Consider the following 57,671-nt stretch of genomic DNA (forward strand, 5'->3'; position numbering starts at 1 on the left):
CCTTTAGGGGTATTGTCTGTATTATGCCCTTATAGGGCTTAATCAAGCCTCCGGCTTAGCCGGAGGTTGTGACTCAAGATTGACGAAAATGGGGGAAAGACATAAAATGAGAAAAACATGCTGCGGGAGGTGCTTTCCATTACCAAGAGAAAAAAGAGATTGCTCTGTGCCGGCGTACTGGCCGCGGCTGTGGCAGGACTGGCCGTGGGGCTGGACAGCCGGCTTACCGTGTCCCACTATCAGGTGGAGAGTGAAAAATTGAGCGGCGGGGTTCGGGTGGCGCTGATTACCGATCTCCACTGCTGCAATTATGGCGCGGGCCAGCGGGAACTGCTGGATGCAGTGGAGGCGGAGTCGCCCGACCTGGTGCTGCTGGGGGGCGATATTGTGGACGACGACCCCAGCCTGCCGGTGGAGAACGCCTATACTGTGGTGCGGACTTTGGCAGAGCGGTATCCCACCTATTATGTCACCGGCAACCATGAATTCTGGAGCGGCCATGTGGAGGAAATCAGGGAAACGATGGCTGACTGCGGCGCGGCGGTGCTGGCAGGCGGCTGGGAGGACGTGGAGCTCAACGGCCAGAGCCTGCGCATCTGCGGCGTGGACGACCCGGCGGTGGGTGAGGCGGAATGGACGGAACAGCTGGCCAAGGCGGGGGAGGGAGCGGACGGAAGATGCTTCACTATCCTGGTGACCCACCGCCCCGAGCGGGTGGAGACGTACCTGCAATATGACTTCGACCTGACTGCGGCCGGTCACGCCCACGGCGGCCAGTGGCGGGTTCCAGGGCTCATCAACGGCCTGCTGGCCCCTGACCAGGGGCTGTTTCCCAAGTACGCCGGAGGGCTGTATGACCTGGGAAAGCAGGTCATGGCGGTCAGCCGGGGGCTGGCCAGAGAGAGCACCCGGATTCCCCGCCTGTTCAACCGGCCCGAGCTGGTGGTGTTGGATTTGATACCCAAAGAGCAGAACTGAGCAAAAAATAATTTTGCATCGTGCAAAGATTTTTGAATAAAGAGACTGGTTTGCCAGCAAAAAAGCCAGATTTCATCAGAAGTTTTGTATAAAATTACGATTTTTGCCTATGCTGAAAAAAGACAGTTGCCCGAAATGGGATAAGTAGGGTACAATCAATAAGATAACAGGCTGTCAGAGCGCCAACCAGCAGAAAAGCCGGTGGGCTGTGCGCGGAGAAAGGGAACCGTTTCGGTTCCCTTTCGTGTAGCATGGAGAAGATTTTTTCTGTGTTTTGCGCTCTGGCAGCGGAACGATAGGAACGAAAGGCGTGATACAAGCGATGAAAGCGACCTTGATCCTGGCCAACGGCATGACCTTCGTGGGCCGCAGCATCGGCTCCACCGCGGACCGTGTGTGCGAGATGGTGTTCAACACCTCCATGACGGGCTATCAGGAAATCCTGACCGATCCCTCCTACGCCGGACAGGGCATTGTGATGTCCTATCCCCTGATCGGCAATTACGGCGTAAACCACGAGGATAACGAGTCCTCCCGTCCCTGGGCGGAGGCATTTGTTGTCCGCCATCTCACCACCCGGGGCAGCAATTTCCGCTGCGAGGGCGGCCTGAACGAGTACCTGAAACAATATGATATCACCGGTATTGAGGGCGTGGACACCCGCGCACTGACGAGAATACTCCGCAGCGAGGGGACCATGAACGGCATGATCACCTGTGCGGAGCATTTTTCTGTCCAGGACTGTCTGGAGAAGATCAGGGCCTACCGGGTGGAGGGCACCGTGGAGGCCGTGACCCGGAAGGCGCCCCAGGTGTATCCCGCCATGGGGGAGCAGCAGCTGCGGGTGGCCCTGATGGACTACGGCGTGAAGGAGAACATGATCCGCTGCCTCCAGAAGCGGGGCTGCCAGGTCACGGTGTACCCCGCCCACACCGGCGCCGAGACCGTCCTCACCGGCGGCTTTGACGGCGTGATGCTGTCCAACGGCCCCGGCGACCCGGCGGACAACACCGCCATTATCGAAGAGGTGAAGAAGCTCTACCAGTCCGACCTGCCCCTCTTCGCCGTCTGCCTGGGCCACCAGCTCCTGGCTCTAGCCACCGGCGCCCAGACCCGGAAGATGCGCTTTGGCCACCGGGGCGGCAACCACCCGGTAAAGGACCTGGAGCACGGCCGGGCCTATATCACCAGCCAGAACCACGGCTACGTGGTCACCAGGGAGAGCGTGGACCCGGCGGTGGCCGAGATCTCCCACGTGAACGTGAACGAGGGCAGCGTGGAGGGCCTGAAGTACAAGCGGCCCAACTGCTTTACCGTCCAGTTCCACCCGGAGGCCTCCCCCGGACCCATGGATACCGAGTATCTGTTTGACAACTTTGTGGACATGATGAAGCAGAAGGGAGGGGCGCGGTAATGCCCAAGAATCCAAACATCAAGAAGGTGCTGGTGCTGGGCTCCGGCCCCATCGTCATCGGCCAGGCCGCCGAGTTTGACTACGCCGGCACCCAGGCCTGCCGGGCCCTGAAGGAAGAGGGCGTGGAGGTGGTGCTGGTCAACTCCAACCCCGCCACCATCATGACCGACAAAGACATCGCCGACCACGTGTATATTGAGCCTCTGAACCTGGCCAGCGTGGAGCAGGTCATTGAGAAGGAGCGGCCCGACTCCATTCTGCCCACCCTGGGCGGCCAGACCGGCCTGAACCTGGCCATGAACCTCCACGAGCAGGGTATCCTGCAGAAGTACGGCGTGCGCCTGCTGGGCACCAGCCCCGAGTCTATCCGCAAGGCGGAGGACCGCCAGGGCTTCAAGGACGCCATGGAGGCCATCGGCCAGCCCTGCGTTACCTCCGACGTGGTGGAGAGTGTGGAGGACGCCGTGGCCTTCGCCGCCTCCATCGGCTACCCCGTCATTGTCCGGCCCGCCTACACCCTGGGCGGTACCGGCGGCGGCATCGCCTACGACGAGCCCTCCCTCCGGGAGATCGCCGACCGGGGCATTCACCTGAGCCGGGTGGGCCAGGTGCTCATCGAGCGGTGCATTTCCGGCTGGAAGGAGATCGAGTTCGAGGTCATGCGGGACTCCGCAGGCAACGTCATTCAGATCTGCTCCATGGAGAACATTGACCCCGTGGGCGTCCACACCGGCGACTCCATCGTGGTGGCTCCCACCCAGACCCTGGCCAACAAGGAGTTCCAGATGCTCCGCAAGGCCTCTCTGGACATCATCTCCGCCCTGGAGATCGAGGGCGGCTGCAACGTGCAGCTGGCACTGAACCCCGACTCCTTCGAGTACGCGGTCATCGAGGTCAACCCCCGTGTGAGCCGCTCCTCCGCCCTGGCCTCCAAGGCCACCGGCTATCCCATCGCCAAGGTGGCCGCCAAGATCGCCCTGGGCTACACCCTGGACGAGATCCCCAACGCCGTCACCGGCAAGACCACCGCCTGCTTTGAGCCCACCCTGGACTACTGCGTGCTCAAGCTCCCCCGCCTGCCCTTTGACAAGTTCACCACCGCCAGCCGCACTCTGGGCACTCAGATGAAGGCCACCGGCGAGGTCATGGCCATCGGCAACTCCTTCGAGGGCGCCCTGATGAAGGCCATCCGCTCCCTGGAGCTGCCCGTAAAGTCCCTGCGCCTGCCCGGTCTGGACGAGCTGTACACCGAGGAGATTGAGGAGCGGCTGGTGAACATCGACGACCAGCGGCTCTTCGTGGTGGCTGAGGCTCTGCGCCGGGGCTTCTCTCCCGAGAAGATCAACAAGATCACCAAGTACGACCTGTGGTTCCTGGACCGGTTCAAGCTGATTGTGGACATGGAGGACAAGCTGGACCACGGCCATCTGGACGCCGACACCCTCCGTCAGGCCAAGGAGATGGGCTTCTCCGACGCCTGGATCGCCGCCCTGTCCGGCAAGGAGCGGAAGGAGATCAAGACCCTGCGGGAGAGCTACGGCATTGTCCCCGCCTTCAAGATGGTGGATACCTGCGCCGCTGAGTTTGAGGCCCAGACGCCCTACTACTATTCCACTTATGACGAGGAAAATGAGGCCGCTGAGGAGCTCCACATGCCCCAGGTGGGGGAGATGGCGCCCCACATCCCCGAGGCGCCCTATCTTGCCGCCGTTACTTCCGCTCCCCACCGCACCGGGGGCGCCGGCGAGCGGAAGAAGGTGCTGGTGCTGGGCTCCGGCCCCATCCGCATCGGCCAGGGCATTGAATTCGACTACTGCTCCGTCCACTCCGTCTGGGCTTTCAAGCGCCTGGGCTATGAGACCATCATCATCAACAACAACCCGGAGACCGTGTCCACCGACTTCGACGTGGCCGACAAGCTCTACTTTGAGCCTCTGACTCCCGAGGACGTGGAGGCTGTGGTGGAGCTGGAGAAGCCCTGGGGCGCTGTGGTCCAGTTCGGCGGCCAGACCGCCATCAAGCTGGCTCAGGCCCTCACCGACATGGGCGTGCCCATCCTGGGCACCCCGGCCGACGGCGTGGACGCCGCCGAGGACCGGGAGCGGTTTGATGAGATTCTGGAGCAGTGCGGCATCCCCCGCGCCAAGGGCCGCACTGTTTTTACCACCGAGGAAGCCCTCACCGCCGCCCGGGAGCTGGGCTACCCCGTGCTGGTCCGTCCCTCCTACGTGCTGGGCGGCCAGGGCATGGAGATCGCCTACTCCGACAAGAACATCATCGACTTCATGAAGATCATCAACATGACCGTCCAGGAGCATCCCATTCTGGTGGACAAGTACCTGATGGGCCGGGAGCTGGAGGTGGACGGCGTATTCGACGGGGAGGACATTCTGCTTCCCGGCATCATGGAGCACGTGGAGCGCTCCGGCGTCCACTCCGGAGACTCCATCGCCGTCTATCCCCCTCTCCACCTGGAGGACAAGCACAAGGACATGATCCTGCGATACACCCGGGACATGGCCAAGCATCTGGGGGTCATCGGCCTTATCAACGCCCAGTATATCCTCTACAACGATGAGATCTACGTCATTGAGGTCAATCCCCGCTCCTCCCGTACCATCCCCTATATCTCCAAGGTCACCGGTGTGCCCATCATTGATCTGGCCACCAAGGTCATGCTGGGCCAGAAGCTGAAGAATCTGGGGTACGGCACCGGCATCTATCCCGAGGCCAGCTACTACGCTGTGAAAATGCCCGTGTTCTCCTTCGAGAAGCTGACCGACGTGGATACCGGTCTTGGTCCCGAGATGAAGTCCACCGGCGAGTGCCTGGGCCTGGCCGAGTCCTTCCCCCAGGCCCTGCTGAAGGCCTTCAAGGGCGCCAACATGAAGGTGCCCAAGCGGGACGGCCGGGTTATCGTCACCGTGAAGGATGAGGACAAGGGGGAAATCGTGGGTATTGCCCGGGGAATGGCCGATATGGGCATTGAGATCCTGGCCACCTCCGGTACTGCCGACGCCCTGGAGGCCGCCGGGGTCAAGTGCCGCCGGGTGGCCAGGGTGTCCGAGGCTCACCCCAATATTCTGGACATGATCGCCTCCGGCTCTGTGGATCTGGTCATCAACACCCCCACCCGGGGCCGCAAACACAGCTCCGACGGCTTCAAGATTCGCCGCTCCGCCGTGGAGCACTCGGTGCCCTGCGTCACCGCCATCGATACCGCCCGGGCTATCCTCACTGTCCGGGAGCAGGGCCGCAGCGCCGACCTGCGCCCCATCGACATCACCACCATTTAAAAGCAAAAATGTCCGCACCGGAGAATTTCTCCGGTGCGGACATTTCTTATCATTATCAACTGCGGTTTGCAAGAATCGCCGCTGGATTCTGCTCGGCGCAAATCCCGAGTTGTTCCAAATCGCTTATCCTGTGTTCCACGTGAGGACAAACTTCAACTCATACTTGTAAACTATCGCAACGGCCATTGCGTGTTCATGAATCTCTTAAAAGTGGTTACCTCGAGCGATGTAATCAGTACATCCACAGGAATTAGGGGGCTAAAGGCCTGTATCGTGTAAAAAGAGGGAACTGCCCCAATTATGCAGACAGTACAAAAGCTCTGGTAGGAACGAGCGAGGTTTAGTTGGAGAGACGCCGCTCCAGTCTCTCATCTCTGCTGGACCTGTCCGGGACAGGCACAGCGCTCTTTTTCAAGGCAGAATCTTGATGCGGTACCGTGAAGAAGAGAATGGAATAAGAAAAGACTTAACATGGGAGAAGAAACAGATAAATGGGAAATTGCTGGAAACAGTATGGGTAAAATGACGATTAAGGAAATTGTTAAATCTTTGGTATTGTGGTGATTACCTCTTTTCAAACGCCTGCCTTTGTAGTATGATTATCCCATAAAGGTATTAAAATCCCCTAAAACGACCACCAATATGGAGGTATATAAGTTATGTCCGATATGAGAAAGACAAAGATTATCTGCACGCTGGGCCCCGCCGTGGACAGCGAGGAAATGATCCGTAAGCTGATTCTTGCCGGCATGAATGCCGCCCGCTTTAACTTCTCCCACGGTACCCACGAGAGCCACCTGGCTCAGCTGACCAAGCTTAAGCGCGTGCGGGACGAGCTGGGCATCCCTGTGGCCGCCATTCTGGATACCAAGGGCCCTGAGATCCGCATCAAGACCTTCAAGGACGGCCGAATCGAGCTGAAGAAGGACGATACCTTCACCCTGACCACCGCCGAGTGCGAGGGCGATGCCAACCGCGTGTCCGTCACCTATGCCAACCTGCACAACGAGGTGGCGCCCGGCAATCACATCCTGGTGGACGACGGCCTGATTGACCTGCTGGTGCAGGAGGTCAAGGGCCAGGAGATCATCTGCCTGGTGGAGAACGGCGGCCCCCTGTCCAACAATAAGTCCATCAACATTCCCGATGTGCACATTCTGCTGCCCTCCCTCACTGAGAAGGACAAGGACGACCTGAAGTTTGCCGTGGAGAACGACTTTGACTTTATCGCCGCCTCCTTTGTCCGCAAGGCCAGCGACGTGGAGGACATCCGCGCTTGGCTGCATGAGTGCGGCGGAGACAACATCCGCATCATCTCCAAGATTGAGAACCGGGAGGGCGTGGACAACCTGCAGGAGATCATCGACGCCTCCGACGGCCTGATGGTGGCCCGCGGCGACCTGGGCGTGGAGATTCCCGCTCAGGAGGTGCCCATTCTCCAGAAGAAGATGATCAAGGCCACTATCATGGCCGGCAAGCCCGTCATCACCGCCACCCAGATGCTGGACTCCATGATCCGCAATCCCCGGCCCACCCGTGCCGAGGTCTCCGACGTGGCCAACGCCGTGTTCGACGGCACCTCCTGCGTGATGCTCTCCGGCGAGACCGCCTCCGGCAAGTACCCCATCGAGGCCGTTGAGGCCATGGTGTCCACCGTGACGGCTGCTGAGTCCGCCATCAATTACTGGGGCCGCTTCCGTGAGCGCAGCATCCGGCTCAATGTGTCCACCATCAGCGACGCCATTACCCACACCTGCTGCATGACCGCCATGGACCTGAACGCCACCGCCATCCTGGCGCCCACTGAGTCCGGCTATACGCCCAGAGTGATTTCCCGCTTCCGTCCCGCCTGCCCCATCGTGGCCGTGTGCCAGAGCGAGAAGGTCCGCCGTCAGCTGGCCATCTCCTGGGGCGTCCACTCCTATCTGACCGGCTTTGTGGACTCCACCGACCGCCTGTTCTCCATGAGCGTGGAGGTGGCCCGCAAGGAGGGCGCTGTGAAGTGCGGCGACACTGTGGTTATCACTGCCGGTGTGCCCATCGGCAAGAGCGGCACTACCAACCTGATTAAGGCTCAGGTGGTGTAAGCACAAGGCCAGACGAGAGAGCGGGGGAGCGATCCCCCGCTCTTGCCGATCCAAGCCTTTGTCTGTTGCAAAGGCTTGATGCGGGGCGGATTCACTCCGCCCCAGCAGATAAAAAGGACAGGGCTCCCGCGGAACGGGTTCCGCGGGACAAGAGCGGCACCACCAACCTGATTAAGGCTCAGGTGGTGTAAGCACAAAACCAGACGAGAGAGCGGGGGAGCGATCCCCCGCTCTTGCCGATCCAAGCCTTTGTCTGTTGCAAAGGCTTGATGCGGGGCGGATTCACTCCGCCCCAGCAGATAAAAAGGACAGGGCTCCCGCGGAACGGGTTCCGCGGGACAAGAGCGGCACCACCAACCTGATTAAGGCTCAGGTGGTGTAAGCACAAGGCCAGACGAGAGAGCGGGGGAGCGATCCCCCGCTCTTTTTCTGCCTGTGGGCGGTTCTCTGGGCCGTGCAGTGCATAGGATGGGGAGAAGAAAGGCGGGATACCCATCATGGAAAACCCTATTCTGCGCCGCCTCCGGGAGCGGCAGGGCGTAGAGCGCCCCGACCCGGTGTGGCTGCTTACCCTGCTGACAGTTCAGGCCCTGAATACGTATAGCCTGGAGGACTGGAATCAAGCCCTCTCCCTGGCGGCAGGACGGCGGATTTTCTGCCCGTCCTACCGCACGCTCTCAGCCTATATCCAGCGCCTGGCGGTGGACAGCCTCTGGTGAGAAAAGGCGGACAGGCGGAAATTCTACATGCCCACACTCACCTCCTGATTGCATTTCCTGTACGGGAAGGTTACAATGAACTCAGAAGCATAAAAAGGAGGTGCCTGGTATGAAACTGACCTTTTTCGGCGCGGCCAAGGCGGTCACCGGCAGCTGTCACTGCGTGGAGTGCGGCGGAAAGCGGATTCTGGTGGACTGCGGACTTCAGCAGGGGCGGGACGAGCAGGACAACAGCCGTCTGGACTTTACGCCCGGGTATATCGACGCCGTTGTGGTGACCCACGCTCACATTGACCACTCCGGCCGCCTGCCTCTGCTGGTCAAGCAGGGCTTTGACGGTCCCATCTACTGCACCCGGCTCACCGCCCAGCTGCTGTCCATCATGCTGCGGGACTCTGCCCACATCCAGGAGAGCGACGCCCAGTGGGAGAACCAGAAGGGCAAGCGGGCCGGCCGCCCGCCGGTGGAGCCGCTGTACACTGTGGAGGATGCGGAGCTGACCCTGAAGCAGCTGGTCTCCTGCGAGTACGGCCAGGAGCTGGACATCCTTCCCGGCGCCGCCCGCCTTCGTTTCACCGACGCCGGGCATCTGCTGGGCTCCGCCAGTGCGGAAATCTGGCTTACCGAGGGGGGCCAGACCCGGAAGATCGTCTTTTCCGGCGACATCGGCAACCACGACCAGCCCATTATCCGGGATCCCCAGTACATCCAGGAGGCAGACTACGTCCTCACGGAGAGCACCTACGGCGACCGGCTCCACCAGGGCAATGGGGAGTACAAAGAGCAGCTGGCGGACATCATCGACCGCACCCTGAGCCGCGGGGGCAACGTGGTGATTCCCTCCTTTGCCGTGGGCCGCACCCAGGAGCTGCTCTACTTTATCCGGGAGATTAAAGAGGAGAACCTGGCCCCCAACGCCCCCAACTTTCAGGTCTGCGTGGACTCCCCCCTGGCCCGGGAGGCCACCCGCATCTTCTCCGGCGACCTCCACGGCTACCTGGACGAGGATGCCCTGGAGGTGGTGCGGGACGGGGAGGCCCTGTTCACCTTCCCCGGCCTGACCCTGGTGGAGAGCAGCGAGGAGTCCAAGGCCCTGAACACAGACAAGACTCCCAAGGTCATCATCTCCGCCTCCGGCATGTGCGACGCCGGCCGGATCCGCCATCACCTGAAGCACAACCTGTGGCGCAGGGAGTGCACCGTGGTCTTTGTGGGCTATCAGGCCGAGGGCAGCCTGGGCCGCCGGCTGCTGGAGGGGGCCAAGGAGGTCAAGCTGTTCGGTGAGACCATTGCCGTCAACGCGGAGATTACCCAGTGCCACGGCCTGTCCTCCCACGCCGACCGGAACGGCCTGCTGGCCTGGATCAACTACTACAACCCCAGGCCCAAGGAGGTCTTTGTGGTCCACGGCGACGCGGAGGTCACCGAGATCTACGCCAACACCCTGCGGGAACAGGGGTTCTCCGCCCACGCCCCTGAGTATGAGGAGGTCTACGACCTGCTCTCCGGCAAGGTGCTGGCAGCGGGGATTCCCCAGCCCAGAAAGGCCGCGCCCCAGGACGCCGGTTCTCCCGCTTACCGCCGCCTGGAGGAGGCGGGAGAAAAGCTCATGGAGGCTATTCGCAGCAACAAGGGCGGGGCCAACAAGGATCTGGCCAAGTTCGCCGACCAGATCCGGGCGCTGGCGGAGAAATGGACGCGCTGATGGGAACAAAAAAGAGGCTGGAGCGCTGCTCCAGCCTCTTTTTGAATGAAATTACAGCTTGAAATCTTCGTCCTTCAGCTTGCTGAAGTCGGGGGCTACCGGCCTGGGGGGCACCCGCTTGAAGGGGTCGTAGTGAAATGCGCGGCAGCGGTCCCCGGGGGATACCACTCCTTTCTTGGCGCACAGCAGGTTCTCTTCGTCCAGCGGCGCGGAGCGGGTGCAGTAGGCGCAGCGGGGTTCAATGGATTTTTGAAACAGCATGTCAGTTCCCTCCGGAAGGCGTTTCTTTTCCTGCCTACCAGTATACCGCATTCCGGCGGGATTTTCCACAAAAACCGGGGAGAAAGGGGAAAAACAGACTTCACACCCTCCGGCAGCGCCGAAGGGCGGCGGCTGCGGCGGCAAAGAAGAGGAGCCACACAACCCAGGCGGACACGGTGGAGATGACCAGGGCGGTGTGAAAGTCCAGCCCGGCGATGGAGGCCACCTGGTCGGCCAGGTAGGAGGCGGCGGGGGCCTCAAAGGAGAACAGACGGGACAGTCCCGCCACAAACAGGGCGGACAGTCCGCCGTGAAGGAGCTTGCCAACCAGATAGGTCCGTACGCTCAGGCCGCTGCCGCCGATGAAGGACAGCACCTGGCAGTGGACGGACACCCCGGCCCAGCCCAGCATAAAGGCGGCCATGGACAGACGCCCCGCCAGAGCCCCGGAACCGGACAGAGTCCACACGCCGGAGGAGATCTCCAGAAAGCCGGTAAGCAGCCGTTCCGCCCACGCCTGAGAGAAGCCCAGGGGGGACAGCAGAGTCCCCAGGACCCGGGACAGGCCGGAGAGAACCCCGGACAGGAAGAGCAGCTTGATAACCACAGTGAAGAACACCACAAAGGCGCAGATGTTAAGGGTGGAGAGAAAAGAGCTCTTGATGGACCCGGTGAAGGCGGCGGTGAAGCGCTGGGCCTGAAACCGGGGCGCAGGGCGCTCCCTGTCCCGTTTGGCGCCGCCCGCCTTGTAGAAGCGGAAGAGAATGCCCACGCACAGCGACGCGGCGGCGTGGGCCAGGTAGAGCAGCAGGCCTATTTTGCTGCTGCCGAACACCCCCGCTCCCACCACGCCCAGGATAAAGGCGGGGCCGGAGTTATTGCAGAAGGAGAGCAGCCGTTCCGCCTCAGTGCGGGAGCACATGCCCTTCTCGTAGAGGCTGATGGCGGTCTTGGCGCCCACGGGGTAGCCGCCGATAAAGCCCAGGGCAAACGCGGAGGCGCAGGCGCCGCTGACGTTGAACAGGGGGCGCATGACCTTCTCCAGAGCCCGCCCCAGGTAGCTTGCCAGGCCCAGCTCCACCACCAGGGAGGACAGAACAAAGAAGGGAAACAGGGAGGGAATGATCACATTGTAGCACAGTGTCAGTCCGTCCCTGGCGGCCGCCATGGCCTCCTGGGGGTAGAACATGAGCCCCAGGGTGGCGCACAGCAGGGCCAGCCCCAAAATGGCGTCCCGCACTCCCTGCCTGGCCAGCAGTTTGGATATCATGCTCCCACCTCCCGTCCAGACAGGATATGCGCCCGCTGGTTGTCCCTATGCCCGCTTGCCCCTGAGCGGCAGGTAAGATATAATGGAGAAGAGAAAAAGGAGGGAGCGCCGTGGAGCAGCATGAGATTACAGCACCCATCCCCCTGCTGGACGAACAGGGCAACCTGACACAGGCGGGATACGCCAAAAGGCTTCTGCCGGTGTACGACCGCAGCAAGGTAAAGGGAGGGCTCACCCGGCTGAAGGAGTGGGACTACTACCTGGTGATGAACGACCATTTCGCCCTGGCCCTCACCATTGCGGACAACTCCTATATGGGCCTGGACTCCATCTCCCTCCTGGACTTTGATCAGGGCTGGCAGGTGACAAAGAGCCCCATGCGGCTTCTGCCCATGGGCCGCACCGGCCTGCCCTCCACTTCTGAACAGGGGGACACGGCGGTGTCGAGGAAGGGGTACGGCCTCTTCTTCCGGGCCGGCGGGGACAAGCGGCTGCTGGTGGCCCACATGGACAATTTCCGGGATGGTCAGGCGCTGGACGCCCGGGTGGTGCTCACCGACGAGCCGGAGGAGTCCATGGTTATCTGCACCCCCTTTGACAAGCCGGGGCACTTCTACTACAACCAGAAAATCAACTGCATGCGGGCCTCCGGGGCTGTCACCCTGGGGGATAAGACCTACACCTTCCGCCCGGCGGACTCCTTCGGCACCCTGGACTGGGGCCGTGGGGTGTGGACCTACCACAACACCTGGTACTGGGGCTCCGCCTCCGGTCTGGCGGACGGGGTGCCCTTCGGCTTCAACATCGGCTACGGCTTCGGGGACACCTCGGCGGCCACCGAGAACATGCTCTTTTACGGCGGAAAGGCCCATAAGCTCTCCAGGGTGGCCTTTCACATCCCACAAAAGGGCGGCCGGTACGACTACATGGCCAACTGGACCTTTACCAGCGACGACGGCCGCTTTGAAATGGACTTCCAGCCCGTTCTGGACCGGGCGGCCTGCACCAGCGTGGGGGTGCTCAAGTCCGACCAGCACCAGGTGTTCGGCCGCTTCACCGGCCGGACGGTGCTGGACGACGGCACAGCGGTGGAGCTGCGGAACTTTATGGGCTTTGCCGAGCGGGTGGAAAACAAGTGGTAAAGACAGCAACAGGGGCGCGTCACAGGACGCGCCCCTGTTTTACTATTAAGCTGTGCGCTGGAAGATCTGGGCGAAGAACTGATAGTCCTGCTCCAGCTTGGGCAATAATGGGTAGGAGCCCTGGTGGAGAATCCAGTCGATGGCCACGCCCCGGAAGTGGCGGAACAGAAAATCCGCCACCCACTCCGGCGACTTGCCCGGCATCAGCCGCCCCAGGTCCCTGGTCTGCCGCAGACACTCCAGCATGGCCCGGTGGGTGAAGCGGGAGGGGTCCATGGACTCAAAGGAGGGGTTGGAGAGGCGGTGGACATAGTACCGCGCCACCAGCTCATGGCCCTCCTCCTCCATAAACCCGGCGTAGCTGGACAGCAGCAGCCACAGCCGGGATACCGGGTCGTCCTTTTCATGGCCGTCCAGGGCCCGCTCCATGTAGGCGTCCAGGGAGGCAAAGCCCCGCACCAGCATATCTTCCTTTGACTTGAAATGGTGATAAAAAGCGCCGGTGGTAATACCGGCCCGGCGGCAGATGTCCCGGATGGACACATGGTCGAAGCTGTCCTCGTGGGACAGCTCCATCGCCGCCTGAAGGATGGCCTGCTCCGTCTGTTTGGCCTGAGCCTTCCGCCGCTCGCGATAATCCATTTTTTGGCCTCCTTCTCGCTTGACAGTGATGGAAAAGTTAGATATAATAATCACATAACGCTGTTATGTTATGTTCCGTAATGTTAATTATAGAGTAGGATGATAGAGTTGTCAAACCCTTATAAGATTGCGATTCTGACGGATTCCTGCGCTGACCTCTCAGAGGAGCTGCGGGCGGGCAAGCCCATCTACACCGTGCCGCTGAAAATCGCCTGCCGGGATGGGGAGTATTTCGACGGAGTGGATATTTTCTCCTCCGACATCTATCGCCGCCTGGAGGCGGGGGAGCTGCCCAAGACCTCTCTGCCCGATTTCTTCACCGCCGACCGGATTCTCAGCCGCATCAAGGCGGATGGGTACGAGCGGGTGCTGGCCATCCACCTCTCTTCGGGGCTTTCCGGCACCTACAACATGGTCCGCCTGCTGGGTGAGAGCAGGAGCGACCTGGAGATCGCCGTGTTCGACTCCCTCAGCGGCGCGCTGGGCATGGGCATCTCGGTGCTCCAGGCATGGGAGGACATTGAAAACGGCATGTCCTGGGATGAGCTGGTGAAGGAGCGGGTGCCCAAGCTGCTGGCCAATACCTACCCCTTCTTCTCGGTGGATACCCTGGAGTATCTGGCCAAGGGCGGGCGCATCGGCAAGGTGACCGCCATGGCGGGGACCATGCTGAGCATCAAGCCCCTCATCACCTTTGCCGGGGACGGACAGCTCCAGAGTATCGCCAAGGTCCGGGGACGCAAGGCGGTGCAGGACAAGCTGATTGAGCTGGTGTGCAAGTCTCTGGGGGACCACAAGCGGTACAACCTGGCGGTGGCCAACGGCGGCGCACCGGAGGAGATGGCCCAGCTCCGGGCCAGAATGGAGCAGCTCTTCCCCAACTACGACCACTTCTGGCAGGGGGAGATGGACGCCACCCTCAGCGTCTACATCGGCAAGGGGGCTCTGGGCGCCTGTGTCCAGGTGCTGGACTGAGACAGTAAAATACAGTACAGGCGGCGGGAAAATTCCCGCCGCCTGTTTTTTCAGCCGCCGATGAGGAAGTCGAGGATATCCATGCCGGTGTCGTTCTGGGCCTTGTAGAGCTCGGTGTAACCGCACCGGGTGCAGGTGATGGTGTAAAACTTCTTGTTCTGGATGTCGAAGAACTTGGCGAAGTTTCCGCCGGTGGCCTGGAACTGGTCGTGCTCATAGGTCATACAGCCGCACTTGGGGCAGACATACTGTTGCTGTTCCATAAAAGCGTCACTCCTTATTTCCCGGGGAAAGGGGGACAGCGGCAGTTCACCGGGATTTTGCAATCATTGTACAAAAGACAGATTGAAAACACAATATAAAAAGCATTAAAATAAGTGCAGCTTTTAGTGGAGGGGGGACATTATGCTGCTGATACTGGGGAGCAGAAATGAGGAGGGGCGGGCTGCGTCCCGGCGGCTGCTGGCGCTGGGTCTGCGGGAGATCTGGGGCCTGGAGGAGATGCCGCCTGTGGAGCGGGGCCCCATGGGAAAGCCCTTTTTCCCTTCCATGCCCCATATCCATTTCAACCTGAGCCACAGCGGTGACCTGGCCCTCTGCGCCTTCTCCGATCAGAGCGTGGGGGTGGACATCGAGCGGGTGCGTCCCCACCGTGCCGGTCTGCCCCGGTATGTGCTCAGCGACCGGGAGTACCGGTGGTTTGAGGCCCAGGGGGGCGGCTGGGAGAAATTCTGCCAGTTGTGGACCCGGAAGGAGAGCTGGGTCAAGCGGACGGGGGGCAGCATTGCCGGACCGGCCAAAATCTGCCCGCCCCTGCCCGGCGAACAGGCGGAGGGCGTGCTGCTGCATGACTTTTCCGGCGAGGGCTGGCGGGCGGCGGTGTGCGCTGCCGGAGAAGACGAATGTGAGATCCAGTGGCGGGATTTCGGAATGCACTGGAATGCATAACAGATGACATACAGAGACAAAACAGCCCGGCTTTTTTCCTATTTTATGAAAAAAGCCGGGCTGTTTTGTCCATAATGTGATAAGGCCTGAAATTTCGAAACAAGGAATTTCCTTTTTCTTAATCATTCTTTAAGCTTTGGGACAGGGTTTTCTAAAGATTCAGAAGCTATACTCATAGATGTAAACAGGAAGAAAACGCATAATGACAGGAGGGATGGACATGAAGGTCCTGATTCTCACAGGAAAATTCGGTATGGGACACTGGTCGGCCTCCCAGTCTCTGGCGCAGCAGTTCCGGGATGAGGAAGCCGGCACAGAGGTCAAGGTGCTGGACTTTATTGACTACGCCGTACCCAGCGCTTCTGAGGCGTGGTACAAGGGCTTTTCCCTGCTGGTCACTCACGGCAGCGGGATTTATAATACTTACTATAAGATGACGGAAAATATGGAGAGCGACGCCCATCCGCCCTTTGAGTGGCACTTTCTGGACCGCCTGTCCACCCTGCTGGACGCGGAGGAGCCGGATATGGTGGTGGCCACCCATCCCCTGTGCGCCCAGCTGGTGTCCCGCTGGAAGCAGGAGACCGGGACGGCGCTGCCGCTCATCACCTGCATCACTGATTTGTCCGTCCACGGCGAGTGGATTAACAGCGGCACCGACTGTTATCTGGTGGGCACCCCGGAACTGCGGGATCAGCTGGCCCGCAAGGGTGTGAATCCAGCCATCATCGTGCCCACCGGCATCCCGGTGAAGGCCCAGTTCAAGTCCACGCCCCACCGCCGGGACGGCCAGCAGCGGAGCCTGCTCATTATGGGAGGCGGCCTGGGCCTGCTGCCCCGAAAGGACCGGTTCTACGAAGAGCTCAACGCCCTGCCCGGGGTGGAGACCACCATCATCGCCGGCCGGAACGAGAAGCTGCGGGAGCGGCTGGAGGGAAAGTATGAGCACATCCATGTGGTGGGGTACACCGACCGGGTGTACGACTACATGGCCCAGGCGGACCTGATGCTCTCCAAGCCCGGCGGCATTACGCTCTTTGAGAGCATCTTCTCCGAGCTGCCCCTGCTGGCCTGGGAGCCATTTCTCCAGCAGGAGATCAACAACGCCCGGTTCCTGCTCCGCGCCGGCATCGGCGCCGTGGCGGCCAAGGAGGTTGAGGCGTGCCTGGAAGCAATTCGAAATCTAATCTATGACCGGGAGAAGCTGGCGGCTATGGCGGGCAATATGCGCCGCCTGAAGAGCAGGCTGGCAGAGAACAGCCTGGGCGCCATACTGGAGACCCTGCATGTGATGAAGGGAGCGTGCGCGTGATGAAGAAAAAGAGTACTGCGAGGCGGCTTGCGGCGCTGACTGCGCTGGCAGCGCTGTTGGCCCTGGCGGGCCGGCTGGTATGGGGCTGGAGGCAGGTGCACGCCCATGAATAAAGGAAAACGTCTGGTTGGAGGCGTCCTGCTGCTGGCCCTTATTGTCCTCACCTTCTATCTGCTGCTGCATAACCAGCCCATCTCCCAGCTGCTGGATGTGCTGGGCCAGGTGAAGCCGGGCTATGTGATTCTGGGCCTGGGGCTGATGTTCGTCTTTGTGGGCAGCGAGGCCATGTGCTCCAAGCTGATTTTGGGCCGCCTGGGCCATCCGCTGCCCTACCGCCGCTGCCTGGGCTTCTCCTTTGTGGGGTTCTATGTCAGCTCCATCACCCCTTCCGCCACCGGCGGACAGCCTGCCCAGATCTACTACATGAGCAAAAACGGCGTGCCCGCCGCTCATGGGACCCTGAACATGATGATGATCGCCGTGTGTTACCAGGTGACGGTGCTCCTCTACGCCGCTGCTGCGGCCATAGCCATGCCGGGCATGATCTCTGCCATGGGCACAGGCATGGGGCTGCTGCTGCTCTACGGCACGGTCGTTATGCTGGTCCTCACTGCCGGGATGCTCTGCTTCATGTTCCTGCCCAATGCCGCCCGGCGGCTGATGAACGGCCTGCTGAATCTGGGCGCTCGCCTGCGGCTGGTCCGCAACCGTGCTGCCGCCGAAGAGAAGCTGGAGCGGCAGATGGAGGAGTACCGCTCCGGCGCGGAGTGCTTTAAGAAAAACGCCTCTCTGGTGCCCCTGCTTCTTGGACTGAACCTGGTGCAGCTCACGGCCCTGTATCTTGTGCCCTTTGTGGTGTATAAGGCCTTCGGCCTCAGCGGACACGGAGTTCTGGAGCTGGTGGGGGCGCAGGCGCTGCTTACGCTGGCAACCTCCTCACTGCCCCTGCCCGGCGCGGTGGGCGCTACCGAGGGAGGGTTTGTCACCCTGTTTGCCCTCTTCTTCGGCGCGTCCCTGGTGACGCCGGCGGTGCTTGTGTCCCGCGGCATCAGCTTCTATGCCTTCCTGCTCCTGAGCGGCTGCGTCACGCTGGCGGTGCATCTGTCCACCAAGCGCCGTAACAGCCAAAAAAACGCGTCCGCAGCGGCTGGGAAGCTGAACAGAGCGCTTCCTGCCGCGTAAGGCGGTACAGAAAACGGTATATTTTACTATAAAAAGCCATCTGAGAGCGGAAAGCCCTCGCCTGTAAATGTCTCCGGGGAAAGGATTATTTTTACCGTGCACAAAACCGTGCCTCTTGTGGGGCACGGTTTTTTTCGCTATAATGAAAGAAACGGATGCTGCGCTGGTCCGGTGCGGCTGCGGAAGAACAAAGTAGGACAAGGAAGGACGTTTTCTTATGAAGTATCTGGGCATCGACCTGGGCGGCATCAATGTGGCCGCCGCCGTAGTGGATGAGACAGGCACCATTCTCAGCAGGGGAAAGATTTCCACGCCCCGCACCGGCGCGGAGGCTGTGGCGGCCGCCATGACCGAGGCGGCCCGCCAGGCGCTGGCCGCCGGAGGCTTTAATATAGACGATATCGCGTCGGTGGGCATTGGCTCGCCCGGCGTCATTGATCCCAAGAACGGCATTGTGGAGTACTGGTCCAACCTGGATTTCCACAACGTGCCTTTGGCCGACATGCTCAAGGTCCGCCTGGGCAAAGAGGTCTACATTGAGAACGACGCCAACGCCGCTGCTCTGGGCGAGTACGCCGCCGGCGCAGGCAAGGGCAGCCAGTCCATGGTGGCCATTACCCTGGGCACCGGCGTGGGCGGAGGCGCCGTGCTGGGCGGCAAGCTGTACACCGGCTTCAACTACGCCGGCCTGGAGGTAGGCCACTTTGTCATTGAGTACAACGGCCGGCTGTGCACCTGCGGCCGCCGGGGCTGCTTTGAGACCTATGCCTCTGCCACTGCCATTATCAAGCGGGCCCGGGAGCGGATGCAGGACAACCGGGAGACGCTGCTGTGGAAGCTGTGCGACGGCGACCCGGAGAAGGTGGAAGCCCGCACCGTCTTTGACGCGGCGGCCCAGGGCGACCTGCTGGCCAAGGAACTGGTGGAGGAGTACCAGTCCTATCTGGCCTGCGGCATTACAAGCCTGATTAACATCTTCCAGCCTGAGATTTTCTGTGTGGGCGGCGGTGTGGCCGGCGCCGGCGAGACCCTGATGGGGCCTGTGCGGGCCATTGTGGACCGTGAGGACTATGCCCGGGACAGCAAGCGCCGCACCATTCTCACCCTGGCCCAGCTGGGCAACGACGCGGGTATCATTGGCGCGGCTCTGCTGCCCCTGTTCCGCTGAGGCCGGGGGCAACTCCAGCATATACCATCCAGGGCGGGCGCCGCAGGGAGCGGCGGCCGCCCTGCTTCCGTCATTCCCGGCGGAGGGAAGATGGCCTTGCATTTTCCAGCGGAACCCGGTATACTGAATTCCAAATATATGAAGCCCAAGGAGGAGACAATTCCATGGACATACCTCTACCTCTGCTCATCGGCGGAGCCGAAGACGGCGGGACCATCGGCCGGGAGAGCACCTGGCTCCCCGGGCACCGGGAGAAGCTGAGCCTGATTCAGCGGACCTGGGCCGCGGCAGGCTGCGGCGCGGTGGCGGCGCCCACCTTTGGCGGCAACCGGTTCCGCCTGCCCCAACGGGACGGAGAGGAGGACGTACGGGGATATAACCGAATCCTGGTGGATCTGACCCGCCGGGCGGTGGGGGGGAAGGTTCTGGTGGCCGGCGGTATGGGGCCGGCCGGGCAGGAGCTGGAGCCCTTTGGAGACGTGACCTTTGAGGAACTGGTGACGGCCTATGCCGAGCAGGCCGCCGCCCTGGAGGAGGCGGGCGTGGACCTGTTCCTGCTGGGAGAGGGCATGACCATGGCCGAGGAGCGGGCCGCCCTATTGGCGGTGCGCCAGGCGTCCTCCAAGCCGGTGGTGGTGCTGGCCCGCTGCGACGAGGAGGGGCGCACAGAGTCGGGCACCGACGTGCTGGCGTCGCTGATTGTGATGCAGGGCATGGGGGCGGCTGCCTTCGGCCTGTCCTGTGCCGAGGGGGAGGATGCCCTGCTGGAGCAGCTTCAGCGGCTGACACCCTATGCCTCCATCCCACTGGCGGTTGTGGCAGGCGGCGACATGCCGCCCCTCCAGACGCTGGCGGAGTCAGGCGTGAAGATCTTTGCCTGCGGCGGGGCCATGAGCGGTGACGGCGCGACCGCCCTGGGCCGGGCTCTGGAGGAGGCGGATTTCTCACGCTTTGTGCCGCCGGAGCATGACCCGGACGTGATTCCCTGCGCCAGCGAGAAGGAGGCCCGGTTCATTACTCCCGACGTAGACGTGGGGGAGACCATCGAGTGTACGCCGGACCTGATGGAGGAGATTCTGGAGGCGGAGGAGCTCTGTCCCCAGGGGGCGCTGAAGATCGCCATCCTGGAGGAGGACGACGTAGCTGTCTTTGCGGAGAACCAGTACGCCATCCGGGACGCCCTGTGTCTGTGGTCCGACGTACCCGAGCTGCTGGAGCAGGCCCTGCGGGTCTATCAGGGCCGGGCCTTCTGGGACGGCACCGGCGACCTGGAGCCGGAGTTCCTGGCGGAAATGGCGAAAAAATACGGCCTGGTGCTGCTCTGAACTGGATAGAGAGATAACTGCCCTGCCGGACATGCCTGAAAGGCGTCCGGCGGGGCTTTTTGCTGCGTTTTAAAGGAGATAATTTGGTGAAAAAGACCAAAACATCCCTTTTTTTCTAGCTGTATTTGACCGTTTCGGGCGGAAAACAGACCGCTTGAGACAAAACCGCTCTATGGGAGCAGGAGCTTTTTATAATCTTACCTAAGGAGCGCCGTGAGATCTATTTCAGCGGCGCGGAACAGGGCGGCCGGCCCTGTGATATTTTGGAGGAGGAGGGAAAAAGGGAACGGGAGCCTGACAGAACGAGAAAAAAGCAGAGGAGGACGTATATGAAAAGAAAAGCGGCAATTTTGCGCGGCGCGGCCGGAATCATGGCATTTCTGTTTTTCCTGTGCACCGCCGCAACCACGCTGACCTTCCACTATGCGGGGGTCATCAACCAGGCCCTGGGCATCTCCACCACCCAGATTATCCACAGCGATGACGCCGCGGCGGCCGACGCGGTGGTCTACGACAACGAGTACGGCACCGACCCCAGCAACAACCAGGCGGCCCTGATGCTGGAGATGGACGTGGCCACCGAGAACATCCGGCAGGCCGAGGAGGGCACCGTGCTTCTGCGCAATGAGAACGGCGCCCTGCCCCTGGCCGAGGGGGCGGGCGTGACCATCTTCGGCAACGGGGTGTTCCACTCCATCGGCGTCTCCTCCAGCACGCCCTTTGAGTCCATCACCGCCTCCACCCTGACCTCCGCCCTCCAGGACGCCCTGGGCGCGGAGAACGTGAACGCCACCCTGGGCGAGACCGCCTACGCCAGCCTGGGCACCACCAGCATCAGCTCGGTGGCCGAGGGCAGCATCGCCGACGTGCGGGCTCAGGAGAGCTCCTGGCAGAGCAGCTGCAATGACGCCGCCATCGTGGTCCTCTCCCGGGCGGGCAGCGAGAGCAACGACGCATCCCTCTACAACGACGACGGAAACCACTATCTGGGCCTGTCCGACAACGAGCAGGACCTGATGGCCTACCTCCAGAGCCAGAAGGAGTCCGGCGTGTTCGGCGCCATCATCGTGCTCATCAACTCCGAACAGGCCATGGAGCTGGACTGGCTGGATGACTACGGCGTGGACGCCTGCCTCCTCATCGGCCGGCCCGGCGCGGTGGGCTACACCGGCGTGGTCAACGTCCTCACCGGCGCGGCCAACCCCTCCGGCCGCCTGGTGGACACCTACGCCGCCAACTCCCTCTCCGCCCCCGCCGTCACCTACGCGGGCAACAACACCCAGCAGTGGTCCAACCTGGACTGGGTGGCCGCCAACAACCCCGACTGGGGCGCCGACGGCACCTCGGAAAGTAACTGGATCCTCTACGCCGAGGGCATCTATGTGGGCTACAAGTACTATGAGACCCGCTATGAGGACACCGTCCTGGGTTCCGGCAATGCCTCCAGCGCTGTGGGCTCCTCCACCGGCAGCGCGTGGAACTACACCGACGAGGTGGTCTACCCCTTCGGCTATGGCCTGAGCTACACCACCTTTGAGCAGACCCTGGACAGCGTGGAGTACGACCCCAACACCGACTCCTACCTGGTAGAGGTCACCGTGACCAACACCGGCGACACCGCCGGCATGGACGTGGTGGAGGTCTACGCCCAGACCCCCTACGGCAACTACGAGAGGCAGAACAACGTGGAGAAGGCCGCCGTCCAGTTCGTGGGCATGGGCAAGACCGGCACCCTGGAGCCCGGAGCCAGCGAGACCGTCACCGTGGAGGTGGACCGCTACTTCCTGGCCAGCTATGACACCTACGGCGCCGCCGGGTACATCCTCTCCGCCGGGGACTACTACCTGGCCATCGGCACCAGCGCCCACGACGCGCTGAACAACATCCTGGCCGCCAAGGGCTACACCACCGCCGACGGCATGGACTACGACGGTGACGCCGCCAAGACCTACACCTGGAACCAGGCCGAGCTGGACACCACCAGCTATGACCTCTCCCGCGTCACCGGCGTGGAGGTCACCAACCTCTTCGACAACGCCGACATCAACTACTACGGCTACGACTTCACCTATCTCTCCCGCTCCGACTGGGAGGGCACCTACCCCGCCGAGGCCATCGAGGTGGCCATGACCGAGGAGATGCTGGCCGACACCATCCCCGACTGGTACAACGCCGAGGAGTATGACACCGGCGAGGAGTTCACCTTCGGCGCCGACAACGGCCTCACCTTCGCCGACCTCTACTACACTGACTATGACGACGAGGAGACCTGGAACGCCTTCCTGGACCAGCTCAGCCTGGAGGAGATGCTCAGCCTGATTTCCGACAACGACGGCTACGACGCCATCAGCAGCGTGGGCATGCCCGGCGCCAACCGTACCGACGACAACACCGGCATCGGCAACCTGGTGTGCAACAACAGCGGCTGCATCACCTGGGTGTCCGAGGTGACCACCTCCCGCACCTGGAACACCGAGCGCTTTGACCAGCGGGGCCGCCTGCTGGGCATCGAGGCCCTGTTCTGCGGCGCCACCGAGCTCTGGTACGGCGGCGGCGACCTGCACCGCACCCCCTTCGGCGGGCGCAACCATCAGTACTGGTCCGAGGACGGCAACTTCGGCTACATCGTGGGCACCCACGAGGCCGCGGCCATGCAGGCCGTGGGCACCACCTTCTGCGTCAAGCACTTCGCCCTGAACGACCAGGACTACGCCCGGGACGGCGTGGCCACCTTCACCAATGAGCAGGCCCTCCGCGAGAACTACCTGCGGGCCTTTGAGGGGTGCTTCTGCGAGGGCGGCGCTTTGAGCGTCATGACCGCCTTCAACCGCATCGGCTGCGTGCCCAACAACGCCAACCCCGCCCTCATCCAGGGGGTGCTCCGGGGCGAGTGGGGCTTTAAGGGCCACATCACCTCCGACGGCTACTCCTCCTACGCCTATAAAAACCACTTTGCCGAGTTCCTGGTCACCGGGCAGGACTACTACTGCCTGGATGCCGGCGCCTACGGCAACGCCATTCAGTCCCTCATCGACGGCGGCGACACCTCCATCATCGCCTACCTGCGCCAGGCCGCCAAGAACGACCTCTACGTCATCAGCCGCAGCTGGGCGGTCAACGGCCTGACCAGCGGCAGCACCATTCTCACCATCGTGCCCGCCTGGCAGAAGGCCCTCCTCATCGGCACGGCGGTGCTGGGCGTGGCCTTTGTGGCGTGCACCGTCACCAGCGTCGTCTTTACCTACAAAAAATCCAAATCCACTGCGGAGGTGAAATAAGCCCATGAAGGGAAAAAGCATCAGCGCCAAGCTCAGCCTGGCCGCCGCGGCGATCACCCTGATCACCCTGATCGTCTTTGTCATCTATGGCGCGATTTACAGCTACCTCGACTCGGTGGTCATCCTCGCCCTCGCGCTGGGCGTGGTCTGTGCCGCCGCCTACGGCCTGGTAAACCACAAGGCTGTGGAGTTTCTCAACCTGGTCCAGGTCCTTCTGGTCTCCTACGGCGTGGGGCTGTTCTTCCTGAACAGCTACCCCGTGTGGGCCGACCGGCTCAACAACATCACCATGTACGGAGCCAGAGGCTCCCTGGTGCCCGTGGTGGCCATCATCCTGCTGTGCTTCGCCGCGGCCATCCTGGGCATCGCCTCCTGCTTCACCAGAAAGGAGGCGGCGTGAAATGAAAGCCCGTAAAGTTCTGCTCCTGCTGGGCCTGATGTGCGCCCTGGCCCTGCTGTGCACCGCCTGCGCCACCACGGCCCTGGACAATATCAACACCTACTACGCCGAGGTGGGCGCCGTCATGGACGACTGGTTCGGCGGCTCCTCCGGCGGCGGCGTGTCCGGCGGCGGAGAAGGCGCGGTCGCCGCCCTGGACGCCCCCGGCAGCTTCACCCTGGATGCGGACGGGAACTACTCCTTCACCGGCGTGGCCGACGCGGACTACTACCTGGTCTACTTCTGCGCCCCCGACGCCACCAGCGACAGCGACCCCTTCCTCTTCTCCAGCAACTCCATCGACGCCACCGGCACCGGCGGCGAGACCTACTCCGGCAGCATCGACGACCTGGTCCAGTACGGCTACGGGGAGTACCTGGTGAAGGTGTTCGCCTTCCCGAACCTGAACGACTCCGCCCACGCCATGTCCACCGCCGCCACGGCCACCTACTCCTTCTCCGGCGCCCAGGACGCCCCGGTTATCGACTACCTGTGGAACACCTTTGACGGGACCGTGGACGTGCAACTGTCCAACATCGACACCTACATGTACCAGGCTTACCCCGACTCGGTGGAGGTGACCTTCACCAACACCGCCGACCCCGGCGACACCGTGGTGGTCACCATCGAGGACCTCTCCGCCGACCACTACAACGCCACTTCCGACGCCCTCACCCGGGACGCCACCTATGACATCACCGCGGTGAACCACAGCACTAACGCCTATGTGACCAACCCCGACTCGGACACCACCCAGGTGGCCCAGGGCGTCACCTTCGGCGGCCACAATGTCATCTCGGCCGACTACTACTACACCGACGGCATCGCCCGCAACTCCTTCAGCTACCCCATGTATGTGAGCAACTTCGACCTAGCCAACGGCGGCGTGTTCGACTGCGGCAACAGCTCCATCAGCTTCAACTTCACCGCCGTGCCGGTGGCCGCCAGCGCCGGCTCCGCCTACACATACAGCATGACCAGCGACAACCGGCCCTTTGCCATTCAGGACGGCACCCTGGAGCTCTACACCGACGGCACCTTCCGCTTTGACCAGTACAGCGAGATGCCCCCCCAGGGCCCCTCTCACATCGAGGGCATCTGGACCGACAACGGGGACGGCACCGCCGACCTGAGCTTCAACCACGCCACCCTGCGCACCTCTCTGGACCCGGATTATTGATTTTCCCCCGGATGGGGACGAAAAGGTGGCCCGCCGCAGGTTTGGTCTGCGGCGGGCCGCCTTTTTGCTTACTGGGGAAGAGGGATGGAGATACTCAGCAGGAACAGATGGTCCTCGGCGCTGATGGTCAGGTGGCCGCCGTACTTCCTTACGGTGTAGCCGATGCTGCGGATGCCGAAGCCGTGGCTGCTCTTGTCCGCCTTGGTGGTGAGGGGCAGGCCGTTCTCAAAGCGGAGCGTACCCTCGAAGTAATTCTCAAACTGGATGAGCAGCAGGCCGCTCTTGCTCCACACCGACACGGCAATGGCCCGTTTCTCCGGGGCGGTCAGGCCGCTGACGCTCTCAATGGCGTTGTCAATGGCGTTGCCGAAGATGGTGTATATGTCCACGTCGTCCAGGAAGGACAGCCGCCGCCCGTCGGCCATGCAGGTCATGGTGATCTGGTGGGCGCCGCAGTACAGGCTTTTTTCGGTGAGGACCGTGTCCAGCACACGGCTGCCTGTCTCCAGCGTGGAGTCGTAAATCTGGATGGAGCGCTCAATCTCGGACAAGTGGGCCTCCCGCTGCTCCGCCGAGGAGATGTTCCGCAGGGCGGCCACCTGGTGCTTCAGGTCGTGGCACTTGCGGTTGATGATGTCGATGGTCTCCCGGGTGAGCGCGTACTGCTCCTGCTGCTGGCGGGAGAGCTGCTGCTGGACCACCAGCTCCCGCTCCAGCCGGGAGCGGTTGCGCTGGTTGACCTGGCACCAGAACATGGACGTGCAGCAGAAGATACCGTACAGGTGGCATACAATGCTGATGCCCGGGTTGCCCGCCGCCAGGGTCTGGGCCAACGTGCTGAGGAGCCAGACCACGGCCAACGTGCCGATGGAGGAGAAGAGAGTCTGGTGGACGTCCACATCATACCGGCCGCCGCTGGCCAGGCTCCGTCCGAAGAGGAAGTAGAGCAGAACAAAAATGGGGGGATAGATGAGAAAATAGGCCAGGGACAGGCCGGGCGGTTTTTCCCAGGATGCGCCGGGGAGCAGAACCCGGATGATGGAGTAGACGGCGTAGGCGATGTGCTGGCAGGCGTACCCGCACACGCCGCAGTAGACGACATCGGTCACCGGCAGGTCGCAGCACAGCCACACCAGGCCGATGACCACCAGCAGCTCCAGCAGATAGCTGAAGGTGCCGTGGGGGATGAAGTAGGAGAGGGCCAGGGAGGCAGGAATGCCCAGGGTCAGCTTGAGCCACAGGTGGGGCCGCTTGGCCAGGGGGATGGCGAAGAGACCGCAGGCCAGCAGCAGATCCCGGGTCTGAACGGTCTGCTTGAGAAAATTGTCCAGCAGGTCGAGAAATTCCATCTACCGGCCCCCCTTTCCGTAGTATTCGGTCACCGCCAGAAGAAATTCCTCCTTTTTCCGGCGGCTCATGAGCAGCTCGTCGCCTCCGGCCATGACCACACGGTCATTTTTGATGAGCTGGATGTGGCGCAGATTGACCAGATAGCCCTTGTTGCACCGGGCAAAGTGCTGCCCATCCAGCTCTTCCTCCAGCTCCTGGAGGGTGCCCCGCATGGTATATACCCCTTCGGCGGTGTGAATCTGGAGCCGGTGGTCCGCTACCTCTGCGTAGCGGATGTCCGCCGCGGAGATCTTCTGCATGCCCTCCCTGGTGGGGATCATCAGGCTCTTCTGAGCCCGGCTGTGAAGGTAGGAGAAGGCTTTTTTCAGCTTGACGGACAGGGAGAAGTAGTTCACCGGCTTGAGCATGAAGCCCAGGGCCTCCACCTCGTAGCCGCTGATGGCGTATTTGGCCATATTGGTGATGAAGAGGATTAGCACCTCGCTGTCCGTCTGGCGGATTTTCTGGGCGGCGGTCATGCCGTCCAGATGGGGCATCTCAATGTCCAGAAGCAGCAGATCATAGATGGGACGGTACTCCTCCACCAGCTCCATGCCGTCGGGAAACCACTGGACTTCCAGTTCCTCCCCGTTTTCCCGGCCGTACCGGGCCAGGTATTCCTGCAGCTGTTGGGCACAGTCCTGATCATCCTCTGCAATGGCAACGCGAAACACAGGTATCCTCCTCTCAGATGTCAGCGGAACATACGCCCTCCGGTGCAGAGGCGTTCCGTTTCCTTGATATTGTAGCAGAGGAAGCCTCTTATGTAAATGGTACCCAGACAAGGGAAAAGCCGCGGACGTCCATTTGGACGTCCGCGGCTATAATATGTACTGAAAGAAGTTACTGGGCCAGAAGACCCACAGCGGCCTCGGCGGCAGTGGCGGCATCGGGGGTATAGCAGTCTGCGCCGATGGACTCGCAGAAGGACTGTGTGACAGGGGCGCCGCCCACCATGATCTTCACCTGGTCCCGCTTGCCCTTCTGGGTAAAGTACTGCACCACGTTGCTCATCTCGGCCATAGTAGTGGTCAGCAGGGTGGAGCAGCATACCAGCTGGGCGTTGTGCTCCACGGCAGCCTCATAGAACTGCTCGGGGGAGACGTCCACGCCCAGGTCGATCATCTCAATGCCCTTGCCCTCCATCATCATGCGGACCAGATTCTTGCCGATGTCGTGCAGATCGCCCTTGACGGTGCCGATGACAGCGGTGCCCTTGCTCTCCATACCGGTGGCGGCCAGCTGGGGCTTGATGAGGTCAATGCCGGCGTTCATGGCGCGGGCGGCAACCAGAACCTCAGGGACAAAAATCTCGTTGTTCTTGAACTTCTCGCCTACCATGCCCATGCCCTCCAGAAGGGCCTCATTCAGAATGGTAAGCGCAGGAATGCCCTCCTCCAGGGCCTGGGTGACATACTGCTTCACAAGCTTGGCCTTGCCGATCTGCATGGAATCGCTGATTTGCTTAATCAGTTCGGACTGTGACATAATAATCCCCCCGTATTTATAATCGCTGTCTCTTTGTACTTATAATATAAAAATAACGGAAAATCTTATATGAAAATTGTTTGCTTTTTGGGAAAAATATTTGTATTTATACCTGCCTGTTGACAGGAGGACATAAGAGTCCAGTTTTTCCACAGAAAACCAGGCTGGATGGGGAACTCAGAACTTGTATACGGCGACCTGCTTGCCCATTCGCCGCAGGCAGTCGGACAGCTGGTCGGCAATCTGCATCTTCCGGTCAAATCCGATGGGCATACCGGCGGACTGGTGAGCCGGGTTGACCGCCCGGCCGATATACAGATTGATGTCGGTGGCCTCCTCAAAGAGCATCCGGGCGGCCAGGGAGGCGCCGTCCTTTTTATAGCCCCACTCAGCGTACCGGGCGTTGTCCCCCAGGCAGTCTGCGGCGTACTCCACCACCCTGCCCAGGGTGATCACCCCCTCGGTGACCAGATCCACCCCCTCCAGTTTTGCGGTGGGCGGGATTTCCGGGTCCACGTAGACGGGCAGGGTGGTGTCCAGCTCCCGGCCCAGGTGCCGGGCCGCCAGGGCGGAGGTGGTGCCTCCGGAGACAATGTGCTTGCCCGGCTGGGCGAAAAAGGCGGTGAGCATGGTCTCCTCATCGTCCGGGTCCCTGGAGGGGCCCAGCATCAAATTGACGGTCTGCCGCCGCCGGAGCCGGACGGTGCACACCGTGGTGTCGTCCCCGGGCCGCCCGCCGTAGAGCCGCCTGCATTCCCCGGTCAGAAGGGAGGACACGGTCTTGGCGGTGGCGCGGGGGTCGTACATGGTCTCAAGGAACTGGCCGATGGCCCACCGATCCCATGTCAGGTCCAGCACCGGCCCCACGCTGGCGTGGAGGGCCCCGTCGCTGAAGGCCACAAAGGTATCGTTCTCTTGAAGCGCCAGGCTGGCCTGGCAGATCTTCTTGCCGCCAATCTCCACCATGTCCTGGGGATAGGCGTAAGGGCGGCCGTCCCGGAGAAGGATGACGTGGGGGTTGTCGTACTGGATAATCTGGGCTGTCCTGCCGCCTTCAAAGCGCAGGATGGTAAAAGTGGAGTAGGCCACCTGCCGCTCCGAGCACACAGGCAGGGTGGCGGCGATGGTATCCACGCAGTCGGCCAGGAACAGACCGTTGGCCATCATAGTGGAGATGATTTTGGCCGTCAGGGTGGAGAGAATGCTGGCCTTTACTCCCGAGCCCAGCCCGTCGGCCAGTACCGCCACCAGGCTGCCGTCCCCGCCGTCCACAATCTCCACGTGGTCGCCGCACAGCTGCTCGCCGAATTTGTTCAGGCTCACATAGCCCACATCGGGAATCAGTTCACTCATGGCCCAGGCTCTCCTTCAGCTTGGTAAGGGCCACCTTGGTCTCTGCCGCCGTCTCGCCCAGCAGGGAGGCAATCTCCTGGACGGTGCGCATCTGCTTGGCGATGACCTTGTCCGCCACCTCCAGTGTGATGGCGTTCACCGCCTCCCGGTGCTCCCGCTCCCGCTGCTCGGAGGTGATGTCCCGCATGATGCAGATGAGGATGCGGTAGTCCTCGTCATAAGTGACCATCTGCTCCACGTATTTGTCGTAGTCCTTGAGGTAGAGGCATTTCTGATGGCAGGGACGGCCTATTTGGAGGGTCTCTGTGTAGACCTCCGGCGCCAGCAGGCCGCCGGGCTGGGCGCCCTTCAGCTCCTCCGGCCCGGCCCCCAGCAGGCGGCAGGCCGCGTCGTTGACCTGCTGGATGACCAGAGCGCCGTCAAAGACCACAATGGCGTTGGGGGTGTTCTGGATGATGTGGTCGGAGAAGGATTCGGCCCGCTCCTTTAGGTAGGGCAGGCACATGGTGATGTCGGCCTTGCCCGCCAGCACGGCGGCCGCCTTTTCCCGGCAGGTGTCGTACCCGCAGGTGCCGCAGTTGAGCTCGTCGGAGGGGCGGGTCTTGCCCATCTGCCGCAGTACCTCCTCAATGGCGGCGCTGCCCGGCTTGACCTGGCCGGTGAGCAGCAGGGGGAAGCGTTTGTTCATCTTCTCCGGCGGCAGAGGCTCAAAGGGAAAATCAGCGGGGCCGGCGTACCGGTCCACCGTGACAAAGTCCCGCACCGCCGCCCGCCGGTTTCTGCCCATGGCCGGGCCGCCGATGCAGCTGCCGGGGCAGGCGGACATCTCGATGAAGCACTTGCCCATCCGGCCCTCGGCGATGTCCCGCAGGGCGGTGATGCAGTTGTCGATGCCGTCCACCGCCAGGTAGGCGTAGTCCGGGTTCCGCTCTGCCATGGTGCGCAGAATGCCGCCGGTGGTGGGGAAGAGCCGGGCCCGGCTCTCCTGGTTGCCGTCGGTTCCCGCCTCAAGGGTCACTCCCGCCTGCTCCAGCCAGGCGGACAGCTCCTCAAAGGTGAGCACGCAGTCCACAATGCCGGGGTAGGCCTCGGCCTCGTCCTTTTTGGAGATGCAGGGGCCGATGAACACGGTGCGGCACCCGGGGTGCCGCCGCTTCAGGTCCCGGCAGTGGGCCTGCATGGGGGACACTACCTTGGCCAGGGCGGGCAGTGCCTCGGGAAAGTACTTCTGCACCAGCAGATTTACCGTGTGGCAGCAGGTGGAGATGATGACCTGCTGCTCTCCGGCGGCGGCGAGGCGCTCGTACTCGGTCTTGACCATGGTGGCCCCCAGGGCGGTCTCCTCGGCCCCGGCAAAACCCAGCTGCTTGAGCGCTGTCTCCATGGAGGAGATGGTCACGCCCTCCCAGGCCGCTACAAAGGATGGGGCCACGCTGGCGTACACCGGCGCGCTGCCGGCGAGCAGGGCCCGGGCGGCGGGCAGGTCGTCCCGCACCTCCTTGGCGTTCTGGGGACAGGCCACAAAGCACCGGCCGCAGAGGATGCACTCATCGGGCACAATGTTGGCCTGGTGGTCGGAAAACCGGATGGACTTGACCGGACAGTTGCGGATGCACTTGTAGCAGTTCTTGCAGTTGGACTTTTTCAGCCTGATGTAGTCGTCCATAAGCGCGCCTCCGTCATTTTTTATATTTTTAAGTATATCGGGGGAGAGGGCGGCTGTCAATCTGTCCCGCCGCGCCGCCCGAGCAGACCCGCCGGGGATTCCGGTGCGCTCCGTGTTCCCGTCCGGCTGGGCGCGCATTTTTTGTGCGGCAGACGGAAAAATAATCCTTGCCAAAGGGGCGGTTGTGCCCTAATATGGAGTTTGGGCCCTCTGCTGTCCAGTGCGGGGAGGGCGCCGTGGAAAGGAGCAAGAGAAAATGAAATTTTCCGATATGACCTATACCCGGCCTGACCTGGAGGCCGCCAAGGCCACCATCAGCGCCTGTACAGAAGCGCTGAAAGGGGCGAAGTCCTATGAGGAGGCCAAGACTGCCTTCCTGAAGATGCAGGAGCTGCAGAGTCACCTCTATACTGCGGATACCCTGTCCTATGTCCGACACACCATTGATACCCGTGACGCCTTCTACGACGAGGAGGCCCGCTTCATGGCCGAGCACCTGCCCCTCCTGCAGGAGGTGCAGCAGGCGTTCCAGAAGGCTCTGCTGGCCTCTCCCTTCCGGCCGGACTTTGAGGCGGAGTACGGCGGGCTGTTCCTGAAAAACATGGAGATGGAGCTCAAGACCTTCATCCCCTCCATCGTGCCCCAGATGCAGCGGGAAAACGCCCTGACGCTGGACTATGCCAAGCTCATCGCCTCCGCCCAGATCCCCTTTGAGGGAGGCGTGTACACCCTGTCCCAGCTGACCCCCTTCAAGCAGGACCCGGACGACGGCCGCCGCCGGGCCGCCTGGGAGGCGGAGGGCAACTTCTATCTGGAGCACGGCAAGGAGCTGGACGCCCTCTATGACGAGCTGGTCCAGGTCCGCACCCGCCAGGCCCGGGAGATGGGCTACGACAACTACGTGGAGCTGGGATACTACCGCATGAGCCGCAACAGCTATACCAAGGAGGACGTGGAGAAGTTCCGCGCCGCCGTGGTGAAGTACCTGGTGCCTGCGGCGGAGCAGGTGGTGAAGGCTCAGGCCAAGCGGCTGGGCAAGGAGTATCCCCTGAATTTTGCCGACGCCGCCCTCTTCTACCGCACGGGCAACGCAGTGCCCCAGGGCGGCCCCGACGATATCCTGGCCCAGGGCGTGGGCTTCTATCACGATCTGTCCCCTGAGACGGCGGAGTTCATCGACTTTATGATGGACGGGGAGCTGATGGACGTGCTCTCCCGCACCGGCAAGGCCGGCGGCGGCTACTGCACCGATATCCCGGATTACCACTGCCCCTTCATCTTCGCCAACTTCAACGGCACTCAGGGGGACGTGGAGGTCATGACCCACGAGGCGGGCCACGCTTTTGCCGCCTATGTGGCCCGGGACATGGTGCCCATGGAGAACCACAGCCCCACCTATGAGTCCTGCGAGATCCACTCCATGTCCATGGAGTTCTTTGCCTGGCCCTGGTCGGAGAAGTTCTTCGGGCCCCAGGCGGACAAGTTCCGCTACAAGCACCTGGCCGACGCCATTACCTTCATCCCCTACGGCACCATGGTGGACCACTTCCAGCACATTGTGTACGAGAACCCGGACATGACCCCTGCCCAGCGCCACGAGGCGTGGAAGGAGCTGCTGAGCACTTATATGCCCTGGATGAAGCTGGGGGAGATCCCCTTCTACGGCGACGCCAGGGGCTGGCAGCGCCAGAGCCACATTTACGAGCGGCCCTTCTACTATATTGACTACTGCCTGGCCCAGACGGTGGCCCTGGAGTTCTGGAACCTGATGCAGACCGACCGTTCCGGCGCCTGGCAGCGGTACCTGGGCCTGGTGAAGCTGGCGGGCACCCGCACCTTTACCGAGCTGGTGGCCTCCGCCGGGCTGGACACCCCCTTTGGGGACGACGCCCTGCGCACCGTCTCCGCCGCCGCCCTCCGGTGGCTGGAGCAGGTGGACCCCACCGCCCTGGCCTGAACTCTGTCTGAAGCCCATGAGCGCCCGCCGCGAAAACCGCGGCGGGCGTTCTGTATATCCCGGGGGAGAAGGGGCCATAACAAAACCGGCCTGCCTGCTGTAAAAAGAGCTTGCAGTTTTGACCGTTCTGTCATACACTAATTTTGCAACTTGTTAAGTTATAAAATTATACTTTTAAGTTGTGGCTTAAATCATATCGGAAAAGTATACTATACAGGGTGATAGCATGCGGAAGGAGCAGAGTCAGAAATACAAATATCTGGGACTGAACATCGCGTATTACCGGAAGGAGCGGGGGCTCTCCCAGAGTCGTCTGGCCGAGCGGATCAACGTCAGCCGCACCCACATGAGCCGGATTGAGACCGCCGACTGTGCCGTGTCCCTGGACGTGGTCTTTGCCATCTGCGACGCCCTGGAGGTGCCGCCGGAGAAGCTGTTTGCCTTCCGGATGTAATATCCAAAGCAATGAGAGCATTCTGTGCGCAAGCACTGAGAAAACAGAGAAGTTACCGCCCCCCAACGGAGCAAGAGAAAGGACGATGAAACATGGAAGCGTTTGAGCTGAAAAAGGGATTCTATTTCACCGGCGCCATTGACCACAACCTGCGTGTGTTCGACATCATCATGTACACCGAGTTCGGCACCACCTACAACTCCTATGTCCTCAAGACCGGCAAGCACACCGTGCTCTTTGAGACCGCCAAGGCCAAGTGCTGCGAGGACTGGCTGAAGAAGGTAGGGGAGATCACCCCCATCGAAGAGGTGGACTACCTGGTGGTCAGCCACACCGAGCCCGACCACTCGGGCAGCATTGAGCGGCTGCTGGACCTGAATCCCCGGCTGAAGATTGTGGCCACCGGCTGCGCCCTTGGATTCCTGAAGGAGATTGTCAACAAGGACTTCTACTCCATCGCCGTCAAGGACGGTCAGACCCTGGAGCTGGACGGCAAGACCCTGGAGTTCATCGTGGCTCCCAACCTCCACTGGCCCGACACCATGTACACCTACATCCGGGAGGACAAGACCCTGGTGACCTGCGACTCCTTCGGCTCCCACTACGCCATGGACGAGGTGGTGGCCAGCAAGGTCACCGACCAGGAGGGCTATCTCCGGGCCACCAAGTACTATTTTGACTGCATCATCGGGCCCTACAAGCGCTTTATGCTCTCCGCCCTCAAGCGGGTGCGCCAGCTGGACCTGGACATGATCTGCCCCGGTCACGGCCCGGTGCTGGACTGCAATATCCCCTGGATGCTGGACACCTACGAGGAGTGGTCCACCGTCATCAACCCCAACCCCAGGACCACGGTCATCATCCCCTATGTCAGCGCCTACGGCTATACCGCCAAGCTGGCCCAGGCCATCGCCCAGGGCATCAAGGAGAGCGGGGACATCGACGTGCGCACCTATGACATGGTGGAGGCCGACGCCGCCAAGGTGGCTGAGGAGCTTCAGTACGCCGACGGCTTCCTGCTGGGCACCCCCACCATTGTGGGCGAGGCCCTCAAGCCCATCTGGGATCTGACCACCGGCATGTTCGCCACCACCCACGGCGGCAAGCTGGCCAGCGCCTTCGGCAGCTACGGCTGGAGCGGCGAGGGCGTGCCCCACATCATGGAGCGGCTCAAGCAGCTGAAGATGAAGACGGTGGAGCCCTTCCGGGTCCGCTTTAAGCCCAGCGAGGGCCAGCTGGAGCAGGCCAGGGAGTTCGGCCAGAATTTCGGCCGGACTCTGCTGGAGAACCAGAAGCCGGTCAAGCGGGCACCCGCCCGGAAGGTAAAGTGCAAGGTGTGCGGCGCTGTGTTCGACGAGGGTATGGACGTGTGCCCCGTGTGCAAGGTGGGCCCCGAGTTCTTCGTGCCCCTGGACCAGGAGGCCGCCCCCGCCGCCCCCAAGGCCGGGGAGAAGGTGCGCTGCAAAATCTGCGGCGCCGTGTTCGACGGCTCCAAGGAGCGCTGCCCGGTGTGCGGCGTGGGGCCGGAGTACTACGTCAAGCTGGATGAGCAGAAGGCTTCCGCCCCCAGGAGCGGCCGCAAGCTGGTGAAGTGCCTGGTGTGCGGCGAGATTTTCGACGCCTCGCTGGACACCTGCCCGGTGTGCGGCGTGGGCCGGGACAAGTTTGTGGAGGTGGAGGAGGAGACGATCACCTTCCGCAACGATACACAGAACAGCTATGTCATCCTGGGCAACGGCTGCGCCGGCGTCAGCGCGGCGGAGGCCATCCGGGAGCGGGACAAGACAGGCCGCATCCTCCTCATCTCCAACGAGGGCCCCGCCTACCAGCGTCCCATGCTCACCAAGGCCATGCTCTCCGGCCTCACTGAGGAGCAGATGGCCCTCCATCCCGCCGGCTGGTACGAGGCCAACAATATCGTGCAGATTCTGGGCCGCCAGGTTATCTCCGTGGACACGGAGCGCAAAACCGTCACCCTGGACGGCGGAAACGCCCTGCCCTATACCAAGCTCATCTTCGCTCTGGGCAGTGAGTGCTTTATCCCGCCCATCCCCGGCCATGACAAGGAGGGCGTGGTGGCCATCCGCCGCATCGGCGACGTGGAGAAAATCCAGGCCATGGGCGGCGCCCTCAGGCAGGCCGTGGTCATTGGCGGCGGCGTGCTGGGGCTGGAGGCAGCCTGGGAGCTGCGCAAGGCCAAGTGTGAGGTGACCGTGTTGGAGCTGGCGCCCCAGCTCATGGGCCGTCAGCTGGACGACGCGGCGGCGCAGCTGCTGCTCAGGCAGTGCGGCAAGGTGGGCGTCCGGGTGGAGACCGGCGTACAGATTGCCGCCATCGAGGGCGACGGCAGGGTGACCGGCGTGAAGCTGGGCACCGGCGAGGTCATCCCCGCCGACCTGGTGGTGGTGTCCTGCGGCGTCCGGGCCAACACCGCCGTGGCCAAGGCTGCCGGTGTGGAGACCGACCGGGCCATTGTGGTCAGCGAGACTATGGAGACCAATCTGCCCGGCGTATACGCCTGCGGCGACTGCGCCCAGTTCCAGGGGGTCAACTTCGCCCTCTGGCCCGAGGCCCAGGAGCAGGGCAAGGTGGCCGGCGCCTGTGCTACCGGCGACCTGGCCGCTTACAAGCCCATCTCTCCCATCCTGGCCTTCCACGGCATGGACACTGAGCTCTTCTCCCTGGGCGACCCGGGCAAGGCCCCCGGCGTAGCCTATCAGACCGTAGAGATTCGGGATGACGTTCAGGGGCATCTGGAGCGGTATTACTTCACCGGCGGCCGCCTGTGCGGCGTGATTCTGGTGGGCGACCTGTCCAAAATGGCGGATATGATCAAGGCCGTGGAGGAGAAGCGGCCCATGTCCAAGTTCTTCGCTTAAACAGAAAAGAGGGAAAATGGGGGCCGGGGGCTTTATGCCTCCGGCCCCTGCTCTGACCGGGCGGCAATTGTTGCGCAGCGGACAGGGAAATGGTATGATAATGGCTGAGGGATAAACCGCGAATCAGTCTATTTGCGCGGCGGCAGCCGCGCGATTCCATAAAGCGGCTGCATTATGATGCAAGAAACAAATACCGATGGGGGAGGCGGCAGCTATGATACGGATTGCCCTGGTGGAGGATGAGGAGAGCTACGTGGCGACTCTCCAGTCGTTCCTTGCCCGTTACGAGCGGGAGCGGGGGGAGCGGCTTCAGATCACCGTCTTTTCCGACGGAGACGAGATTGCCCTGGGCTACAAGAGCGAGTACGACGTGATTCTCATGGATATTGAGATGCGCTTCATGGACGGCATGACCGCCGCCGAGGAGATTCGGAAGGTGGACCCGGAGGTGATCATCATCTTTATCACCAACTCCCCCCAGTACGCCATTAAGGGCTACGCGGTGGATGCTCTGGACTATGTGCTCAAGCCTCTGACCTATTTCGCCTTCTCGCAGCGGATTGACCGGGCTCTGGAGCGGCTGGGCAACCGGGCGCAGAAGTACCTGATGGTCAACATGCGGGGGGGCACCAGAAAGCTGGACGTATCCCGGCTGTGGTTTGTGGAGGTGCGGGATCACGACCTTATCTACCATACCGACGAGGGGTGCATCACCACCACCGGCACCATGCGGGAGGCGGAGAAGGCCCTGGAGGGGTGCTCCTTTTTCCGCTGTAATAAGGGATATCTGGTGAATCTGGAGCATGTGGATGCCATCCGGGAGGACAACGCCATTGTCCACGGGGAGACGGTGCAGGTGAGCCGGGCGAAGAAAAAGGCCTTTCTGGACGCCCTGAACAATTACCTGGGCGAGGTGAGCAAATGAACGGGGAGCTGCTGGGCAATATCCCGCGGATTCACACCGCCTTGGCCGAGTGGCTTGCCTGCATGGTCTGTGTGGTCCAGCTGCCCAAACGCTTCCGGGGTCCTAAGCTGTGGGCGGCCGCAGGGGGCGCGCTGGTGCTGATGTGCGCGTTTCTGGAGCTGACAGGCGGACTGCCCGTGGGCTGGTTCCTGCCCTGCATCGGCGTCTCCGCGCTGATGATGTTCGGCCTTTTGGCGCTGTGCTGCCGGATTCCGCTGAAAAATGCGGCTTACTGCTGTGTCCGTGCCTTTGTCGTTGCGGAGTTTGCCGCCTCACTGGAGTGGCAGCTGTACAGCTACTACTGGTCTTTTGCGGGAAATAGGCAGGCAGCGGACTATCTGATGCGCTGGGTGTTTTTGATCGGCACCTATCTTGCGGTGTTCGGGCTGGTCTATCTGCTGGACACGCGGCGGAGAAACAGCGATGTGGCGCTCCAGGACGCCCAGCTGACCACAGGAGAGCTGTGGTCCTCCATTGCCATCGGGGCGGCCATTTACGGCCTGAGCAACCTGAGCTATGTGACGGAGAACACCCCCTTCTCCGGCCAGGGCGTCTATGAGATTTTCAATATCCGCACCCTGGTGGATCTGGGGGGGATTGCGATTCTCTATGCCTACCATGTCCAGCTCTCCGAACTCCACGCCCGGCGGGAGGTGGACGCCCTGCAAAATGTGCTCCATGCCCAGTACACCCAGTACCAGCAGAGCCAGGAGAGCATTGAGATCATCAACCGGAAGTACCACGACCTGAAGCACCAAATCGCGGTTCTCCGGTCTGAGGCGGATACGGAGAAGAAAAACGCCTATCTGGACCAGATGGAGGAGGAGATCAAGGCCTACGAGGCCCAGAACAAGACGGGCAACCAGGTGCTGGATACTGTGCTCACCAGCAAGAGCCTCTACTGCCAGCAGCACGATATCAGTATGACCTGCGTGGTGGACGGCACACTGGTGAATTTTATGGACGAGATGGACCTGTGCACTCTCTTTGGCAATGCCCTGGATAACGCCATCGAGAGCGTGGAAAAGGTGCAGGACCTGGAGAAGCGGCTGATTCACCTGTCGGTGGCCCGGCAGAAGGGCTTTGTCCATATCCGGCTGGAGAACACCTACGTGGGGGACCTGAAGTTTGAAGGCGATCTGCCGGTTACCACTAAGGCAGACAGCCGGAATCACGGTTACGGCCTGAAGAGCATCCGCCAGACGGCAAAAAAATACGGAGGCTCCGCCACGGTTGCCGCCAAGGGCGAGTGGTTTGAACTGCGCGTGCTGCTCCCATTAAATGAATAATTAAAACAGTATGTCAGCCCGGACTTGGCGGAACGCCTAAAAAGTCCGGGCTGATTTTCATCTATTAAGTCAATATTACATGTTAAATGCGGCCTGAAAATGACCGTTTGCGCAAAAAAAGTTTAAAATACAGATATTTGAGATATACTTGGGCCAATAAAAATTGGGAAAGGAGGAGAAGGCAGCAACTGCCGGGAAGGAAAAACAAGTGATAGAGATAAGGAGGGCTTTATGAAGAGAAACGCGAAACGCATACTCTGCGGCGCACTGACGGCGGCCTGTTTTTTCTGTACAGGCGGAGAGTGGCAGATTATATAAAAACACTGCCGTACCTTTTGGCTATTTAGTGCATCAGGGCGGCGGCTTACGGGAGAAAAACGACTGTTCACGGGCACGGTATTTCAAGCGCAAAAATTTGTGCTACTCTTATATCTGAAAAAGCGGTGCCGGCGGAGGGCCGGGCCGTGAAGAACCAGGTAAAGGGGAAGATAGATTTGACAAAGCGTATTCCGTGGAACAATGACTGGGCGTTTACCGAGAATTTTGACGAGGCATTTCTCAACGGAGCAGGGGAGTGCGCCGTGGTACGGCTGCCCCACACATGCAAAATGCTGCCCTTCCACTATGCCGACGAGCACGATTACCAGATGGTGTGCGGTTACCGCCGCAGCTTTGACGTGCCGGAGGCGTGGAAGGGCAAGCGGCTGTTCCTCACCTTTGAGGGTGCGGCCCACCAGGCCACCGTGTTTGTCAACGGCAGGGAGGCGGCCAGCCACGCCTGCGGCTATACCGCCTTCACCGTGGAGCTGACCGGGCTGGTGGAGTACGGGAAGGAGAACACGGTAACAGTACGGCTGGACACCCGGGAGAGCCTGGACCAGCCCCCCTTCGGCCACGTCATTGACTACATGACCTTCGGCGGCCTGTACCGGGAGGCGTACCTGGAAGTGAAGGAGCCCGCCTTCCTGTCCGATGTGTTTGTCCGCACCCCTGAGCTGGACAAGGCGCTGGTGGATCTGACGGTGGAGGACAGCGGCCTGGCAGATACAGTGGGCCTGACCATCCTGGACAGCGCGGGCCATACCGTCTTTACCGGCGCAGCCAGGGCGGCGGAGACAATCACCGATTTTGCCTGCCCGGTGCCCGGCGCACAGTCCTGGTCCCCCGACAGCCCCGCACTCTACACCCTGGAGGCCGCTTTGAAGGATGCCGCGGGGACGGTTCTGGACGTAAAACGGGTCCGCTTTGGCTTCCGCACCGCCCGGTTTGAGAAAAACGGTTTCTTCCTCAACGGGAAAAAGCTGAAAATCCGGGGCCTGAACCGGCACCAGAGTTACCCCTACGTGGGCTACGCCATGCCCGCCTCGGTCCAGCGCCACGACGCGGAAATTCTCAAGTATGAGCTCCAGTGCAACGCAGTCCGCACCAGCCACTACCCCCAGTCCCACCACTTCCTGGACGCCTGCGACGAGCTGGGCCTGCTGGTGTTCACCGAGATCCCCGGCTGGCAGCACATCGGCGGCGAGCACTGGAAGGATGTGGCCTGTGACAATACCCGGGACATGGTGCTCCAGTACCGCAACCATCCCTCCATCATCCTGTGGGGCGTGCGCATCAACGAGTCTCAGGACGACGACCCCTTCTATGCACGCACCAACGCTATCGCCCATGAGCTGGACCCCTCCCGTCAGACCAGCGGCGTGCGGTACATCTGGAAGAGCAGCCTGCTGGAAGATGTGTACTCCTTCAACGACTTCTCCCACGCCGGAAACAACGCCGGACTGCTGCCCAAGTGGCTCATCTCCCCGGGCAAGGAGAAGGGGTATCTTATCAGCGAATATAACGGCCACATGTACCCCACCAAGACCTTTGACACCGCCGCCAACCGGCTGGATCACGCCCTTCGCCACGCCACAGTGCTGGACGCCATCTGCGGCCGGGACGAGGTGGCCGGCGGCTTTGCCTGGTGCATGGCCGACTACTACACCCACGGCGACTTCGGATCCGGCGACCGCATCTGCTACCACGGCGTACTGGACATGTTCCGCAACCACAAGCTGGCCGCGGCGGTATACGCCTCCGCCGGGGACGGCGCGCCGGTGCTGGCAGTGGGTTCTGAGATGGATATCGGCGACTATCCTGCCGGCAGTATTGGCGACAACTATATCTTCACCAACGCCGACTTTGTCCGGGTCTGGCGGGACGACCGCCAGCTGGGAGAGTACCGCCCCACCAGTAAGCGGTGGAAGAACCTGAAGCACCCGCCCATCCCCTTCAACGACACCATTGGCGACGCCATTGAGAAGGGGGAGGGGTGGAGCCACCGCAAGGCTGAGGCCATCAAGGACTCCCTGCTGGCGATCCAGCGGTACGGCGTGAAGATTCCGGTGAAGTATATCCTCAAGACCGGCCTGCGGGCAGTGCGCTACCTGGCCGGGCCGGGCACCTTCTCCCGCCTGTACGCCAAGTACATTGAGAACTGGGGGACCTCAGCGCCGGTGTACCGTTTCCAGGCGGTAAAGGACGGCAAGGTGGTGGCCGAGATTTCCAAGTCCTCCAACGCCAGACTGAGCCTGTCTGTTAACGCCAGCTCCACCGACCTCACCGAGGGGGACACTTACGATGTCGCTGCCGTCCGGATACACATCGTGGATGAGAACGGCTCCACCGCCCCCTACGCTCAGCTGCCTGTCCGCTTGGAGGTGAGCGGTCCTCTGGAGCTTATCGGCCCCGACACCATCTGCTCCGACGGCGGCATGTGCGGCACCTATGTCAGGACCACCGGCCAGACGGGCGCCGCCACCCTGCGCATCACCGCCCCCCAGACCCAGCCGGTGGAGCTGACCTTCCAGGTGAAGGCAGCTTCTGCCGGCAGAGACTGAACAGGGTATCGAACCTGCATACAAAACAGAAAGCCCGGCTTCCCATTGGGAAGCCGGGCTGTTGCTGTTTATTTCCGCATTTCGTTTCTGGCCTGCCGGAGTTCGGTCAGAATAACGTCCCGGGCGGCCCGGGCCTTGTCCTTGTCCATAGCAGGCACGCCGGCGAGGGGGTAGGGGATGCCCAAGGCCTCATACTTGGCCGCCCCCATAGTGTGGTAAGGCAGCACCTCCAGTCCCCTCAGGTTCCGGAAAGGGGCGATAAGCCTGCCCAGGGCCTTCAGTTCCTCCGGCGTGTCGGTGAGGCCGGGCACCACCACGTGGCGTATTACCATGGGCACCCTGGCCCGATCCAGAGCCTGAGCGAAGGAGAGCACCGGGGACTGCTCCTGTCCGGTAAGGCGACGGTGGCCCTCCGGGCTGGCGTGCTTCACATCCAGCAGCACCAGGTCGGTGACGGAGAAGAGAGCGTCAAATTCCCCCTGCCGGCCGGGCCGGTAAACGATGCCCGAGGTGTCCAGACAGGTATGGATGTCCCGCTCCCTGGCCGCAGTGAACAGGGCCGTGAGAAAGGGCAGCTGGAGCAGGGGCTCACCGCCGGTGGCGGTGATGCCCCCCTGACGGTAGAAGCCCCTGTTCCGCTCATAGGCGGTCAGCAGCTCATCCACTGTCATCTCCGTGCCGCCCCCGGTGCTCCAGGTGTCCGGGTTGTGGCAGTAGAGGCAGCGCATGGGGCAGCCCTGGAAGAACATCACGAAGCGGACGCCCGGGCCGTCCACCGTGCCGAAGCTCTCCACCGAGTGGATGCGGCCGGTGTCACATGCGCTCATGGAAGGTGCGGGCGATGACCTCGTCCTGCTGCTCCCTGGTCAGCTTGTGGAAGTTGACCGCGTAGCCGGACACCCGAACGGTGAGCTGGGGGTACTTTTCCGGGTGGGCCTGGGCGTCCAGCAGGGTCTCCTTGGTGAACACATTGACGTTCAGGTGGTGGCCGCCCTTTTCGGCGTAGCCGTCCAGCAGGGAGACCAGGTTGTCAATCTGGGAATCGGTGACGTTCATGAAACGTTGCTCCTTTCGGGGATGGGATGTGAAAAACAGGGTCAGTCCTCTTCGTCGCTCAGGTTGGGCTCGCAGCAGGCGCAGTCCGGGTCCATCTCAAAGGTGATGGCATCGTCAAAGAAGATCTGGTCGTCCTTGCCCAGGGCGCCGGGGATGATGGAGAAGGTGTTGGAGATGCCGTCCTGTGCGTCCTTGAAGGGCAGCTTGGACACCGAGCTGAGGGAGGACACGGCCCCGTGGGTGTCCCGGCGGTGCATGGGGTTGGCGCCGGGGGCGAAGGCCTCGCCCGCCTTCCGGCCGTCGGGAGTGGAGCCGGTATTCTTGCCGTAGACCACATTGGAGGTGATGGTCAGGATGGAGGTGGTGGGGATGCCGCCCCGGTAGGTGTGGTTGCCCCGGACATAGTCCATAAAGCCCTGGACCACGTTGTAGGCGATGGAGTCCACACGGTCGTCGTCGTTGCCGTACTTGGGGAAGTCCCCCTCCACCTCGTAGTCCACCACGATGCCGTTCTCATCCCGGATGGTGCGCACCTTGGCGTACTTGATGGCAGACAGGGAGTCGGCCACCACGGACAGGCCGGCGATGCCGGTGGCAAACCACCGCTTTACGTTCCGGTCGTGGAGGGCCATCTGGATACGCTCGTAGCAGTATTTATCGTGCATATAGTGGATGATGTTCAGGGTGTTGACGTACACACTGGCCAGCCACTTCATCATGTCCTGGAAACGCTCCACCACCTCGTCGTAGTCCAGGTACTCGCTGGTGATGGGGCGGTAACGGGGACCCACCTGCTTCTTGGAGATCTCGTCCACGCCGCCGTTGATGGCGTACAGCAGGCACTTGGCCAGGTTGGCCCGGGCGCCGAAGAACTGCATCTCCTTGCCCACCCGCATGCTGGACACGCAGCAGGCGATGGCGTAGTCGTCGCCGTGGGTGACCCGCATCAGGTCGTCGTTCTCGTACTGGATGGAGGAGGAGAGGATGGAGGTCTTGGCGCAGAAGCGCTTGAAATTCATGGGCAGCCGGGTGGACCAGAGCACCGTCAGGTTGGGCTCGGGGGCGGTGCCCAGGTTCTCCAGGGTGTGGAGGTAGCGGTAGGACATCTTGGTGACCATGCTCCGGCCGTCAATGCCCATGCCGCCGATGGACTCGGTGACCCAGGTGGGGTCGCCGGAGAAGAGGGCGTTGTACTCGGGGGTGCGGGCGAACTTGACCAGCCGCAGCTTCATGATGAAGTGGTCCACAAACTCCTGGATCTGCTCCTCGGTGAAGGTGCCGGCGGCCAGGTCCCGCTGGGCGTAGATGTCCAGGAAAGTGGAGGTGCGGCCCAGGCTCATGGCCGCGCCGTTCTGCTCCTTGATGGCGGCCAGGTAGCCGAAGTAGAGCCACTGGATGGCCTCCTGGACGTTGGCGGCGGGCCGGGAGATGTCAAAGCCGTAGATCCTGCCCAGCTCCTTGAGCTCCTTGAGGGCCTTGATCTGCTCGCTGAGCTCCTCACGCTCCCGGGTGACGCCGGAATACATGATGATGCGGGTGGTGTCCTTCTGGTGCTGCTTGTCCTCAATGAGCCGGTCCACGCCGTAGAGGGCCACCCGGCGGTAGTCGCCGATGATGCGGCCCCGGCCGTAGGCGTCGGGCAGGCCGGTGATGATGTGGCTGGAGCGGCAGGCCCGCATCTCGGGGGTGTAGGCGTCGAACACGCCCTCGTTGTGGGTCTTGCGGTGTTTGGTAAAAAACTCCACAATCTGGGGGTCCACATGGTAGCCGTTCTCCTCGCAGGCCTTCACCGCCATGCGGATGCCGCCGTAGGGCTGGAGGGCCCGCTTGAAAGGCTTGTCAGTCTGGAAGCCCACGATTTTCTCTCTGCTCTTGTCCAGGTAGCCGGGCCCGTGGGAGGTGATGGTGGAGACGATGCTGGTGTCCATGTCCAGCACGCCGCCTTTCTCCCGCTCCTGGCGGGACAGGTCCATGACCTGGTCCCACAGGGCCTTGGTGTCCTCTGTGGGACCGGCCAGGAAGGACTCGTCGCCCTCATAGGGGGTGTAGTTCTTTTGAATAAAGTCCCGGACGTTAATCTCCTTCTGCCACACGCCGGGGGTGAAGGAGTCCCACTCCGGTACGATGCGCATTTCTTCCATAGAAGTCTCCTTTGGTACAGATTTGGCTGCCGGGCGGATTGCAATACCGCAATGGTTAGCTTGAGCTAATTATACTATTTCAGTATGAATTCGTCAAGAGCAGCGTAAAACACAAAAATAGACATTCGACCGAAAAAGTATACTATTTTTACCGTCAGGTTGTCAAGGAACGTCAAGACAAAGACAAGGAAGAGAAAAACGTCCGGTTTTGGCGGACAAAGGGGTCCTCCGGACGGAAGGAGGCTGCCAGCTCATTGAAGGCCTTTGACTGCTCCACGTCTCCCAGGTAGTACCAGCAGGCGCACAGCCGGATAGCGGGGAGGTACCCGTAGCAGTCGGGGGAGATGAAGGCGCCGGAGGTGTCGTCCCGCTTTCGGGTGAGGGCCAGCTCATACCAGAAGGCGGCCTGCCGCCACTGCTCCCGGGCCAGAAACCAGCCGCCGATGTCGCAGCACACCTCGGCCCTTGGGGTGTCCAGGGTCAGGCTGCGGAGCAGGGAAGAGAGTGCGTCCCCATTCCGTCCCAGGGCGGTCATGCACTGGGACAGCAGGCGGCAGGCCTCAATTTGATTCTCCAGCCACCCCTTTCCGCTGTCCAGAAGGGCGGTGAGCACCGCCGCCGCCTCCTCAAAGCGGCTGTGATACCACAGCTCCCGGGCGTAGTAGAACTGACTCCGTGGGTCCAGGGCCTTGCCTGCGGACAGCTGGGCCTCGTAGATACGCAGGTTGCGGTCCGGGTCCCCTGCGCCCGCCTTTTTGTGGGACACCGCCGCGTCAGACCAGCGGATTTCCCCGGCGGGGGTGATGGCCTCGTGGACCGCTCCCGTCCAGCGGAAACGGGCTTCGTTGCGCACCACCCGCTCCCGGTAATAGGTAAAGGCGGGCAGCCCCAGGGCGTCAAAGGCGGCGTGGTAGGGCATCATCACCACGTCGGCCTCCGGCAAAAGCTGTTCCCGCATGACCCGGAACTTTGCACGGTCGTCCTCCGCTATCACGTCGTCCGCGTCCAGCCACATGCAGTAGCCGCCGCTGGCCTGGTCAAAGGAGAAGTTTCGGGCGGCGGCGAAGTCGTCCGCCCATGGAAAATCGAAGAGTTTATTCGTAAACTGCCGGGCAATCTCCTTTGTCCCGTCGGTGCTGCCGGTGTCCACAATCACAATCTCGTCTACCAGATCCGCCGCGCTCTCCAGGCACCGGCCCAGTACGGCCTCCTCGTTCTTCACAATCATACACAGGCTGATGGTACACAAAGCCGTCCCCTCCCAGTTTTCCAAACTCGCTCTATCCTATGCGGCTGTTCTCATAATTCCACCGGAGGGCGCATACCTGTGGACAGAGGAGGTGGTACCATGGCCTTTTTGGAGCGGCTGGGGGATTTTATCTGGAACCCTTGGCTGCTGGGGCTGTTTCTGCTGGTGGGCTTATACTGCTCGGTGCGGACAGGCTTTTTTCAGCTTTTCGGCCTGCCGGTATGGCTGAAAACCACACTGGGCTCGGTATTCCAGAGAGACAAGAGAAAGACCGGCCGGGGTATTACCCAGCTTCAGGCCCTCTCCACCGCCCTGGCTTCCACAATCGGCACAGGCAGCATCGCCGGGGTGGCCACCGCTATCTTCTACGGCGGGCCGGGGGCGGTGTTCTGGATGTGGGTGTCCGCCTTTCTGAGCATGATGACGGGCTGCCTGGAGAAGACCCTGGCCGTCCGCTACCGGGAGCCATCTCCGGACGGGGGCTGGCAGGGAGGGCCCATGTGCTACATGGAGCGGGGCCTGGGCAGCCGGGGGCTGGCCTGCTTTTTCTCCCTGTGCTGTGTGGGGGCATCCCTTGGGGGCGGGAACATGGTCCAGGCCAACTCCATCGCCACCGCGTTGGCCCACAGCTTCGGCTGGAACCGGCTGGCAGTGGGAGTGGTGACGGCAGCGCTCACCGGGGCGGTGATTCTGGGGGGCATCGGCCGCATCGGCGCGGTGAGCGAACGCCTAGTGCCCGCTATGGCCCTGCTGTTTATCGGCGGCAGCGGGGTGGTGCTGGCGGTCAACGCCTCCGCCCTGCCCGGGGCGCTGGAGGCCATTGTCACCGGGGCCCTGACCCCGTCGGCGGCAGTGGGCGGCGGACTGGGCTACGGCATAGCAAAGGCTATGCGGTACGGCGTTGCCCGTGGGGTGTTCACCAACGAGGCGGGCATGGGCTCCTCCGCCATGGCCCACGCCGCCTCCGACGTGAAGGAGCCTGCGGAGCAAGGCATGTGGGGCATCTTTGAGGTCTTTGTGGCCACCCTGGTGGTATGCACCATGACTGCCCTGGTCATCCTCACCACCGGCGTCTACCACCCGGCGGAGGCACTGACCGCCATCCAGAGCGGCACGGTGACTGACGCCATGCTGGGCGCTCCGCTGTCCGCCGCCGCCTTTTCCACCGTGTACGGTCCCTGGGGCGGGGCCTTTGTGGCGGTGTGCCTGCTGCTCTTCGCCTTCACCTCCCTGCTGGGCTGGAGCTACTACGGCGAGCGGGGCCTCCAGTACCTCACCGGCTCCCACCGGCTGCAGCCAGTCTACCGGGCTGTGTTCCTGGTGATGATTGTGGCGGGAGCTGTGGGGGACATGTCCGCCGTGTGGCAGATGGCGGACATTTTCAACGGCCTTATGGCCCTGCCCAACCTGACCGCCATTCTCGTCCTCTCGCCGGAGGCCCTGGCGCTTTGGCGGGTGTGGGTGGAAAAACGCGGGGGAAAACAGAGGGCTGCTTGCGTTTCCAGCGGGAAGCCGCTATACTGAGCACAGACTGAGGAGTTCCTGCCGCCGCGGCAGACGGTTTTTCGTCAGGGGGACGCAATATGAAAAAAGTTGTTCTGATTCCCGATTCCTTCAAAGGCACCCTGTCCTCCGCCCGGATCTGCGAAATTATCGGCGGCAAGGTGGCAGAGCACTTCCCGGACTGCCGGGTGGTGTCCATCCCCGTGGCTGACGGCGGCGAGGGCAGCGTGGACTGTTTTCTCACCGCACTGGGGGGCGAGAAGGTGAAGCTCACCGTCAAGAACCCCTATTTCGAGGATATGGAGGGCTTCTACGGCCTCATTGACGGCGGGGAGACCGCCGTCGTCGAGATGGCTGCCTGCGCCGGCCTGCCGCTGGTGGAGGGCCGGAAGGACCCCTGCAAGACCACCACCTACGGCGTGGGAGAGCTCATCCTGGCCGCCGCCGCCCGGGGCGCAAAGAAGATTATCGTGGGCCTGGGCGGCAGCGCCACCAACGACGGCGGCTGCGGCGCGGCGGCTGCGGTGGGCGTGAAGTTCTACAACAATAAGGGCGAGGCCTTTGTACCCACCGGCGGCACCGCCCATGAGATTGCCCGCATCGATATGTCCGGTCGGGACAAGCGGCTGGAGCGCGTGGAGATTGTGGCCATGTGCGACATCGACAACCCCATGTACGGTCCCGCCGGCGCGTCCTGCGTATTTGGGCCCCAGAAGGGCGCCGGCCCGGAGATGGTCCGCTTTCTGGACAAGGGCATCAGGCATCTGGCCGAAATCATCAAACGGGATCTGGAACAGGATCTGGCCTTCATGCCCGGCTCCGGCGCTGCCGGCGCCATGGGCGCGGGCATGGCGGCATTCTTCGGCGCCCGACTCCAGATGGGCATTGAGACCGTGCTGGATGCCGTCCATTTTGCCGACGCTATCGCCGGTGCGGACCTGATCTTCACCGGCGAGGGCAGGATGGACCGCCAGTCCCTCCGGGGCAAGGCGGTTATCGGCGTGGCCAGGCGGGCAAAGCTCCAGAACGTGCCTGTTATTGTCATCGCAGGCGGCGCGGACGACGGCATCGACCCGGCCTACGGCATGGGCGTCACCGCTGTGTTCTCCATCAACCGTTTGCCCGAGGACTTCTCCATCTCCCGAAGCAAGAGCGCGGAAAACCTGGCCCGCACGGCGGATAACCTGCTCCGCCTCATCAAAGCGGCGGAGGAGATGAAGGGCTGAGCATCTGGAACGTAAAACGTAAAAATGACGGAAGGCCCATAGCCTTCCGTCATTTTTAGCTGTTTTTCCATCGCAGGGCCCGGAGCACCTGCTTCTGCTCCGGCGTAATGCGGTAGCTCTCCAGCGCTTTCTGTATGGTCTTGTTGTGGGTCCACTGCTCCAGCCGGCGGCTTGTCAGGTAGGGGAGAGCGGCGTCATACTGTTTGGCCAGGGCGGTGGCAAAGTACCAGGCCGCCATCATCCGCACATAGTACTCCTGGCTCTTCACCTCTGCCGCCCAGTCCAGGTACTCCGGGCGGAAATACTCGTCCAGATAGAAGGACATGAGCATCCCCAGACCAAAACGGATGGTATAAGTGTCATCGCTGTCCAGCCAGCGGCGGATCTGGCCGGGGAGCTGGGGCGGGTGAGTGCGGAAGGCCTTGGGAGAGAGCAGGTCACAGGTGGCCCAGTTATCCACATGGGGGAGAAAGATCTCCAGCCCGGCCACTGTCTCCTCGTATCCGGACCGGGCGCAGAGAAGCAGGCCGTGGAGATTATTCTCCTCATAGTAGTGGTGAGGAAGCGCATGGAGAAAGGCCTCCGCTTCGGCTGTGCCCTTCAGCTCCTTGGCCAGTCTTCGAAGAGCAGGCGTCCGCACGCCGATGATCCGCTCCGGGTCCACAGTTGGTATCAGCTTGGCATGAAACTGCCGGTAGTCCAAATCCTGGAGGGCAAACAGCCTGTCCTGAATGTTCTCCATATCCATACTCCTTCCGCCGTGTTTGTCTCCAGTATAGCACGAAAATTGCCTGCTGTCAGCGCACAAATCATCCCCGGAAGAGAAAACGCTTGACAGGGGAGAGGGAGAAACTCTATAATGAACACTGTTCATATTGGAGGTTGGGACATGAATACTGTGGTCACATCCAAAGAGGAGATTCTTGCCGCCAGCCGGGAGCTGATTCGCAGCCAGGGCTGGTCCGCAGTCAGCATTCGTTCTGTGGCAGGGGCCTGCGGCGTGTCTGTGGGGTCCATCTACAACTATTTCGACTCCAAGGCCGACCTGGTATCCGCCGCAGTGGAGAGCGTCTGGTGCGATATCTTCCGCCTGCCCGGGCGGGAAGAGGTGTTCCGGGACACCCTGGCCTGCGTCGTCTGGATTTACCGGCGTATGGAGTACGGCGGCCGGGCGTACCCGGGGTTCTTCACCCTCCATTCCATGGGATTTCTGGACATAGAGAAGACCGGCGGCAAAAAGCGGATGGCGCAGACCTGGCAGCACATTCAGGGTGGATTGTGTACTGTGCTGAAGCAGGACCCCAAGGTCAGACCCGATGCCTTTGACAGGGAATTTACAGCGGAAAAATTCGCGGATATCCTGTTTTCCCTCTTTTTATCCGCGCTTCTCCGAGGTGATTACAACCCAGCTTCCGTTCTGGAGCTGATCCGAAGGACTGTCTACTGACGGATGTTAGAACGCCTGAAATATAAATATCCCGTACTCTCATGCGCCCGGCCATTGGCCGGACGCTGGGGGCGGGCTTTTTCAGGAGAGAAAATGAACGAAGTTCAGACAGAGGGGTGATTATACTGTGAAGGTGCGGAAGAATACCCTCCTGCTGCTGGCCTGCCTGGTGTGGGGGGCGGCGGGGTTCAACATTCTGCGGATTGGCCTGCAGGCCTATCCAGCCCATGTGACGGCGGTGAATCTGCTGCTGTCCGCCGTGGTCTTTGGGCTGTTTCAGCGCTTTGTGTTCGGAAAGCTGGTGAAAAAACATACAGGCCGCATTGCGGGTATGGAAGAGAAGCCCCAGTTTTTCCTGAAATTCTTCGACGGCAAGGCTTTTGCCGTCATGGCGGTAATGATGGCCGGGGGTATCGGCCTGAGAGCCTCCGGCCTGGCGCCGGAGCGGTTCATCGCCGTGTTCTACTCCGGACTGGGGGCAGCTCTGCTGCTGGCTGGATGCCTGTTTGGCCGCAACTATGGCAGAGCGGTCCGCAGGGCGACGTGCGGTTGACATAAAAAACGGGCGAATGTCCGAACAACTCCGGCCTGCCCTGGGGCAGGCCGCGGAAAGAGAAAGGAAGAGATTCTGTTATGAAGCGTTATGCCAATACTGCGGTGGTTTATGCTGTGATTGCCATGATTTTTGGCGTGTTCTACCGGGAGTTCACCAAGCTCAACGGCTTTACCGGCCGCACGGTGCTCTCTGCCATCCATCCCCACTACTTTATGCTGGGCATGATGTTTTTCCTGCTGCTCCTGCTGCTGGAAAAAACGGTGGGCTTCTCCGGCGCCGGGACGGGAAAGGTGCTGGCCGTGTACCATACAGGACTGAACCTGACCGGCCTGACCCTTCTGCTCCGGGGCGTGGCTCAGGTGCTGGGGACCAGCCTGTCCTCCGCTATGAACGGCGCACTGTCCGGTGTGGCGGGTATCGGCCACATTCTGCTGGGAGTCAGCCTGCTGCTGCTCCTCCTCCAGATCCGAAAGTCCGTCTCTGACAAGTAAACGCCTCCCAGAAGAGCCGCCCGGACGCGCATTGTGCGTCCGGGCGGCTTTTTCGTCTGAAAAACATAAGGACGTGCCGGACGGGAATAGGATACCTTATCATGCAGAAAAATGGAGGGTGATAGTATGTTGACCGCATGGCTGCTTCTGATGCTCAATGGACTCTTTGTCACACTGCGGCTCTCCGGGGGAAGCGGAGGTTCTTTTCCCCGCCCGCTGAAGGCAGAGGAGGAGCGGATGTACCTGGAGCGCTGCGCCGCCGGAGATTTGGAGGCCCGGAATATTCTAATTGAGCACAATCTCCGCCTGGTGGCACACATCATAAATAACGGTTGAAGCAAACGACAAATCCGAGTGTAGCGGCGGTGCAAAGCTACTGTCAGGCTCAGTGCGAGTGGATGGCTATAACCGGCATTTGGACATCCTCTATGAGGCCAGTATCTTGTTGCCTGCATGATACAGAGCTGGAGATGCCCCCATGAATTTTATATGGACAAGCCCGAGAATCCATTGTGGGACAAGGGTTCTTGGCTTTGCTTGTGGAAAAGTTGCTTTGGCCCTTGTATCACACATCGCTCACTGCATCAATCATGGTATCACCTTTGCTTGAGCGATGAATTTCAAATCGAATATATCAGTATCATATTATTTGTTCAAGGAGAGCGTTTTGAATACGCTCTCCTTTTTTGATAGGGGGTGATCGTTATGGCTTCCGTGGAGCTTTCTTATTATTACGGTTATGAAGCAGAACAGTTTTCATTTTACCGTATCCCCAAGCTGCTCTTTACAGACAGCCGGTTTGCTGGCATATCGACAGATGCCAAGCTGCTCTACGGCATCCTGCTTGACCGCATGAGCCTGTCCATGAAGAACGGGTGGCACGACGAGCAAGGCCGGGTATATATCATATTTACCCTGGATGACGTTGCGGAGACGCTTGGGTACAAGACAGAGAAGGCAATCAAGCTGTTCAACGAATTGGACACCAAGAAAGGAGTTGGTCTGATTGAGCGGGTAAGGCAAGGTCAAGGACGGGCCTCCCTGATCTACGTCAAAAACTTCGCCGGAGAAAAACAGACTTCGGAAAGACCGAAATCAAGACCTCGGAAAAACAGAGGTCAAGACTTCGGATAATCGAAGGTCAAGACCTCGGAAAAACAGAAGTCAAGACTTCCGAAAAACAGAAGTCAAGACCTCCGAAAAGCAGAACTCTAAACCTCGGGAAATCAGAGGTCAAGACCTCGGAAAAACCGAGGGTAATAAGACTGAGTATAGTGATACTGACTGGAGTAAAGAAAGAATACATACCGAAAAAAGAATAAGAGAGCCTGCCCTTCAAAAGGGCAAGCTGACAATCGAAACGGAGGTGTTATAAATGCACACAATCGCACTGGCCAATCAAAAAGGCGGCGTCGGCAAGACCACCACGGCAGCAAGTTTGGCCATTGGTCTTTCTCGGCAAGGTAAAAAAGTTCTTCTGGTTGACGCAGATGCTCAGGGTAATCTCACCCAACTTCTCGGTTGGGAGCAGCCGGACGAGCTGAACCCTACCCTGGCAACGGTCATGGGGAAGATCATCACCGATAAGCCCATTGAGCCGCACGATGGCATTCTGCACCATCAGGACGGCGTGGATCTGATGCCTGCCAACATAGAGCTGTCCGCCACCGAGGTAACGCTGGTCAACACAATGAGCCGGGAGACGGTCTTGCGGCAATATCTCTCTACCGTCCAGAGGGACTACGACTATGCCATCGTGGACTGTATGCCTTCCCTGGGGATGCTGACCATCAACGCACTGACAGCAGCCAACAGCGTTATCATCCCGGTACAGGCTCACTACCTGCCCGCCAAGGGCTTAGAGCAATTACTTAAAACCGTAATGCGGGTAAAGCGTCAGCTGAATCCCGGACTGGAGATCGGCGGCATCCTGATGACGATGGTTGACAGCCGCACCACTCTTTCCCGTGGCGTTATTGAGCAAATCCGGGTAGCCTATGGAGGCGGGGTGTTCCACAGCGAAATTCCCCGTTCTATCCGTGCCGCTGAGATCAGCTTGGAGCACAAAAACATCTTTGAACACGACAAGGAGGGACGGGTAGCAAGCGCATATGAATCTTTTACCAGGGAGGTGATGAACCTTGGCAGGCAACGTCAAAAACATGGGCCTGGCCTCACTCGATGATCTGTTCAAAAGTGAGCAGGAACGGCAGCAGGACACCCACGAGCGCATCCTGAACATACCCGTCGGTGAGATCTACCCCTATGCCAGACAGCCATACTCCATCAAGCGGCCCACGCCGGATCTGGTTCGGCTTATGGACAGCATCGAGCAGGTGGGGGTTGCGGAACCGCTAATCGTCCGCCCCCGGACGGAGGGCGGCTACGAGATTATCTCCGGCCATCGCCGTGACTATTGCGCCAGGACGGTGGGTCTGGAAAGCCTGCCGGTTATCATCCGGGAGTACACGGACGATGAGGCTGACATTCTGGTGGTGGACTATAACATCACCCGTGAGGACTTGCTGCCCAGTGAAAAGGCCAGGGCGTACAGCCTGAAGTTGGAGGCCATGAAGCGACAGGCCGGACGACCCTCAAAAGAAAATGGGGGCCAAGTTGGACTCCATTTTATCCGTGGAAAATCGAAGGATATTTTAGCTGAGCAAGTTGGCGAAAGCGCAACCCAAATACAGCGGTATGTAAATCTAACAAAGCTGATCCCTCCCCTGCTGGAGCAGGTGGACAACGGGATTTTGAAGGTCACGCCCGCAGCGGACTACATTTCCCATCTGAGCGAAAAAGAGCAAACTGCCCTGTTGGTCATCATGGAACGGGATGAGGTATCTCCCAGCCTGGGACAGGCCAAGCGTCTTAAGGAACTGAGTGAGGAGGGAAAGCTGGATGCCAATGTCATGGAGGTGCTTCTTCGGGAGGACAAGTCCCTGGCCCGGAAAGTGACCTTAAAAAATGATCGCCTGCAAAAATACTTCCCGCCCAGCTATACCCCCAAGCAGATGGAAGAAGTAATTATCCGGCTCCTGGATCAGTGGCAGAGAAAGAAAATGCGGGAACAGGAGCGATGATATGAACGAGATGGATCAGATTCTTATGCGGGAGCATCATTTAGAGAACGAAACCCTTTCCTTGAAGGCAAAGGGTTTATTCTCTATCATGCTGCTTCAGGAACCGACCTGGAATTTCACTGTCCGCAATTTGGCAGAACTGAGCCGGGATGGGATCGAGGCGGTTGGCAATGCCGTTCGTGAGCTGGAGAAAGCCGGCTATGTGGAGCGGCACCGGGAATACAGTCCGGAAGGGCATATCAGCGGAGTGCGTTATATACTGCACAGAACCCCATGTCAGGGAAAACCGGCACCGGAAAATCACCAGCCGGAAAACTAAATCAAGTTGTGATAAGCGGCTCGTAGGGCCGTTTTTTGTTGCCTAAAAGGAGGTCAAAATGAGCGGAGCACTACCGGAACAATGCTGTTCTATCCTGCCCAGCACCGGGGAACTGATTGTGATTAAGCGAGGCGAGCGTGGGTACTACCGCAGCGAGTGGAACACAGACAGTCGGGAGGAAAACAAAAACATTGCGGACTTCACCAACAGCCGCATGGGGATCACACTGGCGCAGCTGGAAGCCATGATCTGCGGCTCCATGTGCGGCTGGGATGTCCCCGGCGCACAGCCCCAGTTCTATCTCGACAGGGCATCCAAGGAAAAGAGCGTTGCCATCACCGGCCACATCAAACATCCCGTCTTGTCCACCTATTTCCCAGTGAAGGGGAAACTTCACACCTACCACATCATGGGGGCGGATGCCTATTACATCGACTTTTCCTCTATGCCCAAGATGATGATGGAAGAACGGCTGGGTTACACCTACCACCCCAACTTGGTCACAGGAGAGCTTATGATCCCCGTCTCTTATCAGCAAGGGCAAAACGGAAGCTATACCCTGTACCTGGGGAACGGCTCTTTCCATCATACCACGGAACAATATAAAGGCTACACGATGATGGCATCTGTGAGCATGGAAGATCGTGAAATTGCAGTGGGGTTCCACTCTCAGGATTCCCACCAGTATGCTGTTTGGGACTGGCAACCAAATCACAAGCCAAATCCTGCACATACGAGCTTTACAGAGTACGCAGAAGCCATGAAATGCTTTGAAACACACGTTACCATGCTTTACGCACTGCATCGCCATTTGCGGCGGGAAACTCATAAACAGAAAGATTCCACAGGAAGGGAGCGTTAAAGATGGCTGTCCCCGAAATGGCGGGGGATTACGAAATCCTCCAGTCCATCCGTTTGGGCGGGCGCATGATGCTTCTGGGCTACAATCCCAGGGACAAGGAAACGCCCTACATGACCTGTTATCAGCAATATAACCTGCTGGGTGAGAAAATCTTTCCCCAGGCTGTTGCCGGTGACAGTTATATCGAGATCATGCAAATTTTTCTGAATCGTTTGCAGGAGCAGCAAAAGGCGGTGGCGGAATTCCGGGAGAAGCGTGCTGTACCCATTGAGGTGCTAGGAGCCGAGCATTGTCGTGAGCGTGGCGAGAAAGAATCCCTGGAGGGCAAACTTGTGATTCTCAGGCCGACCAGCTTGGCGGCTGAGTACCGCACGGCAGATTGCCAGCTTGGGTACGCAGTCGGCGGCTTTGGGTGCAGCTCAGGAGCAAGAGGCAGAGCCGTGTACTTTCAGGAGCTGTTTTCTGGTGAGCGGTGCCGGTGGGATGCCTCGGATGTCCTGGGGATTGCAGATCTCACCAAACTGCCCGATTGGGCGCAGGAAAAGATGAAGGAGCATGACCGCACCCCGCCGAAAAAAGCAAGAGGAGGGCATGAACGATGAGCCAGGAACCTATCAACATTGCGGGCGTATGCGCCTTTCCCAATCCGAATGGGGTACGGGATATGCGGTTTGTGGACTGCAACTACAACACGCTCTTTCGCCTGCCTAACCACAGCAGCATCATTATGACAAAGCCGGACGGCACTCAGATGAAGCAGCAGTGCTCCTACATCGATGACTACCACATCTACATAGGGCAGTGCGGCTTTCACATCATGGAGTTTGCGGAAATGGCGTGGCGCAACGGCTACACCTACCTGCCGGAGCATCCGAGAGAGCAGGACTGCTGCGACACCTACGCACTCTACCAGATCAAAGATGTCATCAAGACGGATTACTTCTGCTGCGCCTATGAACGGGCCAAGGGGCGAATCAGGCCCGCCGATTACCGCTGTGTGTATCGTGGCAACCTCGGCCCTGGAACCACGCTGGAGGATCTTCGCAAAAAGCACGGCATGGAGCACCGGCCCGGAGGCGGCACCCTCCGCGCTCTCTGCGACAGCGATATTCTGCTGGTCAATCAAAGTGGCAAGCAGGCCGCCTACTATGTGGAGGCCGAAAAATTCCAGGAGCTGCCCGACAGCTTTGCGGCGCAGCTTCCCCAGCAGAACAAGCCGGAAAAGAACAAGCACAAGCATGAATTTGAACGATAGGAGGAAACATGGCGAGCAAGCTGCAAATCGTCACGGAGTTCAGCCAGAAGAAAACCCTGGAACTGGCCTCTGTGCGTGGGAACTGGCAGCGGTACTTAAAAACTGCCGCCAGGATTTATAAATACCCCTTCCGGGATCAGCTTCTGATCCATGTCCAGCGGCCCGACGCCACCGCCTGTGCCACCATTGAGTTCTGGAACAGTCGGATGGATCGCTGGGTAAACCGGGGCAGCAGGGGCATTGCCCTGTTGGATGACTCCGGCCACAAGACCCGGCTCAAGTATGTCTTTAATGTATCAGACACGCACCCTGGACGTCACCGCCCCCAGGAGCCGCAGCTCTGGCAGATGGAACCCGCTTATGAGGAGGCTGTGCTGGAATCCATCAGCAACAGCTTTGAGGTGGAGCGAGAACCCGGCGTCTCTTTCGTGGAACAGATCTGTTCCATGAGCCAGGCGATTGCGGAGGACAATCTGACCGATTATCTGGAAGAACTGCGCAACACCAGGGAGGATAGCTTCCTGGAAGATTTGGATGACCTGAATCTCTCCGTGCGGCTGAAAACCCTGCTGGCAAACAGCCTTGCCTACACGGTGCTGACCCGTTGCGGCTATGACGCAGACCGCTACTTCGATGAGACGGATTTTGAATTCATCCACGATTTCTCTACCTATGAAACGGTATCTGTTCTGGGCAACGCCTCCAATTCCATCTCAAAAATGGTGCTGCTGGAGATTGGGCGCACCATTCAGCAGCAGGAGCGCACTGCAAAATTTGCCAAGCAGCGAAACCCTGTGTATGATAGAGCCACAGAGGAACAACCCAGGGCGGCACGAAAGGA

Annotated in this window: 50 protein-coding genes; 35 read left to right on the forward strand and 15 right to left on the reverse strand. The window is 60.9% G+C overall.

Annotated elements, in window-relative coordinates; translation table 11 throughout:
* The first annotated feature begins 117 nt into the window (after positions 1–117).
* The 6 genes from Q0K06_RS03255 to Q0K06_RS03280 all read left to right on the forward strand — a co-directional run bounded on the left by Q0K06_RS03255 (position 118) and on the right by Q0K06_RS03280 (position 10,199).
* Positions 118–978: a metallophosphoesterase gene (locus Q0K06_RS03255; protein WP_294548539.1), complete on the forward strand. Its 861-nt coding sequence runs from the start codon at positions 118–120 to the stop codon at positions 976–978.
* Positions 979–1,300: 322 nt separating this feature from the next.
* On the forward strand, positions 1,301–2,392 hold the full coding sequence (locus tag Q0K06_RS03260) for a carbamoyl phosphate synthase small subunit (protein WP_294548542.1): 1,092 nt from the start codon (positions 1,301–1,303) through the stop codon (positions 2,390–2,392).
* The gene (carB, locus tag Q0K06_RS03265; protein ID WP_294548545.1) at positions 2,392–5,688 is read left to right on the forward strand and encodes a carbamoyl-phosphate synthase large subunit; all 3,297 of its coding nucleotides are present in this window, start codon (positions 2,392–2,394) and stop codon (positions 5,686–5,688) included. The genes Q0K06_RS03260 and carB overlap by 1 nt, the downstream gene beginning before the upstream one ends.
* A gap of 659 nt (positions 5,689–6,347) precedes the next feature.
* On the forward strand, positions 6,348–7,775 hold the full coding sequence (pyk, locus tag Q0K06_RS03270; protein WP_294548548.1) for a pyruvate kinase: 1,428 nt from the start codon (positions 6,348–6,350) through the stop codon (positions 7,773–7,775).
* A 497-nt stretch (positions 7,776–8,272) separates the two neighbouring features.
* Positions 8,273–8,494, forward strand: coding sequence for a hypothetical protein (locus Q0K06_RS03275; RefSeq protein ID WP_294548551.1), 222 nt, complete (start codon positions 8,273–8,275; stop codon positions 8,492–8,494).
* 109 nt (positions 8,495–8,603) lie between these two features.
* Positions 8,604–10,199 (forward strand): MBL fold metallo-hydrolase, encoded by a 1,596-nt coding sequence (locus Q0K06_RS03280; RefSeq protein ID WP_294548554.1) that lies wholly within the window; start codon positions 8,604–8,606, stop codon positions 10,197–10,199.
* A gap of 51 nt (positions 10,200–10,250) precedes the next feature.
* Here the strand turns inward: Q0K06_RS03280 and Q0K06_RS03285 are convergent, their stop codons facing one another.
* Positions 10,251–10,460: a hypothetical protein gene (locus Q0K06_RS03285; protein WP_294548557.1), complete on the reverse strand. Its 210-nt coding sequence runs from the start codon at positions 10,458–10,460 to the stop codon at positions 10,251–10,253.
* A gap of 100 nt (positions 10,461–10,560) precedes the next feature.
* A complete protein-coding gene (locus Q0K06_RS03290; protein ID WP_294548560.1) occupies positions 10,561–11,730 on the reverse strand; it encodes a nucleoside recognition domain-containing protein in 1,170 nt (389 codons plus the stop codon).
* A 110-nt stretch (positions 11,731–11,840) separates the two neighbouring features.
* Between Q0K06_RS03290 and Q0K06_RS03295 the strand changes: the two genes are divergently transcribed.
* Positions 11,841–12,872 carry a DUF2804 domain-containing protein gene (locus Q0K06_RS03295; RefSeq protein WP_294548563.1) on the forward strand — a complete coding sequence of 344 codons (1,032 nt, stop codon included), beginning with the start codon at positions 11,841–11,843 and terminating at the stop codon, positions 12,870–12,872.
* 45 nt (positions 12,873–12,917) lie between these two features.
* On the opposite strand, the gene Q0K06_RS03300 is transcribed toward Q0K06_RS03295, so the two are convergent.
* Positions 12,918–13,514: a TetR/AcrR family transcriptional regulator gene (locus Q0K06_RS03300; RefSeq protein ID WP_294548566.1), complete on the reverse strand. Its 597-nt coding sequence runs from the start codon at positions 13,512–13,514 to the stop codon at positions 12,918–12,920.
* Between the two features lie 99 nt (positions 13,515–13,613).
* On the opposite strand from Q0K06_RS03300, the gene Q0K06_RS03305 reads away from it, so the two are divergent.
* The gene (locus Q0K06_RS03305; protein ID WP_294548568.1) at positions 13,614–14,489 is read left to right on the forward strand and encodes a DegV family protein; all 876 of its coding nucleotides are present in this window, start codon (positions 13,614–13,616) and stop codon (positions 14,487–14,489) included.
* Between the two features lie 50 nt (positions 14,490–14,539).
* On the opposite strand, the gene Q0K06_RS03310 is transcribed toward Q0K06_RS03305, so the two are convergent.
* Positions 14,540–14,752: a zinc ribbon domain-containing protein gene (locus Q0K06_RS03310; protein WP_006574732.1), complete on the reverse strand. Its 213-nt coding sequence runs from the start codon at positions 14,750–14,752 to the stop codon at positions 14,540–14,542.
* Between the two features lie 142 nt (positions 14,753–14,894).
* Here Q0K06_RS03310 and Q0K06_RS03315 point away from each other — a divergent pair, with 142 nt between their 5' ends.
* From Q0K06_RS03315 to Q0K06_RS03350, 8 genes are all read left to right on the forward strand, one after another.
* Positions 14,895–15,437, forward strand: a complete 543-nt coding sequence (locus tag Q0K06_RS03315; RefSeq protein ID WP_294548573.1) for a 4'-phosphopantetheinyl transferase superfamily protein — start codon at positions 14,895–14,897, stop codon at positions 15,435–15,437.
* Positions 15,438–15,657: 220 nt separating this feature from the next.
* Positions 15,658–16,749 (forward strand): glycosyltransferase, encoded by a 1,092-nt coding sequence (locus tag Q0K06_RS03320; RefSeq protein WP_294548576.1) that lies wholly within the window; start codon positions 15,658–15,660, stop codon positions 16,747–16,749.
* A gap of 105 nt (positions 16,750–16,854) precedes the next feature.
* Positions 16,855–17,931 carry a lysylphosphatidylglycerol synthase transmembrane domain-containing protein gene (locus tag Q0K06_RS03325; RefSeq protein ID WP_294548579.1) on the forward strand — a complete coding sequence of 359 codons (1,077 nt, stop codon included), beginning with the start codon at positions 16,855–16,857 and terminating at the stop codon, positions 17,929–17,931.
* A gap of 217 nt (positions 17,932–18,148) precedes the next feature.
* A complete protein-coding gene (locus Q0K06_RS03330; protein WP_294548582.1) occupies positions 18,149–19,099 on the forward strand; it encodes an ROK family protein in 951 nt (316 codons plus the stop codon).
* A gap of 164 nt (positions 19,100–19,263) precedes the next feature.
* A complete protein-coding gene (locus Q0K06_RS03335) occupies positions 19,264–20,424 on the forward strand; it encodes a homocysteine S-methyltransferase family protein (protein ID WP_294548585.1) in 1,161 nt (386 codons plus the stop codon).
* 329 nt (positions 20,425–20,753) lie between these two features.
* Positions 20,754–23,702, forward strand: a complete 2,949-nt coding sequence (locus Q0K06_RS03340) for a glycoside hydrolase family 3 protein (protein WP_294548588.1) — start codon at positions 20,754–20,756, stop codon at positions 23,700–23,702.
* Between the two features lie 4 nt (positions 23,703–23,706).
* On the forward strand, positions 23,707–24,102 hold the full coding sequence (locus Q0K06_RS03345) for a hypothetical protein (RefSeq protein WP_294548590.1): 396 nt from the start codon (positions 23,707–23,709) through the stop codon (positions 24,100–24,102).
* Between the two features lies 1 nt (position 24,103).
* Positions 24,104–25,321, forward strand: coding sequence for a hypothetical protein (locus Q0K06_RS03350; protein ID WP_294548592.1), 1,218 nt, complete (start codon positions 24,104–24,106; stop codon positions 25,319–25,321).
* 68 nt (positions 25,322–25,389) lie between these two features.
* Here the strand turns inward: Q0K06_RS03350 and Q0K06_RS03355 are convergent, their stop codons facing one another.
* From Q0K06_RS03355 to Q0K06_RS03375, 5 genes are all read right to left on the reverse strand, one after another.
* On the reverse strand, positions 25,390–26,670 hold the full coding sequence (locus tag Q0K06_RS03355; protein WP_294548593.1) for an ATP-binding protein: 1,281 nt from the start codon (positions 26,668–26,670) through the stop codon (positions 25,390–25,392).
* Positions 26,671–27,384, reverse strand: a complete 714-nt coding sequence (locus Q0K06_RS03360; RefSeq protein WP_294548595.1) for a LytTR family DNA-binding domain-containing protein — start codon at positions 27,382–27,384, stop codon at positions 26,671–26,673.
* Between the two features lie 169 nt (positions 27,385–27,553).
* Positions 27,554–28,198, reverse strand: coding sequence for a corrinoid protein (locus tag Q0K06_RS03365; protein ID WP_294548597.1), 645 nt, complete (start codon positions 28,196–28,198; stop codon positions 27,554–27,556).
* Positions 28,199–28,375: 177 nt separating this feature from the next.
* Positions 28,376–29,551: a SpoIIE family protein phosphatase gene (locus tag Q0K06_RS03370; RefSeq protein ID WP_294548599.1), complete on the reverse strand. Its 1,176-nt coding sequence runs from the start codon at positions 29,549–29,551 to the stop codon at positions 28,376–28,378.
* Positions 29,544–31,217, reverse strand: coding sequence for a [Fe-Fe] hydrogenase large subunit C-terminal domain-containing protein (locus Q0K06_RS03375; protein WP_294548601.1), 1,674 nt, complete (start codon positions 31,215–31,217; stop codon positions 29,544–29,546). The genes Q0K06_RS03370 and Q0K06_RS03375 overlap by 8 nt, the downstream gene beginning before the upstream one ends.
* Positions 31,218–31,473: 256 nt before the next feature.
* On the opposite strand from Q0K06_RS03375, the gene Q0K06_RS03380 reads away from it, so the two are divergent.
* The 6 genes from Q0K06_RS03380 (at position 31,474) to Q0K06_RS03405 (ending at position 41,642) form a co-directional block, all read left to right on the forward strand.
* Entirely contained in the window at positions 31,474–33,174 is a 1,701-nt protein-coding gene (locus Q0K06_RS03380; RefSeq protein WP_294548603.1) for a M3 family oligoendopeptidase, read from the forward strand.
* Positions 33,175–33,400: 226 nt separating this feature from the next.
* A complete protein-coding gene (locus Q0K06_RS03385; RefSeq protein WP_006574750.1) occupies positions 33,401–33,628 on the forward strand; it encodes a helix-turn-helix transcriptional regulator in 228 nt (75 codons plus the stop codon).
* A 92-nt stretch (positions 33,629–33,720) separates the two neighbouring features.
* Entirely contained in the window at positions 33,721–36,507 is a 2,787-nt protein-coding gene (locus tag Q0K06_RS03390) for an FAD-dependent oxidoreductase (RefSeq protein WP_294548605.1), read from the forward strand.
* 214 nt (positions 36,508–36,721) lie between these two features.
* Positions 36,722–37,432 (forward strand): LytTR family DNA-binding domain-containing protein, encoded by a 711-nt coding sequence (locus tag Q0K06_RS03395; RefSeq protein ID WP_294548608.1) that lies wholly within the window; start codon positions 36,722–36,724, stop codon positions 37,430–37,432.
* A complete protein-coding gene (locus Q0K06_RS03400; RefSeq protein ID WP_294548609.1) occupies positions 37,429–38,760 on the forward strand; it encodes an ATP-binding protein in 1,332 nt (443 codons plus the stop codon). Before Q0K06_RS03395 ends, Q0K06_RS03400 begins: the two co-directional genes overlap by 4 nt.
* A gap of 464 nt (positions 38,761–39,224) precedes the next feature.
* Positions 39,225–41,642: a glycoside hydrolase family 2 TIM barrel-domain containing protein gene (locus tag Q0K06_RS03405; RefSeq protein ID WP_294548612.1), complete on the forward strand. Its 2,418-nt coding sequence runs from the start codon at positions 39,225–39,227 to the stop codon at positions 41,640–41,642.
* A 68-nt stretch (positions 41,643–41,710) separates the two neighbouring features.
* Here the strand turns inward: Q0K06_RS03405 and pflA are convergent, their stop codons facing one another.
* The 4 genes from pflA to Q0K06_RS03425 form a co-directional block, all read right to left on the reverse strand.
* Positions 41,711–42,469 carry a pyruvate formate-lyase-activating protein gene (gene pflA / locus Q0K06_RS03410; protein WP_294548614.1) on the reverse strand — a complete coding sequence of 253 codons (759 nt, stop codon included), beginning with the start codon at positions 42,467–42,469 and terminating at the stop codon, positions 41,711–41,713.
* Positions 42,456–42,698 (reverse strand): autonomous glycyl radical cofactor GrcA3, encoded by a 243-nt coding sequence (gene grcA3, locus Q0K06_RS03415; protein WP_294548616.1) that lies wholly within the window; start codon positions 42,696–42,698, stop codon positions 42,456–42,458. The genes pflA and grcA3 overlap by 14 nt, the downstream gene beginning before the upstream one ends.
* Positions 42,699–42,739: 41 nt before the next feature.
* Positions 42,740–44,824: a formate C-acetyltransferase gene (gene pflB / locus Q0K06_RS03420; protein ID WP_294548693.1), complete on the reverse strand. Its 2,085-nt coding sequence runs from the start codon at positions 44,822–44,824 to the stop codon at positions 42,740–42,742.
* Between the two features lie 187 nt (positions 44,825–45,011).
* Positions 45,012–46,088, reverse strand: a complete 1,077-nt coding sequence (locus Q0K06_RS03425) for a glycosyltransferase family 2 protein (RefSeq protein WP_294548618.1) — start codon at positions 46,086–46,088, stop codon at positions 45,012–45,014.
* A gap of 99 nt (positions 46,089–46,187) precedes the next feature.
* Between Q0K06_RS03425 and Q0K06_RS03430 the strand changes: the two genes are divergently transcribed.
* Complete coding sequence (locus Q0K06_RS03430) at positions 46,188–47,612, forward strand: sodium:alanine symporter family protein (protein ID WP_294548620.1); 1,425 nt, start codon at positions 46,188–46,190, stop codon at positions 47,610–47,612.
* 59 nt (positions 47,613–47,671) lie between these two features.
* On the forward strand, positions 47,672–48,817 hold the full coding sequence (locus Q0K06_RS03435) for a glycerate kinase (protein WP_294548624.1): 1,146 nt from the start codon (positions 47,672–47,674) through the stop codon (positions 48,815–48,817).
* A gap of 55 nt (positions 48,818–48,872) precedes the next feature.
* On the opposite strand, the gene Q0K06_RS03440 is transcribed toward Q0K06_RS03435, so the two are convergent.
* The gene (locus Q0K06_RS03440) at positions 48,873–49,565 is read right to left on the reverse strand and encodes a DNA alkylation repair protein (protein ID WP_294548627.1); all 693 of its coding nucleotides are present in this window, start codon (positions 49,563–49,565) and stop codon (positions 48,873–48,875) included.
* Positions 49,566–49,706: 141 nt separating this feature from the next.
* Between Q0K06_RS03440 and Q0K06_RS03445 the strand changes: the two genes are divergently transcribed.
* From Q0K06_RS03445 to Q0K06_RS03495, 11 genes are all read left to right on the forward strand, one after another.
* Positions 49,707–50,264 carry a TetR/AcrR family transcriptional regulator gene (locus Q0K06_RS03445; RefSeq protein ID WP_294548630.1) on the forward strand — a complete coding sequence of 186 codons (558 nt, stop codon included), beginning with the start codon at positions 49,707–49,709 and terminating at the stop codon, positions 50,262–50,264.
* A 127-nt stretch (positions 50,265–50,391) separates the two neighbouring features.
* The gene (locus Q0K06_RS03450) at positions 50,392–50,817 is read left to right on the forward strand and encodes a hypothetical protein (protein ID WP_294548633.1); all 426 of its coding nucleotides are present in this window, start codon (positions 50,392–50,394) and stop codon (positions 50,815–50,817) included.
* An 80-nt stretch (positions 50,818–50,897) separates the two neighbouring features.
* Entirely contained in the window at positions 50,898–51,311 is a 414-nt protein-coding gene (locus Q0K06_RS03455) for a DUF2871 family protein (protein WP_294548636.1), read from the forward strand.
* Between the two features lie 126 nt (positions 51,312–51,437).
* Positions 51,438–51,647: a sporulation sigma factor SigK gene (locus tag Q0K06_RS03460; protein WP_294548639.1), complete on the forward strand. Its 210-nt coding sequence runs from the start codon at positions 51,438–51,440 to the stop codon at positions 51,645–51,647.
* Between the two features lie 369 nt (positions 51,648–52,016).
* Positions 52,017–52,445 (forward strand): replication initiator protein A, encoded by a 429-nt coding sequence (locus Q0K06_RS03465; protein WP_207757853.1) that lies wholly within the window; start codon positions 52,017–52,019, stop codon positions 52,443–52,445.
* 241 nt (positions 52,446–52,686) lie between these two features.
* Positions 52,687–53,496 carry an AAA family ATPase gene (locus Q0K06_RS03470; RefSeq protein ID WP_294548645.1) on the forward strand — a complete coding sequence of 270 codons (810 nt, stop codon included), beginning with the start codon at positions 52,687–52,689 and terminating at the stop codon, positions 53,494–53,496.
* Positions 53,453–54,394 (forward strand): ParB/RepB/Spo0J family partition protein, encoded by a 942-nt coding sequence (locus Q0K06_RS03475; protein ID WP_087266612.1) that lies wholly within the window; start codon positions 53,453–53,455, stop codon positions 54,392–54,394. The genes Q0K06_RS03470 and Q0K06_RS03475 overlap by 44 nt, the downstream gene beginning before the upstream one ends.
* A gap of 1 nt (position 54,395) precedes the next feature.
* A complete protein-coding gene (locus Q0K06_RS03480) occupies positions 54,396–54,713 on the forward strand; it encodes a hypothetical protein (protein WP_087266610.1) in 318 nt (105 codons plus the stop codon).
* Positions 54,714–54,771: 58 nt separating this feature from the next.
* On the forward strand, positions 54,772–55,575 hold the full coding sequence (locus Q0K06_RS03485) for a hypothetical protein (RefSeq protein WP_087266608.1): 804 nt from the start codon (positions 54,772–54,774) through the stop codon (positions 55,573–55,575).
* A 2-nt stretch (positions 55,576–55,577) separates the two neighbouring features.
* Positions 55,578–56,177 carry a hypothetical protein gene (locus tag Q0K06_RS03490; RefSeq protein ID WP_087266606.1) on the forward strand — a complete coding sequence of 200 codons (600 nt, stop codon included), beginning with the start codon at positions 55,578–55,580 and terminating at the stop codon, positions 56,175–56,177.
* A complete protein-coding gene (locus Q0K06_RS03495) occupies positions 56,174–56,830 on the forward strand; it encodes a YodL domain-containing protein (protein ID WP_148319818.1) in 657 nt (218 codons plus the stop codon). The genes Q0K06_RS03490 and Q0K06_RS03495 overlap by 4 nt, the downstream gene beginning before the upstream one ends.
* A 296-nt stretch (positions 56,831–57,126) precedes the next feature.
* Here Q0K06_RS03495 and Q0K06_RS03500 read toward each other — a convergent pair whose 3' ends face one another.
* The gene (locus tag Q0K06_RS03500; RefSeq protein WP_148319817.1) at positions 57,127–57,489 is read right to left on the reverse strand and encodes a hypothetical protein; all 363 of its coding nucleotides are present in this window, start codon (positions 57,487–57,489) and stop codon (positions 57,127–57,129) included.
* Positions 57,490–57,671 lie beyond the last annotated feature (182 nt).

This window comes from uncultured Pseudoflavonifractor sp., assembly GCF_944387805.1.
In the GTDB taxonomy this organism is placed as follows: domain Bacteria; phylum Bacillota; class Clostridia; order Oscillospirales; family Oscillospiraceae; genus Pseudoflavonifractor.

Excerpts from the sequence above, each read along its gene's own strand:
- Q0K06_RS03470 (WP_294548645.1), top strand. The coding sequence starts at position 52,687 with ATGCACACAATCGCACTGGCCAATCAAAAAGGCGGCGTCGGCAAGACC.
- Q0K06_RS03480 (WP_087266610.1), top strand. The coding sequence starts at position 54,396 with ATGAACGAGATGGATCAGATTCTTATGCGGGAGCATCATTTAGAGAAC.
- pyk (WP_294548548.1), top strand. The coding sequence starts at position 6,348 with ATGTCCGATATGAGAAAGACAAAGATTATCTGCACGCTGGGCCCCGCC.
- Q0K06_RS03255 (WP_294548539.1), top strand. The coding sequence starts at position 118 with ATGCTGCGGGAGGTGCTTTCCATTACCAAGAGAAAAAAGAGATTGCTC.
- Q0K06_RS03445 (WP_294548630.1), top strand. The coding sequence starts at position 49,707 with ATGAATACTGTGGTCACATCCAAAGAGGAGATTCTTGCCGCCAGCCGG.
- Q0K06_RS03325 (WP_294548579.1), top strand. The coding sequence starts at position 16,855 with ATGAATAAAGGAAAACGTCTGGTTGGAGGCGTCCTGCTGCTGGCCCTT.
- Q0K06_RS03275 (WP_294548551.1), top strand. The coding sequence starts at position 8,273 with ATGGAAAACCCTATTCTGCGCCGCCTCCGGGAGCGGCAGGGCGTAGAG.
- Q0K06_RS03285 (WP_294548557.1), bottom strand. The coding sequence starts at position 10,460 with ATGCTGTTTCAAAAATCCATTGAACCCCGCTGCGCCTACTGCACCCGC.
- Q0K06_RS03350 (WP_294548592.1), top strand. The coding sequence starts at position 24,104 with ATGAAAGCCCGTAAAGTTCTGCTCCTGCTGGGCCTGATGTGCGCCCTG.
- Q0K06_RS03315 (WP_294548573.1), top strand. The coding sequence starts at position 14,895 with ATGCTGCTGATACTGGGGAGCAGAAATGAGGAGGGGCGGGCTGCGTCC.
- Q0K06_RS03340 (WP_294548588.1), top strand. The coding sequence starts at position 20,754 with ATGAAAAGAAAAGCGGCAATTTTGCGCGGCGCGGCCGGAATCATGGCA.
- Q0K06_RS03370 (WP_294548599.1), bottom strand. The coding sequence starts at position 29,551 with ATGAGTGAACTGATTCCCGATGTGGGCTATGTGAGCCTGAACAAATTC.
- Q0K06_RS03460 (WP_294548639.1), top strand. The coding sequence starts at position 51,438 with ATGTTGACCGCATGGCTGCTTCTGATGCTCAATGGACTCTTTGTCACA.
- pflA (WP_294548614.1), bottom strand. The coding sequence starts at position 42,469 with ATGAGCGCATGTGACACCGGCCGCATCCACTCGGTGGAGAGCTTCGGC.
- Q0K06_RS03380 (WP_294548603.1), top strand. The coding sequence starts at position 31,474 with ATGAAATTTTCCGATATGACCTATACCCGGCCTGACCTGGAGGCCGCC.
- Q0K06_RS03485 (WP_087266608.1), top strand. The coding sequence starts at position 54,772 with ATGAGCGGAGCACTACCGGAACAATGCTGTTCTATCCTGCCCAGCACC.
- Q0K06_RS03385 (WP_006574750.1), top strand. The coding sequence starts at position 33,401 with ATGCGGAAGGAGCAGAGTCAGAAATACAAATATCTGGGACTGAACATC.
- Q0K06_RS03355 (WP_294548593.1), bottom strand. The coding sequence starts at position 26,670 with ATGGAATTTCTCGACCTGCTGGACAATTTTCTCAAGCAGACCGTTCAG.
- Q0K06_RS03455 (WP_294548636.1), top strand. The coding sequence starts at position 50,898 with ATGAAGCGTTATGCCAATACTGCGGTGGTTTATGCTGTGATTGCCATG.
- Q0K06_RS03290 (WP_294548560.1), bottom strand. The coding sequence starts at position 11,730 with ATGATATCCAAACTGCTGGCCAGGCAGGGAGTGCGGGACGCCATTTTG.
- Q0K06_RS03375 (WP_294548601.1), bottom strand. The coding sequence starts at position 31,217 with ATGGACGACTACATCAGGCTGAAAAAGTCCAACTGCAAGAACTGCTAC.
- Q0K06_RS03365 (WP_294548597.1), bottom strand. The coding sequence starts at position 28,198 with ATGTCACAGTCCGAACTGATTAAGCAAATCAGCGATTCCATGCAGATC.
- Q0K06_RS03430 (WP_294548620.1), top strand. The coding sequence starts at position 46,188 with ATGGCCTTTTTGGAGCGGCTGGGGGATTTTATCTGGAACCCTTGGCTG.
- Q0K06_RS03330 (WP_294548582.1), top strand. The coding sequence starts at position 18,149 with ATGAAGTATCTGGGCATCGACCTGGGCGGCATCAATGTGGCCGCCGCC.
- Q0K06_RS03305 (WP_294548568.1), top strand. The coding sequence starts at position 13,614 with ATGATAGAGTTGTCAAACCCTTATAAGATTGCGATTCTGACGGATTCC.
- Q0K06_RS03435 (WP_294548624.1), top strand. The coding sequence starts at position 47,672 with ATGAAAAAAGTTGTTCTGATTCCCGATTCCTTCAAAGGCACCCTGTCC.
- Q0K06_RS03465 (WP_207757853.1), top strand. The coding sequence starts at position 52,017 with ATGGCTTCCGTGGAGCTTTCTTATTATTACGGTTATGAAGCAGAACAG.
- Q0K06_RS03400 (WP_294548609.1), top strand. The coding sequence starts at position 37,429 with ATGAACGGGGAGCTGCTGGGCAATATCCCGCGGATTCACACCGCCTTG.
- Q0K06_RS03390 (WP_294548605.1), top strand. The coding sequence starts at position 33,721 with ATGGAAGCGTTTGAGCTGAAAAAGGGATTCTATTTCACCGGCGCCATT.
- carB (WP_294548545.1), top strand. The coding sequence starts at position 2,392 with ATGCCCAAGAATCCAAACATCAAGAAGGTGCTGGTGCTGGGCTCCGGC.
- Q0K06_RS03300 (WP_294548566.1), bottom strand. The coding sequence starts at position 13,514 with ATGGATTATCGCGAGCGGCGGAAGGCTCAGGCCAAACAGACGGAGCAG.
- Q0K06_RS03260 (WP_294548542.1), top strand. The coding sequence starts at position 1,301 with ATGAAAGCGACCTTGATCCTGGCCAACGGCATGACCTTCGTGGGCCGC.
- Q0K06_RS03310 (WP_006574732.1), bottom strand. The coding sequence starts at position 14,752 with ATGGAACAGCAACAGTATGTCTGCCCCAAGTGCGGCTGTATGACCTAT.
- Q0K06_RS03395 (WP_294548608.1), top strand. The coding sequence starts at position 36,722 with ATGATACGGATTGCCCTGGTGGAGGATGAGGAGAGCTACGTGGCGACT.
- Q0K06_RS03440 (WP_294548627.1), bottom strand. The coding sequence starts at position 49,565 with ATGGATATGGAGAACATTCAGGACAGGCTGTTTGCCCTCCAGGATTTG.
- Q0K06_RS03280 (WP_294548554.1), top strand. The coding sequence starts at position 8,604 with ATGAAACTGACCTTTTTCGGCGCGGCCAAGGCGGTCACCGGCAGCTGT.
- grcA3 (WP_294548616.1), bottom strand. The coding sequence starts at position 42,698 with ATGAACGTCACCGATTCCCAGATTGACAACCTGGTCTCCCTGCTGGAC.
- Q0K06_RS03345 (WP_294548590.1), top strand. The coding sequence starts at position 23,707 with ATGAAGGGAAAAAGCATCAGCGCCAAGCTCAGCCTGGCCGCCGCGGCG.
- Q0K06_RS03335 (WP_294548585.1), top strand. The coding sequence starts at position 19,264 with ATGGACATACCTCTACCTCTGCTCATCGGCGGAGCCGAAGACGGCGGG.
- Q0K06_RS03320 (WP_294548576.1), top strand. The coding sequence starts at position 15,658 with ATGAAGGTCCTGATTCTCACAGGAAAATTCGGTATGGGACACTGGTCG.
- Q0K06_RS03490 (WP_087266606.1), top strand. The coding sequence starts at position 55,578 with ATGGCTGTCCCCGAAATGGCGGGGGATTACGAAATCCTCCAGTCCATC.
- Q0K06_RS03495 (WP_148319818.1), top strand. The coding sequence starts at position 56,174 with ATGAGCCAGGAACCTATCAACATTGCGGGCGTATGCGCCTTTCCCAAT.